The following is a 57,671-nucleotide window of genomic DNA, read 5'->3' on the forward strand; positions in this document are numbered from 1 at the left end:
GGTCCAACAGGTCCAACAGGTCCAACAGGTCTAACAGGTCTAACAGGTCCAACAGGCCTAACAGGAGCAACAGGCCTAACAGGTCCAACAGGTCCAACAGGTCCAACGGGTCCAACAGGTCTAACAGGTCCAACAGGCCTAACAGGAGCAACGGGAGCTGGAGCAGTTATTCCGTTCGCATCAGGTGGGCCAGTAGCATTAGCAACTGTTTTAGGTGGATTAGCAAACACAGGAGCACTTCTTGGATTTGGAAGTTCATTCTTCCCTGTAATTGTCCCACCTGGTGGCCCGATTACTATAGGCCCTGTACCTCCAGTATTTGATTTCGCATTTGTAGCTCCTCGTGCAGGTACAATTACTTCGTTAGCAGGATTCTTTAGTGTAACTGTAGCGGTTGCTTTAGCATTAGGAAGCATACAAATTCAAATGCAGTTGTACAGCGCACCAGCAGCAAGTAATACTTTCACTCCAGTAGGTACACCGTTACTATTAACACCAGCATTTAGTGGTCTTATTGCTATCGGTAATACCGCGAGTGGTATTAGCGCACAAGCAATTGCGGTCGCTCCACAAGATAAGATATTACTTGTTGTTTCATCGACTACACCTGGTTTTGATATAGCTACTGCTATTACAGGATTCGCAAGTGCGGGTATAACATTCGTATAATCAGTTATAAGTTTTGTAGTTGAAAATTTTGATATAAGAAAAGAGATTGTCAAAAAAGTATCTACAGATTAACTTTTGAAGACAGTCTCTTTTCTTTAATTGTTTTTATACTTTATGTCTGGTGAAAATGATTAAATATACTATGAGAATGTAGTGTAATTGTGTTAAGTTAAATGATCACTGCTAGTAAATTACACAGTAATAGGCATAAGCAAATGAAGGTTTCCAACCTATTTGGGATACAGAACTAATTTCATACACATACAAAGGCATATATCTAAAATATTTTAAATTTTAGTCTTACATATGTAAGGATTGATAATTGTTCCATTTGTTATAGATGGGTTACGGAAATATAGAGTTTTATGTATCCGGTTTCAAAATCAGCAGAAAAAACAGAACTTGGAGTAGGATTATTGTTTCCTGAGCTAAAGCAAGTGGATAAACATGAGTTGAAATATAGACAGTTAAAACGAGCTTTTGAAGAAGCTCTTGATGAGGATGAACAAAGGATTCTTGAAATGAAGTATATGAGTATGAAAGAATTAAATGATGATTACATTTATACTATCCTTGGAATAAAACGAGGTAAGTTTTATAGAAAACGTAAATCAGGTATCACCAACTTTGCTACAGCGCTTGGCATGATTTAAAAAGTAATGGAATTTTAGGAGTACTGTTCGGGGCACTATTTAGGGCACTTAATCAGGTGCCTTTTTACTTTGGAATCGGCGGTATGACATTTCTACAGTTAATTGTTTTTTGAAAAAAGAATGCTGTGGGGATAGCGTAGCCCCTTTATCAAAACGTTACTTGGTCGGAATGGACGGAGAAAAAAGGAAGAAAAAGACGAAAAACTTAATTGAATTTATATATCCAGCCACAGTGCATGAGTGTCGTGGCTGGATATCAGGAAACTGTCCGGATGCCAACAGGAAAAAGTGTTGGTTTTTCATATAAATCTCATAATTGAGAATTGGTTTAAATAACCAGTGCACCAACAGCAAAATGTGATTCATATATTTGCGCACATTTTGCTCACATTTTGTTCACGTACTATATAAAAAAGTATGAAAATCTATAAAAATAATTATTTTAATAAAATTTGTTCTAGATATTAAAAAGTGCCAAAGCCCTTGTGGTATAAGGGTTTTGGCACTTTTGTGTTTTTTATATTTTATCAAATAAACAACCCTAAAACTGCTCATTCTTTTCCCAAGATTCAACGATATAATGAGCAATCGTTGGATTGAAGCCTTTACCAACTAAAAACATAATTGCAGCAACTTCTGTTAATGCGTGTTCGTGTGATGTATGTTTTGCTTCATTTAAACCGTAATCTACCCATGGTTTTACGAAATCTAGTACAGGTTTCTTGAAAGGTAAAAACTGTGTACCGACAACTTGTTGAATTTGTTGTTGTGTTGGTTCTGTAATTGGTCCAGGTGGTAAGATTTGTGGTTGTGTAATGTCTAATGTTGGCCCAGGCGGTAAAATTTGTGGCTGAGTTGGATCTATTGTTGGTGGTTTAGGTGGTGAGACACGTGCGTCGTAGTTTGGTTGATACATTTGTTGTTGGTATTGCGGTTGAGTTGTGTATGGGTTTTGTGGTGTTACATATGGATTTTGCTGATATTGTTGTTCTTGGTTTTGTGGTGTTACATATGGATTTTGCTGATATTGTTGTTCTTGGTTTTGTGGTGCTGCATATGGATTTTGAGGATATTCATAATTTGGACGTGTGTCATATGGATTTTGTTGAAATTCAGTTTCTTGATTTTGCGTTGTTGCATATGGATTTTCGTCATATTGTTGTTCTTGTTGCTGTAACTCTTGTTCTTCGTATTGTTCTGTGTATCTCTGTTCCTGCTGTTGAGGGTAAAATGGTTGCCTTGGGTAAGGCGGTTGATTATTATAGAACATGTTTATTCCTCCTTCATGATGATGCCTACCACCTAGTGTATGGGCAGACAAGAAAATATGTGATGAAAAAATGCGGGCGTGTTACAATAAGTAACTGGGTGAAGATAAAATGACAAAACAAGAAAAAATCCAAAAAACAATTACTTTTGTAAAACATATTTTAGAAAAAGATGCGAGTGGGCATGATTGGTATCATATTGAGCGTGTACATAAACTGGCGATTTCTTTATCTGAGCAAGAAGGTGGAAATCGTTTTATAATTGAAATGGCAGCATTACTTCACGATGTGGCAGATGAAAAGCTAAATGAAAGTGAAGCAGCAGGAATGAAAAAAGTTTCTGATTGGTTAGAAGAGTTACGTGTTGAAGAAGAGGAAAGTAAACATATTCTTCATATCATCGCCAATATGTCTTATAAAGGTGGCCATGGCGGCACAGTAGAGTCACTTGAAGGGAAAATTGTTCAAGATGCGGATCGTTTAGATGCTCTTGGTGCAATTGGAATTGCTCGTACATTTGCATATGGCGGGGCAAAAGGGAGATTAATGTATGACCCAACTATTCCGCCGCGTGAAGAAATGACGAAAGAAGAGTATAGAAAAAATAATGATCCATCTTTAAATCATTTTTATGAAAAACTTTTGAAATTAAAAGATTTAATGAATACGAATGCAGCAAAACAAGAGGCTGAAATTCGTCATCGTTACATGGAACAGTTTATTGAACAATTTATGAAAGAGTGGAATGCACAAATATGAAAATGTTAACTGTGGAGAACTTATCAAAATCATATGGAGAAAAGCCGTTATTTGATGGATTATCATGTAGTATTACAGAAGGACAACGTGTCGGAATTATTGGTGTAAACGGTACTGGTAAATCGACATTATTAAAAATTATTGCAGGATTAGAAACTCCTGATACAGGTGATATGACGCATTCACGTGGGTATACAATTAGTTATTTATCACAGCAACCAGATTTTGATGAAAAACTAACAGTATTAGAGCAAGTGTTCCATGGTGATACACCTTTAATTCGTCTTCTTCGTGATTATGAAAAAGCGCTATTAAATATTGAAAAAGATCCAAGTAATGAAAAAGTACAGGAACAATTATTTGCAGTGCAGCAACGTATGGATGCAATGAGTGCATGGGAAGCAAATGCAAATGCGAAATCTCTTCTAACGAAATTAGGAATTACAGATTTCACTGCAATTGTTGGAAATTTATCTGGTGGACAGAAAAAACGTATCGCAATGGCACAATGTTTTATTGAAACACCTGATTTATTAATTTTAGACGAGCCTACGAACCATCTTGACCATGAGACAGTTGAATGGTTAGAAGAATATTTAGCAAGATATACAGGTGCGGTATTACTTGTAACCCATGATCGTTATTTCTTAGATCGTGTGACGAACCGTATTTTTGAATTAGATAATGGTAAATTATATAGCTACGAAGGAAACTATAGTACATTTTTAGAAGCGAAAGCACTTCGCGAAGAGCAAGAATTGGCACAAGAATCCAAACGCCAAAATTTATATCGTCGTGAACTTGCTTGGATTCGTCGTGGTGCAAAAGCCCGTTCTACGAAACAAAAGGCGCGTATTCAGCGTTTTGATGAGCTAAAGGAACAAGAAGGACCAGCTGCAAAACAGTCAGTTGATATTGCACTAAGTGGAAGTCGTCTAGGAAAGAAAGTACTTGAGTTAAAAGATGTAACGAAAAAATTTGGCGATAAGACGGTATTACATAATTTTAATCATATTGTGAAACCAGGTGATCGTATTGGAATTATTGGGGCGAACGGAAGCGGGAAATCTTCTCTATTAAATATGCTTGCAGGTAAGTTATCTCCTGATAGTGGTGAAGTTGAAGTAGGACAAACTGTAAAAGTTGCTTATTATACGCAAGAAAATGAAGAGATGAATTTAAATCAGCGTATGATTGAATACATTAAAGAGATTGCAGAAGTTATTCATACAACAGATGGAAAAGTAATTGGTGCATCTCAAATGTTAGAACGTTTCTTATTCCCGACTCATTCACATGGTACACCGCTTGGTAAACTATCTGGTGGTGAAAGAAGACGTTTATATTTATTACGTATTTTAATGGGAGAACCAAACGTACTTTTACTTGATGAACCTACGAACGATCTAGATACACAAACATTAACAGTACTAGAAGATTATTTAGAAGATTTCCCAGGTGTCGTTTTAACTGTATCGCATGACCGTTACTTCTTAGATAAGGTAGTAGATGAACTGTTCATCTTTACTGGCGGAGGCGAAGTGCGTGAGTTCCTAGGTAGTTATACAGATTATTTAGAAATGGAAAAAACGAGAGAACTTATGGAGAAAGCGGAAGTTCAAAAAGAGAAAAAAGTAGTAGAAGAAGCTCCAAAACAACAACGTAAACGTAAACTTTCATACAATGAGCAGCGTGAATGGGAAACGATTGAAGATACAATTGCCGAACTTGAAGAGAAAATTGAGTCAATTGGGGAAGAACTTGCGAAAGTTGGATCTGACTTCACAAAGGCACAAGAATTATCTGAAGCACAGCAGAAAACAGAAGAAGAGCTAGAAAAAAAGATGGAAAGATGGAGTGAACTATCAGACATCGTTGAAGGATTAAAATAAAAACAAGCTGCATATATTGAAAAGTAAAGAGAAAAACTTTACACTATTGGTAGAACCTATTTTAGGAGGGAAAAAATGAGAACATCTAATCCAATGTTGAAAAAAGAGGCATTCCGTAAAGAGGGAGCAAGCGCTTCTGCGATGACGATTGGCGGAACAGTAGGCAAAACGTTCATTATGCTTATCTTGCTACTTGCAACGTCTGTCTATTCATACATACAAATGATGCAGGGGACGATGAAGATGCCAGTATTAATTGGTGCTTTAATCGTTGCGGCAATCATCGCATTTGCGTCTATGTTCTTCCCGCGTATTTCACCTTTTGGTGCACCAATCTATGCAGCGGTAGAAGGGGTTGTGTTAGGAAGTATTTCAGCAGTTTATACAATGAAATTTGGCGATTCTATCGTTTTAAATGCTGTATTACTAACAATCTCAATTCTATTTGCAATGTTAGTGTTATATGCAACACGCGTAGTAAAAGTAACGGATAAATTCCGTACAGGCGTTATGGCAGCAACACTTGGAATTATGGTTATGTATTTAGTCGTATTCCTACTAAATATGTTTGGTGTAACTGTTCCATACATTCACCAAGGTGGTACAATCGGTATTATTATTAGTGCAGTTGTTATCGTAGTTGCTGCATTAAACTTATTACTAGATTTCGATTTAATCGAAAATGGTGTACGTAGTCAAGCTCCGAAATATATGGAGTGGTATACTGCGATGGGACTAATGCTTACATTAGTATGGTTATACTTAGAAATTCTTCGTTTCGTTTCTTACTTTACGAAAAATGACTAATAAAAAAATCCTGCATGAAAAATGCAGGATTTTTTTATTTTCAAAGATAAATTGAATGTATGGTATAATATGGATGTTATCAACTTGAATTGAAGGAGATGGAATATGATGAAAGAGAAGAAAGGGATTATGAAAAAACTATTTTCTAAAAGTTTTTTCATAGAACTAGATGAAACTTTAACGTATCCATCATCAGAAGTTATTACTTCAGTGATTGAAGGATATGCAACTGAATGCAATGAGAGACTAAAATTTGAGAGTAAAGTTAAACCGATTACGTTCTACTTAGAAAATGTAATGTACCGTGCTGAAATAAAGATGGCTCGCGGAGGATATTACATATCTTGTACTGAAGTGTAATAAATTTTGAAACCATACATGTTTGAACTATGTATGGTTTCTTTTTTTGTTTTGTAGGGTCTAAAATAATACTTTTTACTTACGGATATATCATTTTGTGCTTTTTACTATTCAAATACTTCTCCTTACAATGAAGAAAAATATGTGAGGTGGTATAACTTATGATGAATCGAGTTGTATTAATCGGTAGATTGACAAAGGAGCCAGAATTATACTACACAAAACAAGGCGTCGCTTATGCAAGAATATGTATTGCGGTGAATAGAGGATTTCGAAATAGTTTAGGTGAACAACAAGTCGATTTTATTAATTGTGTCGTTTGGCGAAAATCGGCTGAGAATGTAACTGAATATTGTAAGAAGGGGTCACTTGTTGGGATTACAGGGCGTATTCAGACGAGTAATTACGATGATGAACAAGGCAAGAGAATATATAGAACTGAAGTTGTGATTGAGAGTATTACCTTTTTGGAGAGAAGGCGGGAGGGGGCATCATGATAAGAAGTAAAGAGTATCAAAAATAATAGAGGGGGTTAATAGCCCTCTATTATTTTTGAGTGATACCTCCCCAAACAACATCCAACTGTTGATAGAGTATATTTTTTGCATTTGTTTCATTAGCATGTAATAGGGAATGGGACATTAGTGTATAAAAATAAGTACTCATAATAGTAGAAGTGATAATATTTACATCCCATTGACTGTTTAATGTTCCTGCCTCTTTCGCTTCGGTAATAATTGAAGACAAACCTTCTTGTAGCTGTTGTATACTTTTTAATTCATTTTCTACTAAGTAGTTTGACTTTATAATCTCAAAGACGGCATGCTTCATTAAATCACCATGTCCAGTAAATCGATCCAGTAAATCTCCTAAAACAAGTTTGATTTTTTCTTTTGGATGTTCCATATTTTTATACGTTTTTAAACTTTCATTCCATAGGTCAATCTGAGAATCACCTAAAAATAATAATATGTTTTCTTTTTTCGGAAAATAGTTGAAGAAAGTTCCTTTTGCAATACCACATGCAGTAGTAATATCTTGAACCGTTACGTTTTCGTACCCACGTTCTTGGAAGAGCTGTATTGCCTTTAGGAATATAAGTTCTTTTAACTCTTTTTTTCTCGTTTCTCTTAGCATTTTATCTACTCCTAACACAAACAATTATAGCTGTTTAATAGATAATCTCAAATAGAATCTTACGTCAGAATTCAGTTTATTGTTTTATAAAGCTCTATATAATCGAAAGCAAGATAGAAAGAATTCTGTTTATAGTTTCTTGTTATAAACGAAAACTATATAGTTCGTGTGCTTGCCTTTCAGAAATCCATTTTGGAATACGTTTCATTACTTCATTTCTTATTATAGTTAAAGGTTTACTTTCTATTTGCGCCATTTTTCCAACTGTCCACGCAGTGGTTGAGATTTTTTCAATTCTATCTCTTCTTTTTTGTTCGTATTCTATAAATGCTTGACGATAATGAGCATTATTTTCGATACATTCAGCCAGAATAATCGCATCTTCAATTGCTTGACAAGCACCTTGACCTAAATTCGGAGTAAGTGCATGGGCAGCATCTCCAATAAATACGATGCGTTTGTCAAAAAATTGTTTCATTGGAGTGATGTCTACAATATCACGATGAATCATATTAACGTCAGATGCGTTTTTTAAAATAGCTGGAATGGGATTATGATAATTTTTGAAGTGATTATATAAATCTGCTGTTGTGTAAGCTTTGTATTTTGAATCTCTAGCTTTAGCGTTTATGAGTGCATACCAGTATACTTCATTGTTGGGAAGAGGGACGATACCAAATCTACCGTTTGTTCCCCAAGTTTCAATAAAATCGTTTGTTAAAGAAAGGTTATTAGTAGGAGTTACGCCGCGCCAACACGTATAGCCTGCATAACGGTAATTATCGCCTTGTGTTACTTGTTTTCGAACGACAGAATGAATACCATCAGCCGCAATGAGTATATTGCCGAGTGCTTCACTACCATCTTGAAATACTATTTTTAAGGCGTTTTCTTCATTCTGTTCTATTTTTACGCATTCTTTTCCCCATTCGACAGTATCCTCTTTTAGTTCAGAAAGTAATAATTGATGTAAATATTTTCTATGAATGGAGTACATTTTTGGATAGCAAGTTGGAATAATTAATTTATTGAAAGTAGTTCCTTTTTCGGATACAAGGTTAAAACCGTCACTTTCGTTGCCAAATTTTTTGATTTTCTCAGAAATTTCGTATAATTCCAGTGCTTGCATTGCATTTGGGGCAATGATAATACCTGCACCAGCAACAGTGGGTTCAGTTTTTTTGTCATATACTTTTACATCTAATCCTATTTTTTGTAGGGAAATTGCTGCACAAAGTCCAGCGATACCGCCACCAATAATTATGACATTATTCATTTGTTATCCCTCCACTTATAAATGACTTAACTCATAAAATGACCAAGGTCATTTTATGAGTTAAGGTTAATTCCTTTTTATGTAATTGTCAATTAGACTTTTAACTATAGTTTTGGAAAGATTAGGTGAAAATAGAATGAATAAAGCTTTTCAGAAATGTAGAAAAGGAATTAGTAAAATTAAGCATCCGAGTAGGAGTATAGAGTGATAACATGTTACAATACAGCTAAGAACATGCAATAAAGGAGAGTTTTTTACGTGAAGATTAAAGCAATTGAACCGACGCCAAGTCCAAATACAATGAAAGTTATTTTGAATGAAGTATTACCATCAGGAGCGCGTAATAATTATACAAATGAAAATAAAGAACAAGCGCCAATGCAAGTGCAAGAAATTTTGAAAATTGAAGGCATTAAAGGTGTGTATCATGTAGCAGATTTTTTAGCAGTGGAGCGAAATGCAAAGTATGACTGGAAAGTTTTATTACAACAAGTTCGTGCTGTTTTTGGCGAAGAAGTAGTGGAAGAAAGTGAAGAACAACAACTTGCTCATTTTGGGGAAGTGAAAGTGTTTGTTCAAATGTTCTTTACAATTCCAATGCAAGTAAAGTTAACAGATGGAACATCGGAAGAACGTGTTGGCTTACCAGAGCGTTTTAAAGAATCAATTATGAAGGTACAAATGTCTGCACCAAACGTTGTAAAAGAGCGAAAATGGGTAGAACAAAGTACACGTTACGGTAATTTTGAAGAAATCGGGAAAGAAGTAGTAGAAGAGATTGTTGCTGCTTATTCAGAAGAACGTGTAAATGAAACAGTTAAAGAATTATTAAACCAGGCAGGTGCTGTTGAAGTAACGGTTCAAAAGCGTGAGCCATATAAAGTAACAGAAGAGATGATGAAAGATGCTGACTGGAAAAACCGTTTTGCAGCATTAGAACAAATGGATCCTACTGAAGAAGATATTCCAGTGTTGAAGATGGCGTTAGATGATGAAAAAGTTTCGATCCGCCGTTTAGCAACTGCGTATTTAGGTATGGTAAAAGGTGATGGAGTATTGCCATTATTATATAAAGCGTTATTAGATCGTTCAGTAAGTGTTCGCCGTACAGCAGGCGATTGCTTATCAGACGTAGGTGATCCAGCAGCGATGTTCGTTATGATTAAATCTCTGAAAGATTCAAGTAAATTAGTACGCTGGCGTGCAGCTATGTTCTTATTTGAGCTTGGAGATGAAAGTGCAATTCCAGCATTAAAAGCAGCGCAAGATGATCCAGAGTTTGAAGTAGCGATGCAAGCGCGTCTAGCATTAGAGCGTATTGAAGGCGGAGAAGAAGCAAAAGGTTCTGTATGGAAACAAATGACAGAGTCTCGTAAAGGGGAATAATATATGATTGTTTTCTATGATAGTTGGTGTCCGATGTGTACGGCGGTTGCAGAACGTACGAAAAAATTAGATAAAAAAGGTAAGATGAAATTTGTTTCATTTCGAGATGAAGATGTAGTTGAGAAGTATGAGCTTTCTCAAGAACTACAAAGTAAGATGGAACAAAGACTGTATATTTTTAAAAATAATAAGTGGTATGACGGCATTCAGAGCATAGATGTATTAGCAAAGGCCGTACCATCTTATTGGTTTGCCGTTCCTTTTATAAAGCTATCTATCGTACTTGGTTTTGGAAGTAAAGTATACGATTATATCGCTAACAATAGAAAACTTGTCCCAGTTGGACATTGCCGCGGTGGGGTTTGTGAAATCCCTACAAAAAAATGAAATCATCGTAATCTTTCTTTTGCACCTAGTAATAGAGCGTGATATGATGAATTTGGAATGAAAGTTGAAGGAGAGATTACAAGATGTCAAATGCTTATGAAGAATACATGCGCCAAATGGTAATCCCAATGCGCCAAGAGTTAGTGCGTTCTGGGTTTGAAGAGTTAACTACAGAAGAAGCTGTAACAGAATTTATGGAAAATACATCAGGTACAACTTTAGTAGTTGTAAACTCTGTTTGTGGTTGTGCAGCTGGTTTAGCACGTCCATCAGCAGGTCAAGCGGTTGTTCGTGCTGAAAAACAACCTGATCATCTTGTAACTGTATTCGCAGGTCAAGATAAAGATGCTACCGCAAAAATGCGTGAATACTTCGGAGAAATCCCTCCATCTTCACCATCTATGGCATTATTAAATGGAAAAGAAGTTGTTCACTTCATTCACCGTCATGAAATTGAAGGTGCAACTATGGACGAAATTATTACGAACTTAGAGCAAGCTTTCGAAAAGAATTGCTAAAGAAGGGGGAGAGTAAATCTCCCTCTTTTCTTTATATAGAGGTGAAAGAATGATAGTAACAACAGCAGGAAGAACAAATAAAGAAATGACAGCATATGCAAAGGAGGTAGCAGAAGAATTAAATCGTTCTTTTATTTTACGTAATGATATACCAGTGCATAAATTACATGAGCAGTATGAACAAGATGTACTTGTCGTAGGAAAGAACCGATTAGCTATTTATCCGAAAGGTACGGAAGAATCATTTTTCTTTCATCCGAACTCAGCGATGTTTCGTGTGAAAAGGTTAATGCGTGGAGAGCACGATCCGTTTGTACAAGCTGCTAAATTAGAGAGCGGAATGACAGTGTTAGATTGTACGCTCGGTATGGCATCAGATAGTATTGTAGCTAGTTATGTTGTTGGTGAAAGTGGAACAGTAACAGGACTTGAAGGCAATGAATATATGGCTTATATCATGAAAAATGGTTTGAAAACATGGTCTTCATCTGTTTCTGAAATCGATGAAGCAATGCAAAGAATCCTAGTAAAGCAAACGGAGCATTTTTCATTTTTAGCGCAATGTGAAGACGATAGTTACGATGTCGTTTACCTTGATCCTATGTTTGAAGAAACTGTCATAGAATCTGACGGAATTAAAGGATTAAAACACTTCGCTTTGTATCATGATATTACTGATGAAACAATTGCGGAGGCGAAGCGAGTGGCGAGAAAGCGTGTCGTATTAAAAGATCATTTCCGTAGTTCTAGATTTGAAAAACACAATTTTCACGTATACAAAAGAAAAAGTGCTAAGTTTCACTTTGGTGTAATTGACCCTTGCTAATTGTTTGAAAAGATGTATAATAAGCAATAATTAATTAAATATACTGTCTGTGATGAAGAGAGTAGTCTTTTTTAGAAGGAAAGCGAGCTGGGGATGGTGTGAGCCTAGTACGGAAGAAAAAGATGAAGCGCACTTCGGAGATGCTTCTTGAACGAATAGTAGAGAAAGCCGAGGCCCCCTGTCCTCGTTATAAACGGGAAAGTGGTTCGTAACGAACAACAAGGGTGGTACCACGGGTTAAAACTCGTCTCTTTTTTAGAGACGAGTTTTTTGTGTTTTAAAAAATAAGGAGGTTAAATCATGGATTATAAAATGCAGTTTGCGGAAAGTTTATCTAATATTTTCACGAATGAACTAACGCAAAAACAAATTTTAGATTTAATTGAAACACCGAAACAAGATGAATTTGGAGATGCAGCGTTCCCATGCTTTTCATTAGCAAAGAAATACAAAAAAGCACCAGCTATTATCGCAAAGGAAGTTGCTGAGAAATTAAATAATCCGTTTTTTACGAAAGTAGAAGCCGTTGGTCCTTATGTAAATGTGTTTTTCAATCGTGAAACTGTAAGTGATGCAGTATTAAAAACGGTTTTAGCGGAAAAAGAAGAGTTCGGTCAAAACCACTTTGGCTGTGAAAAAACAGTAGTAATTGATTATTCCTCTCCTAATATCGCGAAACCTTTTTCGATGGGGCATTTACGTTCTACAATGATAGGAAATTCGCTGAAACATATCGCTGAAAAATGTGGCTATGAAGTTGTAGGAATCAATTATATTGGTGATTGGGGAACGCAGTTTGGAAAATTAATTACCGCATATAAAAAATGGGGAAATGAAGCAGTAGTTAAAGAGGATCCAATACGTGAATTATTTAAGTTATACGTTCAATTCCATGAAGAGGTAAAAGACGACGAAGAACTAGAAGAAGAAGGGCGTGCTTGGTTTAAGAAATTAGAAGAAGGTGATGAAGAAGCTGTTGAGCTTTGGAATTGGTTCCGTCATGAGTCCCTTAAAGAATTTTCTCGCATTTATGAACTTCTCGGTGTTGAATTTACTAATTTTCAAGGAGAAGCATTTTATAATAACTTAATGGAAGATTTTATTGGGATTTTAGAAGAGCATGATTTGCTTGAAGAATCAGAAGGCGCATTAGTCGTTAATTTAGAAGAAGAAGGAATGCCGCCCTGCTTAATTAGAAAATCAGATGGTGCGACGATTTATGCAACGCGTGACTTAACAGCAGCTTTATATCGTCAAAACACTTATGGGTTTGATAAAGCGCTATATGTTGTTGGTCCAGAACAAAGCTTACATTTCAATCAATTTTTCACTGTATTAAAAAAACTTGGCTATACTTGGGTTGATGGTATGGAACACGTACCGTTTGGCTTCATTTTAAAAGATGGTAAGAAAATGTCGACACGTAAAGGAAGAGTTATTTTACTCGAAGAAGTACTTGAGGAAGCAATTGAACTTGCAAAACAAAATATTGAAGAGAAAAACCCAAACTTAAAACAGAAAGAAGAAGTAGCAAAGCAAGTCGGTGTAGGGGCAGTTATTTTCCACGATTTAAAAAATGAGCGTATGCACAATATTGAATTCTCATTAGAAAATATGCTGAAATTTGAAGGAGAAACAGGCCCGTACGTACAGTACACACATGCACGTGCTTGCTCTATTTTAAGAAAAGAAAGTGTAGAATTTGAAACATGTACGTTTGCTTTAAAAGATGATCATAGCTGGAGTGTCGTAAAATTACTTAATAAATTCCCTCAAGTAATTGAAGCAGCTTTCAATAAAAATGAGCCATCAATCATTTCGAAATATGTATTAGATGTAGCACAATCATTCAATAAATATTACGGTAATGTTCGTATATTAGAAGAGAGCGAAGAAAAAGACAGCAGACTCGCATTGGTTTATGCTTTGACGGTTGTACTAAAAGAAGGATTACGTTTACTTGGGGTGGAGGCACCTGAGGAGATGTAGCATAAAAGGTGTATGTATCATTACAGATATGTATGCCTTTTTATTTGGTATAGGAGCCATGTAAGTAGTAATCTCACTTTATTAAACTAATTTCTGGGGGAATTAAAATGTAGGAATGTTTTTGTTAAATGGAGAATTGTAAGGGGTGTATATAAAAGGAGGCGTTAGACGTTGGAAACATACGATTGGAACAGTAAACTAGCGTATTTAAAAAACACGAGAGATTTATATTACAATAGCGATTATGTAAGTTTTCTAGTGAATTCAGTTTGGAAGATTTCTGATCCAGTACATGTTGTTGATTATGGCTGTGGATATGGTTATTTAGGGTTAGTTTTGTTGCCGTTACTACCAGGTGGATCAACATATACAGGCATTGATAGCGGAGAAGCATTAATAGCTGAAGCGAGAGAGTTGTTTCGTTCCCTCCCGTATGAATCAGAATTTATTGAGGAAGATGCTACAGAAATTGAACTGAACGATAAATACGATATAGCAATCTGTCATGCTTTCTTATTACATATGAGTTCGCCAAAAACGATGCTACAAAAAATGATACATTCAATTAAAAAGGGCGGAAAAATAATCTGTTTTGAACCACATTGGATATCAAATATGTCTTCATACTCTTTAGATGGGGAGAAACAATCAGAATTTATTCAGTTAGGTGTTTTGCAGAAATTATTTGAAAGTGATACGAAAAGAAATGGTAAAGATGGCAATATAGGCATGAAAATACCGATATATTTAAGTGAATTAGGTGTGAAAAATATTGAGTGTAGAGTAAGCGATAAAGTGAACTTTTTAGATTCAAATATGCATCACAATGATAAAAACGATTTGTATCAATCATTAAAAGAAGAGGGGATTGCAGGCAATCCGGGTGATAAGCAGCAATTTATAGAATGTTTAATAGACAGAGGATTAACATATGATAATGCGCTAGCTCAATATGAAGCTGAACTCCGATTTTACAAAATATTTCATGTGCATTCTTCTTTAGTGTACGCTCCGAATATGAAAATTACATTTGGTGACATAGTATGTTAAAAGGTATGATATATAAGAATTGTCGTTTAATGTCGATAAGTCGGTATTCGACATATAATCGCTGATATATTTGAATTATCGGCGATATAATTTTATGTACTAAGTTCAGCTTTTACAAGATCAAAACTGCATGTTACGTTATTCCATATAATCAAACAAAATACAGAGAAAAGCAATCGTTTTTACTATATTTTGTTATAAATTTGAATAATATTAATTAATACCATCCATTATAAGAGATTTTAGTTGAATACATACTATATGGTGTGTAAAATCTAAGCAAGTAGCAGTTTAAATATAAATTCGAGGTGAATGCATGCTAGATTTTAAGCAGTTAGAAGCGTGTTTGAAAGATAAGAGATTTGTAGACGGATTACAGGAAATAAATAATGAAATTGCATATATAAAAGAAACGAATACTTTATCCTATGTGAAGAATTGGCTTGCCAATATTCCTTCGCATAAGGAGTTTGATATATTAATTCGCCTTACTGATGAAGGGCTTATGCACCAATACAGTTCATTTCTCATTCGCTACGCTTATAAAAAATTCCCAAATATGAGAACGCTCTCTTTATATTGTGATGAGTTTATTGATGAGCGAAAAATTCTTGAAGCAGAGCAGTTGTTAAAATCTTCTTTAGAAGAGTTAGGTAAAGAAGAAATAGATGCAGATTTTTTAGCGAAAACATATTTTACGTTAGTACGATGTCTTTTAGAAATGAAACGAAACGAAGAAGCGCTAATGTATATGAAAAAAGCAGAGGAGTACAGTACACGTGCAGTCTTTGATAAATGGGGCTACGTTTATATGCATACAGGTGAATGGGAGAAAGCGGAAGAACAATTTATTGCTGGCATACAGCATGAAGATTGTGAAGAGTTATCTACCTATTTATTATCACAATTGTATGCGAATAAAGGGGAACAAAAACGTGCAATACAGTTAATTGATGATGCGATTGTAAAGTTTCCACAAGTACCATATTTTCATTTTGAGAAGGTAAAGTATTTATTAGATTTAGAGCAATATGAAGAAATGTTAGCGGTAATAGATAACATAAATACTCAGCTGCCATATCATGCCTATAATACTTACTTTGTACATTTACGTGCAGAAGCGTTGTACAAAATGAATAAGTTTGCAGATTTACAAAAGCTATTAAGAGAAGAAAAGAGTTTAAAAGAATCTTTATATCATAATTTAGAAAAAAATCCGGATGGAAAAAAGGTTCACTTGCCGATAGTTCCTATTGTACAAAAGGATAATTATTGTGTTCCGACAAGTTTAGAGATGATGTTGCGTATATGGGGAGAGAAACGTACACAAGATGAAATAGCAGAGTTTATTTTTGATATGACAGGTTCGAAGTTTTCAGATACTGTTTCTTATTTAGAAGAATTAGGTTATGAATATCGTTATTTTAAAGGGAATGAAGAGAATTATAAGAGACTGATTGACGAAGGAATTCCTGTTTTATTAAGTATAGATATTGAGCATGCTTCACACGTACAAGTTCTATCTGGATATGATGATACATTGCAAGCTTTCTATGTTCAAGATCCAAACTTTATAGAACCAGTTCTTGTGGAATATAGTAAATTACAAGAAAAATATCGTTATACAGGCTGTTTAGCAATCACGTTTGTTCCGAAAGAAAAGAAGGAGCAACTAGCGTTTCTAAGTGAAGAAGAAAATCGTTATTTTAAATCTATTTTTTCTCTTACGGATCATTTAGATGAACATGACAAAGAGGGAATTAGTAACTTAGTACAATTTTTAAAAGAAACGAGTGATAATCCAAATACGTGGTTATATACGATAAAGCACTTAGATGTTGAAGTAGATAAAGAATTTATTTTATATTGTATCGATAAGTTAATGGAAAAGTTTCCGAACTCGGACTTTGTTAAATTGCATGGTGCACAGTGTTTTATTCGTCTTCAGGAAGTAGACAAAGCCGAGCAAATGCTGACAAGCGTTGAGAAGAAAAATAATCGTGCATTATATCATTTGATAAATGGAAGATATGCTTTTGAGCAGGAAAGTTATATAGAAGCAATTTCAAGCTTTCGTTCATCGTTACAATTAGACGCAGATCAGCCTATTGCTTGGAGTTTTCTCGCTTTATCCTATATGTATATTGATCAATCTGAAAAAGCATTGCAATACTCTCAAGTTGCGTTAGAGCGTAGTCCTGAAAGGTTTACTTTAACGAATCACGGTATAATATTAATAGATTTAGAAAGATATGAAGAAGCATATGAAATCTTTAATGACTTGTTAAAAGAATATAAATATGAAGCACATGTATGGTATGAACGAGCGAGATGTGCACATCAACTAGGAAAATTATATTTAGCAATAAAAGGGCTTAAAGTAGCGATTCATTTGGATAGTAATGCACCTTACATTTATACAAAACTTTCGGAAATATACGAATCTGATTTGAAGGATGAGGAAAGTACGAAAGAAATTTTATTAAACGGTATTGAGAATTGTGATGATAAAGCATCTCTTTACGTAAAATTAGGTGACTATCATTTTCAAAATGATAGCTTGGAAGAAGCAGAAGTATTGTATAAGCGTGCTTTAGAAGAAAATGATGAGGATGTTTATTCTCACTTCGGACTTACACAAGTTTATATGGCAAGAGAACAATACAAGGAAGCAAAAGAATATATTCTTGGTCTTGAGAAGCAAATTGAAAAGAGCCAAGATTTCCTCATGAATGCAGGAATGGTTTTATGGGATGCTGAAATTGAACTTGGTGGAAATGAAGAAGGGTTTAAAGTAGCGCTATCTAAGTTAGAAAATGGTATAAAGAAAAGTGATTATAATGTAGCAAGTGCGTTAGATGAATATGTGAATCGAATTAAAGGAACGGAATTTGTACAACGAGGTATAGCGTTTTTAAGAACGTTACACAAAGAAAGAAATGAAGTAAGTGAGTACGGTTGTTATGCAGGTATTTTATATGAATCTATTGGACAGTACGGCCAAGCGATGAAAAGATATAGTAAGGCGATAGAACAAAAGGAAACGGCATTACCGTATTACCGAATTGGTGAAACACTTATGGCATTAGGACAATTGACGGAAGCAAAACAAGCGTATGAAACATGTTTAGAGCTTGATGGGAATTTCGTAGGTGTACATTTACAGCTTGCGGAAATATACGAAAAAGAAGAAAACCGTTTTAAAGAACAAAGTCATATGGTTCAGGCGATGAAAGAAGAGCCGTTGCATATTAATATGGAATATTTGGCACAGCTTTCAGTAGATATGAATCTTCAGGAAGAATTGTTGACTGAACTAGAACAATTAGCGGAAGAAGTACCTGAAATATGGCGTTTAGATGCGATTGCATATGTGTACGGTGCGATGAATGAAATAGATAAAGAACAAGCACAGATTGAATACGCGCTACAATTAGATGGTGAGCATATAGAAGTTCTATATCATTATGCAAAAGTATTAGTGAAAAAAAGAAATGTAAAAGCAATTGAAGTTGCAATGAAAGTAATACAAAAAGATTTTGATAATGAACGTATATTTGATGTTTATGTAAAAGCAGTAGAGCAACATAAAAAATTGTCTAACATACGAGATTTTCTTCATACGTTAAAGGTGAAAAAAGCAGAAAGAAGTACAGCATTCATGTATGCTGCAGCTGCGGTTACGGAAATATGGATTGAACGCCAGCTGCATGAACAGCCGAAACGATCTATCATTACGAGAGCTTTTTATCGTATGAAAAATCGTGCGAAAGAAATTTCAATGGTTACTATGATAATTGATTTATATGAAATCTCTTTAAAGTTAAATCCGAAAAATAGTATGGCAGCACAGCGATTTGCGCTATTTTATGAGAATGTAGAGATGAATAAAGAAGCGATAGAGATTCTGCACACCTCACTAGAAAATAAATGGGATTATGAAGTAGCGAAGCAACTTGTAAATCTTTTCGTTGAGTGCGAGGAAGAAGATATGTTAAGAGATGCTTTGGAATTAACGAAGCAAATGGTTCGAGAACTACCAGATGATTATGATACTCTTCTTCTGCAAGCACAAGTATTCTTTAAAGCAGGGGAAGAAAGAAAAGCAGAAAAGATTACCTTACAATTAACGGAGCAAACACCGTTCGTAAGTAGAGCATTTCTTGCTTTAGGAGAAATATATCAAAGTCAAGAAAGGTTTGAAGAGGCAATTCAAGTATTAGAAAATGCTTCTATACATCATCCAAATGAAACAGTAATTCTTCTTTCTTTAGCGTCTTCATATCATGGTGCCGGCCAAACACTAAAGGCAGAAAAAATAACAAATGAAGTATTAACAATGGATGCAAGTGATTTGTTAGCAAGATATGATCGTGCTTGTTATTTAGCACAGTTAAATAGAAATGAAGAGGCGAAGGAAGAGCTTGAAATTGTCCTTCGTGAGGATGACTCGGGATTCTTTGTTGAACTTATTGAGGATGATGAAAATTTAGCAGCATTGCGAGAATTTGAAAAGTAATTGTATAAGAATAGGGGATAAGGATAAGAATATATTTTGAATTAGTTGACAATTAGTTGTCAAATGGCATAAAATAACTTTTAATAAAGTATACAAATCTGAAGACGAGAAAGAGTAAAATAGTGAACTGTTCTCCAGAGAGCCGGTATATTGCTGAAAGCCGGTGGGCAGAAGTTATTTGAAAATCATCTCCGAGGAGCCGAGGCTGAAAGTGAGTAAGCCCGGACGGATGTCTACCGTTACAAAGAACACGTATGATAGTACGTTGCTAAGCGCTATTAGTGAAAAGCTAATAGAATTAGGGTGGTAACGCGGGTAAACCCGTCCCTACTTCATAGGGGCGGGTTTTTTGTGTGCTTTTAAAACATTCAAAGGAGTGATTGTAGATGAAGAAAGTAGATGTAAAAGAGTCAGCTGTAGGGAGAGAAACACGTATTCGTAAGCAGTGGAACGAACAAAGCATTTTTGAACAATCAATTCAGAATCGAGAAGGCGCGCAATCGTTTGTGTTTTATGAAGGGCCACCAACGGCGAACGGTTTACCACACGTCGGCCATGCACTTGGTCGGGCAATTAAAGATTTAGTAGCAAGATATAAAACGATGGCTGGTTATAAAGTAGTAAGAAAAGCAGGATGGGATACACACGGTTTACCTGTAGAACTAGGTGTTGAGAAGCAACTTGGTATTTCTGGTAAAAATGAGATCGAAGAATATGGTATTGAACCATTTATTCAAAAGTGTAAAGAGAGTGTTTTCACATATGAAAAGCAGTGGCGTGAATTCACTGAAAGTATTGGTTATTGGGTAGATATGGATGATCCATATGTAACTTTAGAGAATCCATATATCGAAAGTGTATGGCATATTTTGGGGACGATCCATGAAAAAGGATTGTTATATAAAGGACATAGAGTTTCACCATACTGCCCAAGCTGCCAAACCTCATTGAGCTCACATGAGGTTGCACAAGGGTATAAAACAGTAAAAGATTTAAGTGCAACTGTGAAGTTTAAAGTGAAAGATAGTGAAAATGAGTATTTCTTAGGTTGGACAACGACACCTTGGACACTTCCAGCAAACGTAGCGCTTGCTGTCCATCCAAATATGGAATACGTTAAAGCAAAACAAGAAGGTCATGTATATATTGTTGCGAAAGAACGTGTACAAGAAGTATTAAAAGAGAATTATGAAGTATTATCTGTTCATAAAGGCGAAGAATTATTAAACACATCTTATGCAGCCCCATTTCCGATGAAAGAAGTTACAAATGGTTACCGCGTTATCGCAGCAGATTTTGTAACAGCAGATAGTGGTACAGGACTTGTTCATATTGCTCCAGCATATGGAGAGGATGATTATAGAGTCGTTCAAAGTGAAGGATTGTCATTCTTGCACGTTGTAGATGAAAAAGGTGAGTATACAGAAGCAGTACCATTTTTGAAAGGAAAATTTGTAAAAGATTGTGACGTGGATATCGTTCGTTATTTAGCGAAGGAAGGTTTACTGTATCATAAAGAAAAATATGAACATAGCTATCCGCATTGCTGGCGTTGTGATTCACCACTACTTTATTATGCAGGAGAAAGTTGGTTAATCCGAACAACTGCAATTAAAGATACATTTTTACAAAATAATGATTCTGTTACTTGGTATCCGGATCATATGAAACATGGACGATTTGGTAAGTTTTTAGAAAATATGGTGGACTGGAATATTAGCCGAAATAGATATTGGGGAACGCCATTAAACGTATGGGAATGTGAAAGTTGTAATCATCAGTTCGCACCGAAAAGCATTGCTGAATTAAGAAAGCATAGTACGAACGAAACACCAGAAGATTTGGAATTGCATAAGCCTTATGTAGATGAAGTGCAAGTCTGCTGCGGGAAATGCGGAGGAACAATGAATCGTACACCAGAAGTAATTGATGTTTGGTTTGATAGTGGTTCTATGCCATTTGCACAATATCATTACCCATTTAAAAATAAAGAGTTATTTGAAGAGCAGTTTCCAGCGGATGTTATTGCAGAAGGAATTGATCAAACACGCGGCTGGTTTTATAGTTTATTAGCAGTCTCAGCACTGTATACAGGAAAAGTACCGTATAAACGAGTGTTATCATTAGGGCATGTCTTAGATGAAGAAGGACAGAAAATGTCTAAAAGTAAAGGGAATGCACTAGACCCAGTTGATTTAGTAGATAAGTTTGGTGCAGATGCGCTAAGATGGGCTTTACTTGTTGATAGTGCCCCGTGGAATGCGAAGCGTTTTTCTGAAAGAACAGTACTGGAAGCGAAATCTAAATTTGTAGATACATTAGTCAATGTGTATAGCTTCTACGTTTTATATGCAAATTTAGATGAGTATAATCCGAAAGAAACGTATAATGTAAAGCTTACGAAATTAGACGAATGGGTATTATCAAGATTGCATAGTACAACGAAAAAAGTGAGAACAGCACTTGATGATTATCAATTTACGAATGCAGCTCGTGAAATTGCAGCACTTGTAGATGAAGTGAGTAACTGGTATGTAAGACGCTCACGTAATCGTTTCTGGGAATCTGGTATGAACGCTGAAAAAGCTGCTGCGTATGAGACACTTCATGAAGTACTTGTAACAATTAGTAAATTAATTGCACCATTCACACCGTTTGTCGCGGAAGACATTCATCTTAATTTAGAAGGAAGTAGTGTTCATTTAGCTGATTATCCAGTTGTAAATGAATTACTACTTCAGCCGAAATTAGAAGCGGAAATGGATGCTGTTTTACAAGTTGTTGAACTTGGAAGAAGTAACCGTAATCAGCATTCTTTAAAAGTAAAACAGCCGCTAGCAGAACTTGTATTACTTGAGCATAACGAGAATGATATGGATTGGGAATCTTATCGTGATATCGTTATGGATGAGTTAAATGTAAAAGCGTTCCATGTTGAACTCGATGAAACAAAATACACATCATATCAATTGAAGCTTAATTTTAAAACAGCGGGGCCGAAGTTCGGTAAAAATGTGAATGCAGTGAATGGTTGGCTAAAACAATTATCACAAGAAGAAGTGCAAAACTTTGTATCAACAGGAAGAGCAGTTTACGAAGCAACACCAGGAGAAGAAGTAGTTGTAACTGCTGAAGATGTGTTAGTTGAGAAAGTTGCAAAATCAGGATTCTCTAATACGACTAACGGACAATACACAGTTATGTTAGATACGAATGTAACGGAAGAATTGTTACAAGAAGGAGTAGCGCGTGAATTCATTCGTGCGGTTCAAGAATATCGTAAACAGTTGAATTTACCAGTTAATTTACGAGTCGATGTTATTCTCGATACAGAAGTAGAGCTACAGCGAACGTTAACGAACCATAAAGATTTATTGGAAGAAAACTTACTCGTTAAACAATTTACATTTGGTCACTTAACGAACGAAGACGATGAACTTTCTTTAGGTGAGACAAAACTTAGAATTAAATTAAGTGCGGCTAATTAAAGAAAAAAGGAAGTTGGAATGATTCCAACTTCCTTTTTTGTATGATTAGAATTTATTTGACTATACATTCGATAGGATCACTAGCAATTTTCTTTTTTCATAGCGTACCGAAAACAATACTGTAGAAATATATTTCTACAGTATTGTTTTCACTTTACACATAAATATTGAGAAAATTTCACTTACCTCAAATGGAAAGGTAATAGAATTGTCCATAGAGAATTACTCCTAGATTCAATTTTTATCCCTCCATTTTGTGGAGAATGATTGCTGAGTGGTAACGGGATAAGGTTGAGCTACTTTATTAGGGGGAGTGGTTCTATGTTTAATAAAAAAATGGTGGCAATGGCAATGACTGTGCCGTTAGTAATGGGGACGATTTCTACGGTTTCGGCATTGGAAAAACAACAGCAAGTAAAGTTAGAAGCTTATTCGCCACAGAAAAAAGCAACTGAATATTTAAAAGAAAATGCTGCGCAGTATGGATTGAAGGCAGACCTTTCAGACTTGCAATATATTTCTACAACAGAAACGTCAGTAGCTTCATATGTTAGGTTCCAACAAGTTGTTAACGGTGCTCCTGTATTTTCAAAACAAATTACAGTTACTCTTAACGGAGAAGGAAAGGGAGTACTCGCTGTTTCTGATTATCAGCCTGTTACAGGTGTGAAGGAAGTAACGACAAAAATTAGTGAGAAAGATGCAATACAAAAATCAATGGCGTATGTTGGAGAAGCAAGTGAGCAAAACTTATGGGCTCCTACAGAGAAAGAATTCGGATATATTGTTGAAGAAGGAATGGCTCGTCCAGTATATAAAGTTGTAGTCCATTCTAATAATCCATTTGGTGCATGGGAAACATTTATTGATGCAGAAAATGGAAAGTTAATTAAAAAGGTTGATATAAACCGAAAAGCTGAAGGGTCAGGAAAAGTATTTTTACCTAACCCAGTAGTATCTAGCGGTAGTAAAGTAGGCTTAAAAGATAATAACGATGCAGATTCAACAGCTCTAACGAACCAACTGAAAACTGTTACGTTAAAAGGTTTAGATGGAACAGGATTTTTAATTGGAGAATATGTAACGATTTCTTCAAAAGCGAAAACAAAATCTACGAATTTACAATTTAACTATACACGTGCAAATGATAGCTTTGAAGATGTGATGTCGTATTATCATATCGATACATTACAGCGTTACATTCAAGGGTTAGGTTTTAAAAATATTAATAACCGTTCGATAAAAGTGAATGTTAATGGTACAACTGATGATAATTCATTCTATTCTCCATCAACAAAAGCTTTAACTTTCGGTACTGGCGGTGTTGATGATGCAGAAGATGCTGGTATTATCGCACATGAGTATGGGCATTCGATTCAAGATAACCAAGTTCCTGGCTTTGGTAGTTCAGCAGAAGGCGGAGCGATGGGAGAAGGATTTGGCGACTTCTTAGGTGCTACATATGAAGATGCAGTATCGACTACAGGATACGGAAAAGCATGTGTTGGAGAATGGGATGCGACAGCTTACTCTAGTTCAGATCCAACATGCTTACGCCGATTAGATACGAATAAAGTATATCCGAAAGATATAACGAATGAAGTGCATGATGATGGTGAAATTTGGGCACAAGGTCAATACGAAATGGCACAAGCTTTTGGCCGTGATGTAGCAACAAAAATCATTTTACAATCACACTGGTCATTAACACCAAACTCTAAATTCAGTGATGGAGCAAAAGCGATTAAGCAAGCAGATGCTCTTTTATATGGCGGACAACATGCTGCTGATATCGATCGTATTTGGGCAGCGAGAGGCATTAGTACGAATTAATATAAAAAGTCGTGGCATTATAAGCCACGACTTTTTAATTTGCTTACGAACTGGTACTAGTAAATAAAGCTATATCAATGATAGTGTGAATATATCCGTATCCCATTTACTTTTTAGCTTCTTTAAAAACAAAATGTTCTTTAAATTTTCTAGATTCAACTTTTTGACCATTTCGCATCAATCGGAATGGGTGTTCTTGCCATGTAATAATAACATCAACCTCATCCGCTTTTGTAGCAACAGGTAAATTAGCGTGTTCAAATCCAGTTTTTCCACTTGCTAAACGACTTTCCTTTAGGGAAAAGAGTTCATATTTCGTTTTCTTATTTGGTTCGTTGCGGAATACTTCGACGTTTACGTTATATACTTCACTATTCCCGATATTCTTTACTGAAAAATGATATGTTTGAAATTCAGTTTTTTTAGCTTGAAGCATATTTTTGTTTGTTTTTTTCGGTTTATCAATATTCACTAGCCATTGACCAGAGTTTTGAGAGATTGGTAAAGATTTTGGTGAATAGGCGTATGTTTCGTTTACTACAATTAGACAAAACAATAGGAGAAAGAAACTAATTGCTTTTTGCATATGCACACCTCACTTTAAATTTGTTTATTAATATGCGTGAAAAATACGGTTTTTATGTAAAAATTAGGAAAATATTAGATGTGTAATTTCGGATTTAATACATAAGAATATGTATTACAAAATTAACTTTTCCCGTTTTAGAAGCAGTTAGGAGTTAGAAAATCAGAATGTTTCAAAAAAATTCTTGCATTTTATAAAGCTAGAAGTTAGAATACTCTGTAAATATAAAAAGTGATGATCAGGAAAAGTACATGGTGCAAAGGTCTACAGAGAGCAGCCGGTTGCTGAGAAGGTTGTGATACCGCATGATGGAAAGACACCTGTGAGTGTTGCTTTGAACGTGATTATTAGTAAAAGCAAACGGTACCTACCGTTATCAGGGCTAAGATGGTCAGTATGACAATTTGGGTGGTACCGCGGAAAAAAATCCGTCCCTATTTATAGGGGCGGATTTTTGTATTCTTTGAAAGGGGGTGAGTGACCGTGGATGATGACGATGACAACAATAACGTAAATAAATATAAAATTACTGGAGGGAAAAATAATGAATTCAATAATGAAGCGTTCACTCACAAAAGAATGTATGGAACAAAGTGGAAAGGTTGTATTACTTCAAGGATGGGTAAAAAAAATTCGGCATCTTGGAAATGTTAGTTTTTTATTATTACGGGACAGAACAGGAGTAATTCAATGTGTATTAGAGAATGGATTGGCTGGATATAAAGTTGATGTAGAAAGTGTTGTCCATGTAATCGGTGAAATAGTCGAGACGTCGAAAACAGAATTGGGTGTTGAAGTACTTGCTCATGAAGTGAAAGTAATAAACGGTGCAGAACCACTTCCATTTGAAATAAATAAAAAGAAGTTACAAGTGGGCTTAGATCAACTACTTAATGAGCGAGTAATATCATTAAGGCATGAGCGAACCGCAGCGATTTTTAAAGTGAAATCTATACTCGTTCAGAGCTTTAGTGAATTTCTTATAGAGAACGATTTCACACGGATCTTTACGCCGAAAATTGTTTCGCAAGGGGCAGAAGGAGGAGCAAATGTTTTTAAGCTTCCATACTTCCAAAAAGAAGCTTATTTAGCACAATCACCACAGTTCTATAAGCAAATGATGGTGGCAGGTGGGTTAGAACGAGTTTTTGAAATTGCACCTGTATATAGAGCGGAACATCATAATTCTTCCCGTCATTTGAATGAATATATATCGTTAGACGTAGAACTTGGTTTTATTCATGATTTTTATGAAGTGATGCAACTAGAAACGGATGTTTTACGATATATGTTTCAACAAGTAGCGAAAAAATGTGAAATAGAACTACAACTATTACAAATAGAAGTACCTGTTATTACTGAAATACCTAAAATTACATTGTTAGAAGCACAAGAAATTTTGAAAAGTAAGTATCGTAAAGAATCTCCTGTAGGGGATTTAGATACAGAAGGTGAAAAGTTACTAGGGAAATATGTAAAGGAAACATATAATAGTGAATTTGTTTTCATTACACATTATCCGAAAGAAGCGAGACCGATGTATACGATGCAAAATAAAGAGAATCCAGCTATTACTGATTCATTCGACTTATTATATAAAGGGTTAGAAATAACGTCAGGGGCACAGCGAATTCATAATTATGAAATGTTACTCGCTTCGTTTAAAGAAAAAGGATTACACCCAGAGAAATTTCAATCTTATTTAAATACATTCCGATACGGTTGTCCCCCGCATGGAGGTTTCGGAATTGGGTTAGAAAGGATTGTATATAAACTATTAGAATTAACAAATGTACGAGAGGCGAGTGCTTTTCCGAGAGATTGTACTCGTCTTATACCGTAAAAAGAATCTTCGCGATTATCGCGAAGATTCTTTTTATAGTTCGTTTGAAAAGATGAAAATATAGACTCTTTCTTTTGCTAATAAGCTTAGTAAAAGTGAGTTATCAATATGAACCATTTCGACAAAAAATTAATATACCCCTTGACAGTTACAAATATAACCGATATACTTCATATTAATTTCAAAAGAAAATATATTCTAAATATTACAATGTATTGAATAGGAGTAGTAAGGTCATGTATTTGTACAGAGAGCTATGGGTTGGTGCGACATAGTCAAATGACATCCTGAACTCGCCTAGGAGCAGTAAGGTGGAACGGAATCACATTCTTAGTAAATCTTAACGGTTAACCTTCGATATTAGGTTTGTAATCAAACGATTACTACTAAGGTGGATTCATAATGGAATCAATAAGGGTGGTACCGCGTTAAGTAAATGGCTTAGCGTCTCTTTATATAGAGATGCTAGGCCATTTTTTTATTATATGGAAAAAGAAGTGGAGGGTTTATTTGGATAGGTCTATAAAATTTATTTATCTATATAAAAAGATTTAATTAGGAGGAAAATGAGATGAAACAAACGGAGCAATGGACTTCGAAATTAGGTTTTATAATGGCTGCAGCAGGATCAGCAATTGGACTTGGCGCAATATGGAAGTTTCCTTATATCGCCGGGAAGAGCGGGGGAGGAGCATTCTTTTTAATCTTTATATTATTTACTATATTAATTGGATTACCACTACTTATAGCTGAATTTATGATTGGACGTAGTACGCAGAAACAAGCAGTTGGCGCATTTAAAAGTATTGCACCAAATACAGGGTGGCACTGGATTGGACGCCTTGGTGTTGGAACGTGTTTTATACTACTTTCATTTTATAGTGTTGTAGGTGGATGGGTGTTAATTTATTTATTCAGAGGAATTACTGGACAACTAATTGCACCGGGACAAAATTACGGAGCATTATTTACTGAAACAATTGGGAATCCCACTTGGGCTATTATGGGACATTTCGCTTTTATGTTCATTACGATATGGGTTGTATCAAAGGGTGTACAAAACGGAATTGAAAAAGCAAGTAAATATATGTTGCCAGCATTGTTCGTTTTATTTGTCGCTCTTATTATTCGTTCGTTAACACTTGATGATGCTATGAAAGGTGTGAAGTTTTTCTTACAACCAGATTTCTCAAAGATTACTTCGGAAAGTATTTTGTTCGCAATGGGGCAATCATTCTTTGCAATTAGTATCGGGATTTCAATTATGGTTACCTATAGTTCCTATTTAAATAAAAAAGAAAGTTTACCAAAATCAGCAATAACAATTGTTGGATTGAATTTATTTGTTTCTTTATTTGCAGGTCTTGCCATTTTTCCGGCCGTATTTTCATTAGGAATGGAGCCGACAGAAGGACCTGGATTACTATTTATCGTATTACCATCTGTATTTAGTCAAATCCCATTCGGTGGATTTTTCTTAACAGTATTCCTTGCACTATTTACATTTGCGACATTAACATCGGCATTTTCTCTACTAGAAACTGTTGTTTCAGCATTAGCAAATGGTGAACAAGAAAAGAGAACGAAATTATCATGGCTGATCGGTTTCGGCATTTTCTTAGTAGGTATACCATCAGCGTTATCATTTGGAGTATGGAGTGATATTACGATTTTCGGAAAGAATATTTTTGATGCAGTAGACTTCTTATCTAGTAATATATTAATGCCACTTGGAGCACTATTTATTAGTATTTTCGTTTCATTCAAAATGGAAAAGAAGATACTAGAAGCAGAGTTTTTTGTAGGTGGAAATTATGGAAAGAAAGTATTTACTTGTTGGGCATTTTTACTTCGATTTGTAGCACCGCTCGCAATCATTATCGTCTTTTTAAATGTAATAGGGATTATTTAACAATAAATGTTATAATATTCAGTAAAAAAAGAAGATGGTGATGTTTATGGCGAATTTGATAGAAACAGGAGAGTATATGAATATTAGAGGGAGAAAGCTATACGTTGAAACACATGGAAATCCTAAAAATAAGCCAGTCTTATACTTGCATGGTGGACCAGGAGAGAGTTGTTATGATTTTTCATTTCATCAAGCGGAACGTTTAAAAGATTCTCTATATGTAATTATGATAGATCAAAGAGGTGTTGGTCGTTCAGAAAAAATTACTGAAGACGAAGCTTTTGGATTAAATGATTTGATTGAAGACTGTGAGGAATTAAAAAAAGTATTACAAATTGAGAAGTGGTCTATAATTGGACATTCTTTCGGTGGATATGTAGCATTGCTTTATGCGTCGATATATCCAAGTTCAATAGAGAAAATAATATTTGAAGGACCAACTTTTGATTTTGCATTAACAAGTAGAGCTTTGTTGCAAAAGACAGGGCATTTATTAAAAAAGTGTGGAAAAGAAGAAGTAGCAAAAGAGTGCTTTGCTTATTCATCTAGCGATGCTAGTTCAGAAGAGTTGTTAGAAGCTTATATAAGATTAAGCGCTGAATTAGAAGAAAAAAGAATGGAGATTTACAATAATAAGGAAGATAGGACAGATGAGAGTTTATACAGTGATGAAGAGTGGGAAATATTTTCAAATCGCTCCAAAATGCACTTTGATAGATTAAAATTAGAGGGAGCATGTCATACATCATTATTATCAAAAATAAAAGATGTACAAAATCTAATGTTATTAATAGTAGGAAAACATGATGTAGTAACGTGTGAAGAACAAATTAAAACATTTAATAAAGATGCCCGAAACGGCAAGTATATCGTATTTGAAGAGAGCGGTTATTCACCTCATTATGAGGAAGCAGATAGATTTGCAGAAACAGTCATACATTTTTTGAAATGAAGAAAAGGGTGCTTCTATAAATGAGAGGCACTCTTTCTAAATTTCTGGATATGTGATTGTGATGTTAGGCCACTTACTTTGCCAATTCTTTTTTATAACTCTGTTTTTGTACATATGTAATCGTTCTTTCGATTTAAGAAAATGAGCTGTTGGTCTCACTTGTAAGGAAAGGACATCTTCAATACCACATGGGGCTGTTAATATAACATTGTTTAGTTCATCAAGTGTAACTCCTAAAGCCGTTGCTGTTTCAGGGAATTTAGAAATAGCATTAACAGAAGAAGAATATGGTGGCATATTATTCACTACATGCATACGAGCTTGATTTTTTACAGACCAAGGGATAGTAGCATCAATATTCATTAACTTCGTTTCTAATGATTGTTCGTATATCTCATCTTGATGTAGACTATCATAATAAATCACATCAACATCAGGCATAGCCGTTTTAGCTTCATAGTCATGTAAAGTATCCCAAATTTTAGAACGAACAAAGCCGGCACAAACCCACCAATCAGGTAACTCTAGTGATTTTGCCATTTGTAATACATTCATCATCCATTCGTCGTTTTCTATTAAGCGAATGATATCTTGTTCTGTTTGTATAGTCATTTGTTATCTCACCTGCTTTTTTTTTAGAGAGTAAATTTAATTCATAAGCTTTATAATCCATGTAATCCAGTAAGCACCTGGTATGAATAACAGTTGAGCTAGTAATGTACCAAAAAGTCTAGAAATCATTAGCCAAGCATACATTTTACTCATTGCTTCAGCACCTTCTTCTGATTGAAGAGCTCGCTCTGTTAAAAGAGCAATACGTGGATCTAGTAGCACTGTTAATAAAATAGTAGCAAAACCATTAATAAGACCGGAAGCTGTAGTGGCTTTTGTTGCGAAAGCTGGAATTAAAAAAGAAGCATATAGTGCGGAAAGAACTCCCGCTGTATAAATAGCAGTAGCAAACATGTTAATAAGCATAATACGCTTTGGAATACCACCGATACGCAGTCTATGAATCATTTCTAACTTTGGAAAGCGGACATATTTTTTTGTGTACTTTAATTTTTGAATGTTATTCGTTTTCATCATTCGAATGAAAGAACCGTCTGTTTCAAAGTTTTGAATGACATATCCAAATAGTTTTGTCAAAGTTGGATACAGTATAATCGCAAGCAATGTACCGATAGAAGCAGATAATAGTACAAGACGTATAATATGCTCTAAATCAATAGAAGGATCTAGTTTTGCTTCGTCCACAATCCCGCCAAGTAAAAAGGCTTGTAGTAAGTTTGACGTTCTTGAAATGAGTAATACGATTCCTACGACGGATAATGCGACAGCAATCTTCTTTAAACGAACCCCCGCTAATCGAATACTATAAGAGCTTGTTTCAACTGCGTGGATTACAATTGTGAAAGCCATTATAAAAATTAACGTAATTGACATTTGTTTCACCAGTTTCTATTAAAATAATTGTAACTTTTTTACTTTATCATATCTATCGTATTTTGTAACTGAAAGTATGTGACATATGGAAATTGATTTTTCGAAAAAATAGATAATGATAGTATAATAGGGAGAAGTGGAAGAGATGTTAGCAGTTATTTATACAGCAAATTAAGTGGAGGAATGAAACATGTATAAAACATTTCTATTTGATTTAGATGGAACTTTAACGGATCCGAAAGAAGGGATTGTAAATTCGGTTTTGTATGCGTTAAAAAAAGTAGGAATTGAAGAAGTACATATAAGTGAGTTAGATTCATTTATAGGTCCTCCTATTCAGCAATCATTCGTAGAGAGATATAATATGAGTGAAGGAGAGGTTGAACGTGCAGTTTTTTACTTCCGTGAGTATTTAAAGCAGCGTGGATTGTTTGAAAATAATGTATACGAAGGGATTCTGAAGCTCTTGCAACAATTAAAAAGTTCAGGAAATCGCATATTCGTAGCTACTTCAAAGCCCACTGTATTTGCGAAACAAGTTATAGAGCATTTTCAATTAACGAATTATTTCGAAGATATCATTGGAAGTAATTTAGATGGTACGAGAATAAAAAAAGAAGAAATAATTGCTCATATTTTACAAACAAATGAAGAACTAAATAAAGAAGAAATGATAATGATTGGTGATAGAAAGCACGATATAATAGGTGCGAATCAGAATGGAATTGCTTCAATTGGTGTTTTATATGGCTATGGCTGTGAGAAAGAACTGACTGAAGTTAGTGCGACTTACATAGTGAAAGATGTTGAAGAACTGTATCATTTTTGTGTAGGAAAAATTTTAATAAATCAGTAAATATAGGTACTAACAATCACTTTATAACGTATGATGAGGAATTCGTTTCTGTTTAAAGGGATTTTTCATATGTAATCGAATATTTATAATTAGACATTTTTAGCATGAAAAAATTGTATGAATAAGAGGAGGGATGTCAGAATTAAAAGATTAGTAGAAGTTTATCAATAAATTTTAGAATATTCTGTTTAATGGAGGGGTAAAATTGGAGTTAGTTATTATATTATTAGCACTAAGTTTACTTATGTTCGTAGCATATAGAGGCTTTTCTGTTATTTTATTCGCACCGATATTTGCATTATTTGCAGTATTTTTGACAGAACCTAGTTATGTATTACCTTTCTTTTCTAATATCTTTATGGAGAAAATGGTTGGATTTATAAAGTTATATTTTCCTGTGTTTTTATTAGGAGCAATATTTGGAAAAGTAGTGGAAATGTCAGGAATTGCAGATTCTATCGCAAAAACGATTATTGAGTTAGTTGGTGAAAAACGTACTATATTAGCGATTGTATTAATGGGGGCTATTTTAACGTATAGTGGTGTTAGTGTGTATGTAGTAGTGTTTGCTGTTTATCCGTTCGCAGCTAAGTTGTTTCGACAAGCTAATATTCCAAAGCGTTTAATCCCTGGAACGATTGTTCTTGGAGCAGTAACGTTTACAATGGATGCGCTACCTGGATCACCACAAATTCAAAATGTAATACCTACAACATTTTTTAAAACGAATATTTATGCTGCACCGATACTCGGCATTGTAGGAGCAATTTTTGTTCTTACATTAGGTTTACTATATTTAGAGAGTAGACGTAAGAAGGCAAAAGCGGCAGGTGAAGGATATTTTGGTTTTAATGATGGAAATACTGAAATGGCAGCATCTTTGCAATTAGAACAAAAAAATATGCCATTAATTAATAACATTGAAATTACAAGAGCACAACAACTTATTGCATTTATACCACTTATTTTAGTAGGTGTAATGAATAAAGTGTTTACTATTATGATACCAAAGTGGTATCCAAGCGGTTTTGATTTTTCTGCAATTGGTATGAAAGCATTTGGAAAAGTAGAATTAAGTGCAGTAGTAGGAATTTGGTCTGTAGAATTGGCACTTATTATAGGGATCTTAACAACGTTATTATTATATTGGAAGCGAGTAGTAACAGGTTTCCAAGCTGGATTGAATACAAGTATTGGTGGAGCGCTACTTGCAACGATGAATACAGGAGCTGAGTTTGGATTCGGTGGTGTCATTGCAGCACTTCCAGGCTTCGTAATTATGAGAGATGGCATCTCTGCTACTTTCACAAATCCGTTAGTGAATGGTGCAGTAACGACGAATATTTTAGCTGGAATTACAGGCTCTGCATCAGGAGGAATGGGAATAGTATTAAGTGCAATGGGAGATAAATTTATTGCAGCGGCCAATCAATTTGATATTCCATTAGAAGTTATGCACCGTATCGTATCAATGGCATCAGGAGGAATGGATACACTACCGCATAACGGGGCTATTATTACTATTCTTACAGTAACAGGATTAACACATAAACAGTCCTATAAAGATATATTTGCTATTACAATTTTGAAAACGGTTGCTGTATTTTTAGTTATCGCGTTCTATACTTTAACAGGACTCTATTAAAAATTCGAATCGTAAAGATTCATCAAATCGATAATTTATATCATAAAATATTAATTAGGATAAGAAGGGGTGGAGTACTTGCAAGAAGTTTCTGAGTTTCGTATGCCAAAGTCGGTATTATATGGAAGGAATTCGCTTGAAAAACTGGGGGAACAATCAAAAAAGTTAGGGAAAAGAGCTTTTATAGTTACTGATACAATTATGGAGAAATTAGGATATCTTGAAAAGTGTATACAACAACTAAATAAGAAAAGTATTACTGTTAGTACATATAATAAAGTGGATGCTGAACCTACAAATATACACGTGTTAGAAGCCTTATCTCTTTGTAAAGAGGAAAAGTGTGATTTTATTATCGGTATTGGTGGTGGAAGTTGTATTGATGCTGCGAAAGCAGTAGCGGTTTTATATACAAATGGTGGAGAAGTTGAGGATTATGTCGAAAAGGATATTGAAATAGAAAACAATCCACTACCACTTATTGCAATTCCAACAACTTCTGGTACTGGATCGGAAGTTACAAGTGTAGCAGTAATTACGAATAAAAAAACAGATGTAAAAATGATGATGAAGCATCCTAGTTTTATACCGAAAGTAGCAATTATAGATCCAGTTTTGACAAGTTCGTTACCACCACAAATTACGGCAGCAACAGGAATAGATGCGTTATGTCATGCGATTGAAGCTTATATTTCTAAATTTTCACAGCCACTTACAGATGTACTTGCTCTTTCAGCTATTGAAAGTATTATGAAATATTTACGTATAGCATATGAAGATGGACGTAATATGGAGGCAAGAGAAGCGATGATGATTGCTTCCTTACAAGCTGGAATTGCATTTTCTAATGCATCAGTTACATTAGTTCATGGAATGTCAAGGCCAGTGGGAGCATTATTTCATGTACCGCATGGAATATCAAATGCCATACTATTACCTACAGTGTTAGAGTTTACAAAAACAAGTGCAGTGAAAAGGTTAGCAAAAATTGGACGTAGTTTAAATAAGGATTTGTATTCGAATTCTGATGAGGAAGTAGCAGACTACACGCTTGGGGAAATAAAAAAACTTTGCTTTGATCTTCGTATTCCAAATTTAAAAGAATATGGAATCGATGAAATTGAATTTGAAAATGCTATTTCTAAAATGGCATCAGATGCAATTGAAAGTGGTAGCCCAGCTAATAACCCACGTGTTCCATCATATGATGAAATCAAAGCGTTGTATCGAGAGTGTTTTAATTATAAGTATAAAGAATTTATAAAAACATCAGATTGTTAATTTCAGAATATTCTATAAAAATTTCCTTGGAAATGAAAGTACAATTACTCTTTATTATTTCCATATTAAATTCCGTAAAACAAGACTTTATATTTCAAACTTAAAGTCTTGTTTTATTATGTATAATATATACAATAAAACGTTGTTATTAGTTTTATAAAAAAGTTTAGGTAGGTGTTGTTTATATGAAAACGATAGGTCTTATAGGTGGTATGAGTTGGGAATCAACTTCTGAATATTATCGAATTATTAATGAAGAAATAAAAGAGAGATTAGGAGGGCTACATTCAGCAAAATGTTTGATTAATAGTGTGGATTTTGAAGAGATTGAACGATGTCAGTCTAGCGGAGATTGGGGTGGTGCTGGAGAAATTCTAGGGAATGCGGCATATTCATTACAAAAGGGAGGAGCAGACTTTATAATCATTTGTACAAATACAATGCATAAGGTAGTTGGAAAAATAAAGGCGAAAATTGATATTCCAGTCTTACATATTGCTGATGCAACTGCAAAAGCAATTAAAAGAAAAGACATTCAAAAGGTTGGTCTGCTTGGAACTACATATACAATGGAGCAAGATTTCTATAAGTCACGTATAGAAGAAAATAATATAAAAGTAATAGTACCATCAGAAAAAAATAGAAAAGAAATAAATAAAGTAATATATACAGAATTATGTTTAGGAAAAATAGTATCTCAATCTAGAGAATATTATAAAAGAGTCATCGAAGAGTTAGTGCAAAAAGGAGCACAGGGAATCATATTAGGTTGTACAGAAATAGGGTTATTAATAAAGCAAGAAGACGTATCTGTCCCGATATTTGATACGACTCATATACATGCAATTGAAGCAGTCAAGGTAGCTCTAGATAGAATGTAATTATATTATGTAAACTAAATTCATATATCTGGAAAACATTCAGAAAATATTTTATAATGTAAGTGGTTACATTTAAGGGGGAATGCGCATGTTTTCAGTTCAACCAATCGCATTTGTACATAATGAAAGAAAGGAAATAAAAGATGATGAGTGGGGAGAAGTAAGATCCCGTATAACTTTAACTGAAATGTATGCAGAAGAAAGTATACAAGGGATTGAAGATTTTTCTCATATTGAAGTTGTTTTTTATTTTCATAAAGTAACTGACGAGCAAATTCAGTATTTTGCTAGACATCCTAGAAATAATAAGGATTATCCTGAAGTAGGTATTTTTGCACAGCGCGGGAAAAATCGCCCGAATCGCATAGGTGTAACAATTGTAAAGGTGATCAAAAGAGAAGGTAAATCAATTATTGTTGAGGGATTAGATGCTATTGATGGCACTCCTATATTGGATATAAAACCAATAATGAAAGAGTTTATGCCGAAAGAAGAAATACACCAGCCTAAATGGGCAACGGATATAATGAGACAGTATTGGAAGGGGAATGGAGTAAAATGAGAATATATGAGGCAACAATTGCAGATTTAGATGGACTAGCATCAGTTTTTAATAACTATCGCATGTTTTATAGGCAGGATTCTGATTTAGAAGGGGCAAAAGTATTTTTACGAAACCGAATTGAGAAAAAAGAGTCCGTTATTTTCGTAGCAGTTGAAGACGGCGAATATATTGGGTTCACACAACTATATCCATCATTTTCTTCCATTTCAATGAAAGAATTATGGATTTTAAATGATTTATTTGTACAAGCGGCGAAGCGTGGAGCCGGAACAGGTAAAAAATTATTAGAAGCTGCTAAAGAATACGCATTAGAAAATGGAGCAAAAGGTGTAAAATTACAAACAGAGATTGATAATTTATCAGCACAACGATTATATGCTGAAAATGGTTATTTGAGAGATAATCGTTATTTCCATTACGAATTAACGTTTTAAAAAATTAAGTTGAAAGAGGCATTTTCAAGAAAAAGAATTTCTTTGTAATGAGAAATTCTTTTTTATTTTTGCCTAAATTAAAAAGTATGACAATAACGATAAAACGATATTTATTTATTGTTAAACGATAAATTATGTGATAAAATTATGTTGTCATTAAATAAGTGAGTTATTGTAAATGAATCTTAAATGAAGTTCAACAACGTTCTTAAAAGTAATTATTTTTCTTTCTGGAATTGCAGTGCTTGCCTTATGCATATTTTTAGTGCCGGAAATGGCGAATTTTGTAGCGAATTTGTATCCTAATATCGCTCCGATAAAATATCTTGTTTTCATTGTGATGTATGGAGCAGCTGTGCCTTTTTATGTTGCTCTTTATCAGGCTTTCAATCTTTTACAGTATATTGACGAGAACACAGCGTTCTCGGAATTATCTGTAAAGTCGTTAAAGAATATAAAGCGCTGTGCAGTTACAATCAGTGGTTTGTATGTATTAGGTTTGCCACTTTTTCATTTTATAGCGAAGAAAATGGAACCTCCTATTGGGTTAGTGGGACTTATTATCATTTTTGCTTCGTTCGTTAGCGCTGTTTTTACCGCTATCCTTCAACGCCTTCTACAAGAAGCAATTAACATAAAATCAGAAAATGATTTGACAGTTTGAGGTGGCGGATATGACAATTATTATTAATATTGACGTCATGTTAGCAAAACGAAAGATGAGTGTAACGGAGCTTTCGGAGAAGGTTGAAATTACGATGGCGAATCTTTCTATTTTGAAAAATGGGAAAGCAAAAGCGGTTCGTTTTTCAACATTAGAAGCGATATGTAAAGCTTTGGAGTGTCAGCCAGGGGATATTTTGGAGTATAAAAACGATGAGAATACTCAATAAAAACAGATAACAAATGTAAATAATAGAAGTCAATAAAGAAGGGATAGCCACTAAGCTATTCCTTCTTTACGTTAATTGCTGTTAGTAATAAAAAATATAATTTGAATTGCAATGTCTGCTTATCAAAAGGGAACTTGCTACCTTTGTATTATAGTTGATTTAAAACCCAGTTTGTTGCATCTTCAAAGTTATCTGCAATGTAGTTTGGTTCAATATGTGCCCATTTGTCTCGGTACGTATGCAAAGCATCATACCCAGCGCCTGTTCGGACTAGAATCGTTGTCGCATTTACTTTTGCTCCTGCAACAATATCAGTCCAGCGATCACCAACTACAGCACATTGTGTTAAATCAAGCCCATGTTTTTTTGCTGCTTTAAGCAGCATGCCTGTACTCGGTTTACGGCATTCACAACCATCACCGTGTTTATGAGGACATACATAAATATCATCAAAACCGAAGCCTTCTAATTCTTGTACAAAATCGGCTACAGTTGCTATTCCATCTGCAATCCCAGGTTGATTTGTGAAAGAGAAAATTTTTATATTCTTAGCTTTTAGTTTTTGCAAGGATGTTTTTGTAAATGGAAATAATGTAAAAGATCCTGGATAATGTATTGTAGTGTCACCACCAATTGTACCGTCACGATCAATGAAAATTGCTTTAATGTTTGTCATAGTTATAGCCCCTTCAATTTATAAGTAGTTTAAAAATGTTTTACAAATCGGTAGCCATTTACCTCATAGCCTAATTTTTTGTAAAAAGGATGAGCTTCTACTCTTTTTGTTCCACTAACTAGCCATGTGCCAATGCAATTATGTTTCTTTGCTAATTGTTCTGCATAATCCATCAAAACTTGTCCAATGCCTTTACGTCGTATGTTAGAATCAACGCTAATAATTGAAATCTCTCCATAACGTGTTACATCTTCTAAATTTTCACGTATACGAAATCCAAGTAATCCAAATATAGTTTCTTCTTCCTCGTAAACATATAAAAAATCAAACGGACTCATTTGTACGAATTGTAATCGATTGTTCATATCTTCATAGGAAATAGAGGAACCTTTTAATTCTTTCGTTAAAGAACAAAGTGCGTCTATATCATCTATCGTTGCTTCACGAATTTGAAAAGACATATTATCCACTCCAATAAAATGTAATCAAACATTTAGTATTCTGTTAAAAAATGTTTTTTCCTGCCATAAAAATAAATATTTTATAATGATATATAGATAGTTATATGTTATTCTTTTCCTTGATTGTATTGGAAATGGAAAGAGGGGAAATGCATGTTAGAAGTAAATATCCGCTCAGCTGGATATGAAATAGGTGAAAAAACAATTCGTGATATAGCTTTTTCTATCGAAAAAGGTGAACTAGTTGCTCTTATTGGAGCAAATGGTGCTGGGAAGAGTACGACGATAAAAACGATGCTGGGATTACTTGTAAATATGGACGGTGAAATATCATTCGGTGAAAAGAAAAATCCGTATGCATACGTACCAGAACATCCAACATACTATGATTACTTGACGCTCTGGGAACATATTGAATTATTAATGGCAGCTCGTGGAAGTGAAATGGGAAGCTGGGAAGAAAGAGCGGGACAATTATTACATACTTTTCGAATGGATAAGCATAAACATGAATATTTATCAAAGTTTTCAAAAGGTATGAAACAAAAATCGATGCTAATATTGGCGTTTTTAACTGAGCCAGATTTTTATATAATTGACGAACCCTTTATCGGTTTAGATCCAGTAGCTACGAAAGAGTTTTTAAGTTATTTATATAAAGAAAAAGAGCGCGGAGCAGGAATTTTACTTTGTACGCACGTATTGGATACTGCTGAAAAAATTTGTGAAAGATTTTTACTCATTTCACAAGGTACATTAGTCGCAGATGGACATTTAGAATCTATTCAAATGTTAGCGGAAATGCCGGATAGCTCATTACTAGACTGCTTTGATATAATTGTAAGGCGTGAACAACATGATTAAACAACAATTTTATAAAAGATTATGTCATGAGCTCCAGCGGAAGTGGAAGTCTATATGTTCGGTAACAGATTGGACAGTCGCGTTATATATTATTATTCCAACACTTATATTTATGGGAATCTATTATAGGTCACTATGGATAAATGAATTATCAATGGAAGAGACGATTTATTTCGGATTAGGATTACTCGCATTTTATCTAGTAACATATCCGAGAGGAGTTCGTTCGTTTTTTGAGCAAGCGGATAGTTTATTTTTAATTTCGTATGCAACACATATGCGAAAATTAGTCCAGTATGGCATGATGTACACATTTGTTCGAATAGCGATAACGAATGTAATAGTAGTCGTTATTATGTTACCAGTGTTGATGAAAAGTATCGGAGTAACAGAGATACAAGTCGTATTATTTTGGGTATTCTTTACTATATTTCGATTTATGTTGTCGTTGTTAACAAGATTTATTCATGTACAGGTGGGGAAACGATGGGTTTTATGGATTGTAAAAAATGTAGTATTTTCTATGAGCTTGTCCTTTTTTGGAATTAGTTTATTTTTTATTTATAAAAATCTATATTATTCAATTCTATTTATCGGTCTAGTAATTTTCTTAAGTAGTGTATTAGTAAAAGAGAAAATGAATTATAAAAAGTTCTTTTTTAAAGAAATCGAGAAAGAAAAAGAGGAAAGCATGCGCTGGACGAGCGGAATTATGCAAGTTGGTGGTCATGCAGCTAAACCGAGTAGCTCGAATAAAAAACCGTGGATGTTTCCGCGTTCTAAAAGACTATTAGGAAAAAAAGCAGATTCTCTTATTATCGAATCTTTTTTGAAAGAATTTTTCCGTACAAGTACTGCACGAATATTTTATATTCAAATTGTATGTATGAGTACTGCAAGTATAATCATGACTCCAAGGTGGATTGCAGCTATTGTTCTTGTATTTACTGTAGTTGCAATTTCTCGCTATGCGCGTGATTATTGGAATGAATTTACGAAAAAAATGTTTCTTCATTTATATTGTGAAGAAGGAAAATTACTTTTGCTAAGGTGGAAGGCAGATCGTTATTTACTACTACCAGCAATACTCTTGTATGCAATAGTTATACTTGCCCAGTTTTATTTATTGCCAGCTGTGATTGGTGGCTTTGTTTTTATTTTATTAATTGTATGGATTGTATTTTTACCATAAAAAAAGAGCCATTGACGGCTCTTTTTCTAGTCTGTAACACATTGATAAATAAAATATACTAAAACGAGTATGCTTGCGGCGGAATACATGACATCTAAAGTCATTCAAGTGCCTCCTCAATATTGTGGTATTAATATTGTATGAAATCTTACAATTTCATATTCAAGTGAAAAATATGTGAACGTTAACAAAATTGTAAAGTGCAAAAATTATAATCATTTTGTATAATAGAAGAAACCACCGTTATATAAAAAATAATGAGTGAAAGGGGAGGGAACATAAATGCCAAATTGGTTTAGAAAAACCTTAGTCGCATTAATTACCGTATTTACATTTGGTTTAGTGACGCCTCCTTCCATATTGCTTGATAATGCCAAAGCTGCGGACAAGCCTACGAGCACAGCTGGGCAACAAAGTTTGGAGAGCACGTCCTATACATATGAAGAAACGAATGACAGGTTAACCACCGATACTTTTATTACTTATGCAATGCAAGAAGCAGAGAAGCAGTCGATGCAAAAGTTTGGTACTAAAATTGGTCCAGTAATTGAAGATGAATTTAAAGATGTAATATTACCGAAAATTGAAGAGGCAATTGCTGAGCTTGCTAGTGATGTACCAGAAGACTCACTACAATCATTAGCGATTTCTCAAAAACCAGCTGGTGGAAATAATGAAAAGATTTTTCACGTCTACGATACGAAATCAGGAAATGATTTATTGCGTTTCCATGTAAGAAGAGATCATCCGCCGCAAGATGGTTATTATTTTAATTTCCATTATCACCGTTTTGATGATGGATACTCTGGACATCATGAGTTAGGAAATATTTATTGGAATACAAATGTACCGCCGAAATGGTTGTCTTAAAAAGAACAAGAGAAAATCTTGTTCTTTTTTATGTTTATAGAAGGGACAGACAACTATGTTGTTGAATAACATAGGTTTAGAAAAAAGAAGTAAAAGGAGTATGGAGATGCAAAAATACATTGTTTTTGACTTTGATGGCACATTAGTAGATTCGCAAAATATATTTGTACCAATTTATAATCAAATTGCTGAAAAGCACGGATATAAAACGGTAAAGGAAGAAGAAATTGAACATTTACGTAAATTAACGATGCCAGAGAGATGTAAACAACTCGATGTACCACTGTATAAATTACCGATATTAGCGTTGGAGTTTTATAAATTATATCAGCCTGCTATAAAAGATCTTGTTTTATTTCATGCGATGAAGGATGTATTAGATGAACTATATAAAAAAGGATACGGTATTGCGGTTATATCATCTAACTCAGAAGAGCATATTCGGGCATTTTTACACAAGAATGATATAGAAAATATACAAGAAGTGTATTGTTCTAAAAATCTGTTTGGTAAAGATAAAATGATAAAAAGATTTTTAAAATCGAAAAAGATAACAGAGCAGGATATGTTATACGTTGGTGATGAACAGCGAGATGTAGCAGCGTGTAAAAAGGCTGGAGTGAACGTGATTTGGGTATCTTGGGGATATGATGTCATTGAAACAGTGAAAAAAGATGCACCAGATTATATGGTTCATAAGCCGATGGAAATTGTGGAAGTAGTACAAGGAGCGTATTCTTAATATGAATACACTTCGAGCAGGCATTCATCATATTGAATTTTGGGTAGCGAATTTGGAGGAGTCCATTTCTTTTTATAATAAGTTGTTTTCCATAATTGGATGGAGAAAGTTAAATGAAGTAGCATATAGCACAGGAGAAAGTGAAATATATTTTAAAGAAGTAGATGAGGAAATCGTAAGGACGTTAGGGCCTAGACATATTTGTTATCAAGCTATTCATAGAGAAGTAGTTGATGAAGTAGCAGATTTTCTTTCTAGTACGAAAGTGAAGGTAATACGTGGTCCAATTGAAATGAATCATTATTCGGAAGGTTACTATACGATTGATTTTTACGATCCGAATGGATTTATTGTAGAAGTTGCCTATACACCAAAGGCAGAAATGTAAGGGGAATAGATATGAAGATAATTACAGCGCAGCAAAACAATATACAAATTGTAAAAGATGCAGTGGATATTAAAGAAATTTCTAAAGGTTTTTCGCCTGACAAGAAATATATAATTATGAGTGCGAATAATGAAAAATATTTATTTCGGACAGGCGATATAAAAGAGTATGAAAGAAAATAGAGTTTCAAATTTTAAATGAAATGGTAAAATGTAACGTACAGGCACAAAGGCCAATTGAAATAGGTATATTGGAAGAAGAAGGTGTATGCTATAGTATTTTTTCATATTTAGAAGGGGAAGATGCGAAGAGACTATTGTCTACGTATTCACCAAAAGAACAATATGATATTGGCATAGAGGCAGGAAAAGATTTAGCGAAAATGCATACACTTGAAGCTCCTAAGAATATACTTCCGTGGTATGAAAGAGCAATGAAAAAACATAGGAAATATTTAGAGGCGTATAAAACATGCGGAATTAAAATTGAAAATGATGATAAAATTATTAAGTTTATAGATGAAAATGAAATGTATGTAAAGGATCGCCCAAATCGATTTCAACACGATGATTTTCATTTAGAAAATATAATTGTACGGGATGGGAGATATGTAGGTGTAGTTGATTTTAATGGTTATGACTGGGGCGACCCACTGCATGATTTCGTAAAAATTGCACTATTTGCAAGAGACATTAGTATTCCATATTCAATCGGACAAATAGAAGGATACTTTAATGAGAGAATACCAGAGGAGTTCTGGAAATTATATGCGGTGTACGTTGGCATGACAGTTTTCTCATCAGTTGTCTGGACATTACGAGCAGCACCGCATATGTTGGAGGATACGCTAGAGCGTCTTCATATTGTATTAGAAGATCATAAAAACTTTGAACTATCGAAGCCGATTTGGTTTCAACCAGATAAGATGGATATGAAATAGAAAAGGTAGGTGTGATTCGCACCTACCTTTATTTTTTACCATCAAAATAATTATTTGATTTTCTTAAATGTCAGCGGCTGAGTACTTAACATAGCTGGCACATGTAACTGAAGAGATGGGAATTCACCACTCACATTCATTTCATAAGCGAATAATAAACTCATTTTCATTTGGAATAAGTCAATTTTTGCAGAGAAGATGTCGTAGTGATGATGGTGCAATTGAACCTCCATCTCCATAAATTGTACAAATAACGAATCATCTTGTTTGTATACTTGTAATGTTCCGTATGCAGGATGTTCAAAAGTACCAGTATAATCCTCTAACTTGTGAGAAGGTGTAGTCCCTTTAATTTGTTCAGGAAGCGATTCAGTTGCTTCTTTCATCATTTCCTTCATTTTCTCAGTATCTTCTACAGCACGTTTATGCCAATCAATGGATTCTAATTCAAGTAGTTCGTCATAAATTTGATTAGCGAGATAAGTAGGAAGTAATGTTCCTCCAGCATTCGTTAAAATGACAAGGCCTATGTTTTCTGTTGGTATGAATGAAACAAGTGCTGAAAACCCATCAATATTACCGCCATGATGAATTACCTTATTACCACGGTAAGCGCTAATAAACCAACCAAGACCGTAACTATTTAATGGAGATTCAGGAAGTGATAAAACTGGTTGATCTGGAATGGAATTATGTGGTGTATACATTTGTTGTAATAATTCAGAGGAGATTAATTCATGATCTCCAAATTTACCTTTGTTTAAGTGAAGAAGGACCCAATTTGCCATATCTTCAATTGTAGAATTAATACACCCAGCAGCTCCAACTGTATCGATGTTATGGAATGGAACTTCTTTTATTTTACCTTCATTTTCAACGTAAGGTAAAGCATAATCATCTGTAGTTTGTGAATCTGTAACAGAGAAGTTTGTTTGATTCATATTTAAAGGCTCTAAAATATGTTCTGTAACGTATTGTTCCCACGTTTGATTTGTAATATTTTCCACAATGTAGCTGATTGTTGTATACATTAAGTTGTTATATAGAAACGCTGTTCGGAACGGCGCATCAAGTGGTAAATGTTTTATTTTTTCAACGAGATTTTTTCGAGATAAGGAAGAGCTATACCAAAGAGCCTCATGACGGCTTACACCGGTTCGATGAGAAGCTAAATCTCGTCCGGTAACTTGTGAGCTAGCAAGTACTTCAGATAAAGAGAAGTTAGGTATAAAAGACTGGACAGGACTATCCCAATTAAATTTTTGTTGTTGTGTTAACAAACTTAATGAAAGTGTGCCAAAAGCTTTCGTTGAGGAACCGATTGCGAATCGAGTATGCGGTGTAACAGCCTCTTTTGTTTCTATATTACGATAGCCGAAACCTTCTGAAATAATAACTTCACCGTCTTTTATTACAGCGACAGCAGCACCAGGAACATTTAAATCCTTCATCATTTTTTCAACCGTTGTTTGTAAAGAAGTCATAACAGGCGTTCCAAATTTAGACATACTTCTAACCTCCAAATATAAATTTTGTTCTACCGCACTATACTTTCGGTAATAGAAAATGAAAACCTTTTTAAATTTGGAAAGTTAATAATTTTTTAAGAATTAGTGGAAGAAATTTTATTAATTAGGATTATTAACTTTACCATTTTTCATGTTATGATAAATTGCATATACGATTGAAAGAAGGTTTTCCTACATATGAAACATGCTGAAAATGAATACTTAAATTTATGCCGCCATGTAATGGAACATGGTACGAAGAAAGAAGATCGTACAGGGACAGGAACTGTATCTGTATTTGGATATCAAATGCGTTTTGATTTGAGTAAAGGATTTCCTTTATTAACGACAAAAAGAGTACCATTTCGCCTTGTAGCAAGTGAACTACTTTGGTTTATGAAAGGTGATACAAATATTCGCTATTTATTGCAGCATAATAATAATATTTGGAATGAATGGGCATTTAAGAGCTGGGTGGAAAGTGACGAGTATACTGGTCCTGACATGACTGATTTTGGTCTTCGCTCACAACAAGATGAAGAATTTAAAGTACAGTACGATGAGCAAATGGAATTGTTTAAAAAGAACGTTTTAGAAGATGATGATTTCTCAAATAAATATGGTTATTTAGGAGACGTATACGGTAAACAGTGGCGTGCTTGGAAAACGACAGCCGGTGAGACACTTGATCAATTAAAAGATGTAATTGAAATGATTAAAAAAACACCAGACTCACGTCGTTTAATCGTTTCTGCTTGGAATCCTGAAGACGTACCGAGTATGGCATTACCGCCTTGTCATACATTATTCCAGTTTTATGTAGCGGACGGAAAACTTTCTTGTCAGTTATATCAAAGAAGTGGTGACATATTCCTTGGAATTCCATTTAACATCGCAAGTTATTCACTACTAACACATTTAATTGCACATGAATGTGGTCTTGAAGTAGGAGAATTTGTTCATACAATTGGAGATGCACACATTTATACAAATCATTTTGAACAAGTAGAAAAGCAATTGGCACGTGAACCACGTCCGTTCCCGAAACTTACATTAAATTCAGATGTGAAATCTGTTTTCGATTTTGAAATGGAAGATTTAACGATTGAAGGATACGATCCGCATCCAGCAATTAAAGCACCGGTTGCAGTATAATTGTAGAGGAGATGAAAAAATGATTGTTTCATTTATGGTCGCAATGGACGAAAATAGAGTAATTGGTAAAGATAATAATTTACCTTGGCGTTTACCGAGTGAATTACAATACGTGAAGAAAACAACGATGGGTCACCCGCTTATTATGGGAAGAAAGAACTATGAAGCGATTGGTAGACCGCTGCCTGGAAGACGTAATATTATTGTAACTCGTAATGAAGGATATCACGTTGAAGGATGTGAAGTTGTTCATTCTGTAGAAGAAGTATTTGAACTATGTAAAAATGAAGAAGAGATTTTTATTTTTGGCGGGGCGCAAATTTATGATCTCTTTTTACCTTATGTAGACAAATTGTATATAACAAAAATCCATTATGCATTTGAAGGAGATACATTCTTCCCAGAAATGGATATGACAAATTGGAAAGAGATTTTTGTGGAAAAAGGTTTAACGGATGAACAAAACCCGTATACGTATTATTACCATGTATATGAGAAACAACAATAATAAAAAAGGTTGATGTGAGAATTCGCATCAATCTTTTTATTTATATTCACCAATATAAGTTTATAGATGAGATTCGATAGTGCTATAATGATAGGTAGCATGTAAAAAATGCTAAAATTTTCAAAATTACTAATATAGAAAGAGGAGGAGAATGGATTGAGAAAGATATGGGGGATTCTTTTTCTTTGCTTAACATTCATGTTAGTTGGATGCGGTAAAGAAGAAAAACCACAAGAAGCGTTTGATACATATGTAAAAGCATGGAATAAACAAAAATTTGCAGATATGTATGATCAACTATCAAAAAATGCAAAAAAAGATATTTCAAAGAAAGAGTTTACTGAGAAATATGAAAAAATTTATTCTGGTATCGAAGTAAAAGACTTAAAGGTAGAAACAGGGGAAGTAAAAGAAGATAAAAAAGATGAAGGCCCTGTTCCTTTTAAAGTAAGCATGGATACAGTTGGTGGTAAAATTACTTTTGGCCATGAAGCAAAAATGGTGAAAGAAAAAGATGGAGATAAAGAATCTTGGAAAATAGATTGGACTCCTGATTTTATTTTCCCTGGTATGACGAAAGATAGTAAAGTGCGTATGCAGACGACAGAGCCAAAACGTGGTGAAATATACGATCGTAATGGAAAAGGTCTTGCAACGAATGGGAAAGCTTCTGAAATTGGAATAGTTCCAGAAAAATTAGACGATACTGCTCCGCAAACGAAAGAGACAGTAGCGAAGTTGTTAAATATGACTGTAGAAGAAATTGATCAAAAATTAGCTGCTAAATGGGTAAAACCAGGGTATCTCGTACCAATTGGAATTTTGCCTGAAGGGGCAACGCAAAATACGTACATTGATTTAGCAGGTGTTTCAACAAAACCTGTAAATGTTCGTACATATCCATTAGGGGAAGCGGCAGCTCATCTAACTGGTTATATCGGAAAGGTAAATGCTGAAGATTTAAAAACGCTTCAAAAGAAAGGCTATCAAGCTGATGATCCAGTTGGTAAAGCTGGTTTAGAGCAAGTATTAGAGGAAAAGCTACGCGGTAAAAAAGGTGGCCGTGTCTTTGTAGAAGATGCACAAGGAAAAGAAATTAAAAACTTGGCAAAAACAGATGCTGTTGATGGAGAAAACGTAACTTTAACTATTGATAGTGCTGTTCAAGAAAAAACGTACAATGAAATGAAGGGCGAAGCTGGTTCAAGTGCAGCAATTAATCCGAAAAGTGGAGAAACAATTGCACTAGTAAGTAGTCCAGCATATGATCCGAATTTAATTGCACGAGGAACATCGAAAGCACAACGCGAAGCTTGGAATAATGATCCGAAAAAGCCGATGACGAATCGCTTTACACAATTATCGGTACCAGGTTCTGTATTTAAACCAATTACAGCTGCAATTGGTCTTGAAACGAAAACAATCGATCCAAAAGAAGAGTTGAAAATTGAAGGATTAAAATGGACAAAAGATTCTTCTTGGGGTAATTATTATGTAACGCGTGTGAAAGATGCAAATCCGATTGATTTTGATAAGGCGATGAAATACTCGGATAATATTTACTTCGCACAAGAAGCTTTGAAAATCGGAAAAGACAAGTTTATGAGTGAAGCGAAAAAATTCGGATTCGATGAGAAACTACCAATTGAATATGGATTCCCTGCTTCTAAAATTGCAAATGACGGTATTAAAAATGATATTCAAATGGCAGATACAGGATATGGACAAGGACAAGTATTAATGACTCCTCTTCATTTAGCTTTAACGTATGCGCCAATTGTAAATGATGGAACGATTCCATCACCGTATATTATTAAAACAGATAAACAACCAAAAGCTTGGAAAGAAAATGTAATTTCTAAAGGAAATCAGGATATATTAAAAACTGCTATGACGAAAGTAATTAATGATCCGGATGGTACAGGGAAAATTGCTAAGATTGATGGAATGACTCTTGCTGGAAAAACAGGTACAGCGGAATTAAAAGTATCTAAAGAAGCCGAAGGAAAAGAACTAGGCTGGTTCGCTGCATTTGATTTGAATTCGCCAGATATGGTCATTACAATGATGATTGAAGATGTAAAAGGTAGAGGTGGAAGTAACATTCCAGCTGAAAAAGTAAAACATGTTTTTCAAAAATAATATGTAATAAAAGGCTATCTCTATAATTTATAGAGGTAGCCTTTTTGTATGAGAAGTCTTAATATCTGTATACTAAATTTTAGAGAAACAAAATAAATCATTAACTTACGAAAAAAAAGTAGCTATTTTTTATTGACATTAAATAAAACTTTTTGTATTATACTTACATAAGGTAAGTTATTAACTTTTAAAAAACAAATCTTGAATTGAAGATAAAGAGAAAAAAGGGAGAGAATACAATGACAAAAGTACTATTTATCACAGCAAATCCAAATTCAGCAGAAGGTTCTTTCGGAATGGCAGTAGGGGAAGCTTTCATCGAGGCTTATAAAAACGAGCATCCACAAGACGAAGTTGTAACAATTGATCTATTCAATACTACTGTACCAGCAATCGATGCAGATGTATTTGCTGCTTGGGGTAAATTTGCAGCAGGTGAAGGCTTTGAAACTTTAACGGAAGCTCAACAACAAAAAGTAGCAGCAATGAACACAAACTTAGAAACATTTATGCATGCAGATCGTTATGTATTCGTAACTCCAATGTGGAACTTTAGCTATCCACCAGTAGTAAAAGCATACTTAGATAACGTAGCAATCGCAGGTAAAACATTCAAATATACTGAAAATGGTCCAGTCGGCTTATTAGAAGGTAAAAAAGCACTTCACATTCAAGCAACAGGTGGCGTATATTCTGAAGGAGCATACGCAGCTGTAGACTTCGGACGCAATCATTTAAAAACTGTATTAGGATTTGTCGGTGTAAATGATACTGATTATATTGCAGTTGAGGGTATGAATGCAAACCCTGAAAAAGCACAAGAAATTAAAGAAGCGGCAATTGCTAATGCTCGTGAATTAGCAAAACGTTTCTAATATAGAATGCCTTAAAAAGTCCAAACACTTGATGTTTGGACTTTTTTTCTTCTTTTTCCTTCGTTTGTCTAGTATAATGAAGGTCGGAATGATAATAGGTGGGGGTTCTGTATGATTCAAACGTTTTTTAAAATCTTTTATTTAATTTTAATCGTAATTGCGATTACACCGAGAATGTGGCGTCTTAAAAGACAAGTAAATACGATGGCGCCAAAAGAAAAAGATAATGCTGTGTACAAAACGACAAATTGGTTTGGTAAGAAAATGGTACGTGTAGCTGGAGGGACAGTAGAAGTGAAAGGGCTTGAAAATGTTCCGAAAGACAAGCCGGTACTAGTTGTAAGTAATCACCAAAGTAATATGGATATCCCTGTTTTACTAGGTTACTTAAATAAACCAATTGGATTCGTGTCAAAAGCAGAAATTAAAAAGTTCCCAGTTGTGCCAACTTGGATGGAACTTATGAATTGTGTATTTATGGATCGTAGCGATCGTCGTCAATCTCTTAAAGCAATTAAAGATGGAATCGAGCTATTAAAGAATGGACATTCTATCGTGATTTTCCCAGAAGGGACAAGAAGTAAGGGTGGCGAAGTTGGAGAGTTTAAGGCTGGTAGTTTTCATCTTGCAGTAAAGTCAGGTGTAGCAATTTTACCTGTAACGTTAGATGGTACATATAAGATGTTTGAAGCGAATGGAAATCGTATGAAGCCAGCTCATGCAACAGTAACAATTTCTAAGCCGATTACACCTGAAGATTATGCGAATATGGATATTAAAGAATTAACGAAGCATACACAGGAAGTTATCGCATCACAATTACATAAGTAGTAAAAAAGGTTTCAGCTTATAGTAAGCTGAAACCTTTTTTATTATGCTGTAGGTAAGACATAAAAGAGTACACAAAAGAACATCATCGCACTACCACCTAAAACGAACAGGTGCCATATGGCATGGTTGAAAGGTAGCTTTTCCCAAAGGAAGAATATAGCTCCGACAGAATATAAAATTCCACCTGCTAAAAGTAGTGAAAAACCATGTCCAGTTAGATTTTCATAAAGTGGTTTAATGGCAACGATTATGAGCCAGCCCATAATGATGTAACATAAAGTTGATGCCTTTATAAAGCGACGTACAAAGAAAATTTTGAAGACGATACCTCCGATTGCAAGTGTCCATATAATAGCAAGTAACGTCCATCCTAATGGGCCACGAAGTGTAATAAGTAGAAAAGGAGTATACGTGCCAGCAATCAATAAGTAAATGGCTGAATGATCTAAAATAGTAAATATTTTTTCAACTTTAGGATGATGGATGCTGTGTAGCAATGTTGAAAACAAGTACAGTAAGAACATGCTTACACCATAAACAGTAAATGCAACTACAGCTGATGCGGTACCGTGCTTAGAAGCATGAATAATCAATATGATTAAGGCAGGGATGCTTAAAATGGCACCGATACCATGTGTAATTGCATTTGCAATTTCTTCTTTTACAAATTGGGTCATTCGTGTCATTTTTTCAGTCATAATGCAAATCCTTTCTACTATCATGAAATAATATGTCATTTCCCTTACCATATCATACACAAGGGCAATAGAAAATGAAATTTGTATAATTGATTATATTTTTGAATTTTTTTGACAAAAGGCAATGGATTTGTTGACGTTTTCAAACTTTTTTGACAAAATAAAATTATGTAATAGTAGGACAAGGAAACTACTAATAAAGGGGATGGGGAAATGTTTTCAAATATTGGCTTTCCAGGGTTAATTTTAATTTTAGTAGCAGTACTCATTTTATTTGGGCCTAAAAAATTGCCGGAAATCGGGAAGGCTTTAGGGGAAACGTTAAAAGAGTTTAAAAAATCAACGAAAGAATTGACAGATGACGCATTTCAAGAAAAGGAAAAGAAAGAAAAAATGTAATGTATTTTCCTTGTAATGGATAAATAAAGTGTGGTGAACGAGTTGGAAGATCGGGAAATGAGCGTAGTAGAACATATTGTTGAGCTTCGAAAAAGAGTAATATATACGGTGTTATCCTTTGTACTATTTTTAATTATCGGATTTACTTTTACAAAGGATATTTATTTTTGGCTTGTAAAAGATTTACCAATGAAATTAACTGTTCTCGGTCCAAGTGATGTATTGTGGATTTTTTTCTCGATTGCTACAGTATTTGCTATCGTTTGTACAATTCCTTTTGCTGCTATACAAATTTGGTTATTTGTAAAACCGGGTTTACATCCAAATGAACAAAAGATGACAATAATGTATATACCGGTATTGTCTATATTATTTATTGCAGGTTTATGTTTTGGATACTTTATTGTAATGCCATTTCTATTTCACTTTTTAACTACGATAGGTAATGAAATGTTTAATACGATGTTTACGACAGAAAAGTATTTTCATTTTGTACTTAATTTAACAGTCCCATTTGCTGTGATTTTTGAATTACCAGTCGTTGTAATGTTTTTAACTAGTATTGGAATACTTACGGCGGAATTTTTAATAAAAATAAGAAGATATGCTTACGTAGCACTGATTATCATTGCATCTTGTATATCACCGCCTGACTTTTTATCTCATAGTTTAGTTGCGGTGCCGCTTATTTGTATTTATGAAGTAAGTATTGCTTTATCAAAGGTTGTTAGTAAGAGGAAAAAGAAAAGAGAAGAAATGCAGTCGAAAAGTGCCTCGTTATAAAGGCACTTTTTTATTTATTGGTTATACTATAGCTATAAACGTATACAATATATAGAAGAAAAAAATTATAGAATCTCCAAAATTTAGACAAACTTTGCGCTTTTATAAGCTTATACTAAATGTATTAAACAATTGATGGATAATGAGATTCCCGTCTCGGAGATATTTAGGATGGGAAGATGGATTAGGTGGAGATGAATAGAGTATAAATCTTCTAGCCATAAGGACTACAGAAATCATATAAGTCTGATTTTACTCCACTTTAAACAACGTGTTACAACGCAAAGTAGAGGAAGTTCAAAAATCCAATGAAAAAGAGGATTGATATTGTGATTACGAAAAGTTTTTATTTCACTCATTCAACAGGGGATTGTATTAAAATATTCGAAATCCCTGTCCTACAGGCGCAGCATCCATTATCGTTTCTAATTCAGTCTCGTCTTCAATTATTTATTGCAAAAATTCAAAAACAAAAACATCCAAGATTTGCATATTCTTTCCGTGAATATTTACAAAATTGTTTGAAGTGGAATGATTATTTAAATGTATATAAAACAAATACTCTTGAAAAAAATGCATGATATAGAGTAGAGACAGGGTTAGGAGCTCTGTCTTTTTCATTTTAGATATAAAAATATAATTAATTTGATGAAATTTCGTTCCAAATTGTTGAAAGCAATGGGAATACTAGTATAATAACAAGGAGAGCGTATTGGAAAGGGAAGAATATAATATGCAAAAAATTAAAATTGTAACAGATTCAACGGCAGATTTATCACAAGAAGTAATCGAGAAGTATGACATTCATGTTCTACCATTATCAATCTCTGTAAATGGACAAACATATTTAGATCGCGTTGATCTACAACCAGATGAATTTATTGAAGAAATGCTTAAATCAGAGGAATTACCAAAAACATCGCAACCAGCAATGGGTACATTTGTAGAAATGTATGACAAGTTAGGTGAAGATGGAAGTGAAGTACTTTCCATTCATATGACAAGTGGAATGAGTGGTACTGTAGCAACTGCAAATAGTGCTGCATCAATGACCGATACAAAAGTAACAGTTGTTGATTCTCAATTTATTACACATGCTTTAGCATATCAAGTAATTGAAGCTGCAAAAATGGCAAATGAAGGGCGCTCACTAGAAGAAATTTTAAAACGTGTAGATGAAGTAAGAAAGAATACTCGTTTATATGTAGTAGTAGATACATTAGAAAACTTAGTGAAGGGTGGACGTATCGGTAAAGGAAAAGCGTTTATCGGTTCGCTGCTTAATATAAAGCCAATTGCTAGTCTTGAAGACGGTGTTTATAATCCTGTAACGAAAGTTCGTAGCCAAGGCCAAATTGTAAAAACATTAGCTAAGTTATTTGAGCAAGATACAGCTGGAAAAGTTGTAAAGGCTGTTGCAATTCCACATGCGAAAGCAATTCCTTTAGCTGAAAGTATGAAAGCGGCGGTTGAAAAAGTGAGTGGGTTTGCTCAATCAGAAATTTTCTATACAACGCCTATAATTAGTACTCATACAGGTCCGGGTGCAATCGGATTTATGTATTTAGCAGAGTAATAAAAAAGCTACTTGAAAATATATTTCAAGTAGCTTTTTTATGTAAATAGAAAGTAAGAAATAAGAAGAGCTATACAGGCACTACCGCTAATGATATAGCGAGTCTGTAAATATCTATTCATAGAAAACACCCTTTATCCCGCAATTTGCGGACAGTAAAACTCCCACCTCAAAATTTAGCTGGAGCAAAGAGGTTAGGTAACGGGCTGTCCGTAAAAGCCTTCACTATAGGATTTTCTATATTATATGTTAGATGTAGAAAATCAGTCGCTACGTTACACATGTAAAGTTTCAATTTTTTCATTTATTTGTTTATCATTTGTTGCGTTACTATAAATAAAAGTTTGGCCTAAAAAGAGTACATGCAGTTGTTCCCATGGTAACATGCGCAAATTCCAATTATTTCGAAGTCTAGTTATTGCTTCACGAGGTGTTTCATCGGCGAGTGCAAATGCTCCGTAATGCATCGGTATAAAATGAGTAGCGTTTAAATCTAAATAAGCTTGCACAGCCTCTTCAGGTGAAACATGAGATACTTTCATAAACCATTCTGGTTCATAAGCGCCAATGGGCATAAGAGCAATATCAATTAAAAAGCGTTCACCAATTTCTCTGAAACCTTGGAAATAGCCACTGTCGCCACAAAAATATATGGTTTCCATAGTCGTTTCATTATCAATAATCCATCCCCCCCAGTGAGACGTATTCATATCAAATAAGAATCTTCTCGTCCAGTGCTGAGCAGGTACGAAGTGAAAAGAAACTTCGTTAATTATCGTACTTTCCCACCATTTATACTCTTCTACATGTTTAAATTTCTTACGAGTAAATAATTTTTTTAATCCGATAGGTACAAGGTATAGAACATCATCATTCAACTGACGAAGAGTTGAAAAATCTAAATGATCATAATGACCATGTGAAATAAGGACAATATCAATTTTAGGTAGTGCTTCTATAGAGAGTCCAGGTTCTGTAAGTCTTGGAACTAGCTTTAATTTATTGGCCCATACTGGATCTGTTAATATATTAAGTCCATTCGTTTGGATAAGAAAAGTAGAATGCCCAATCCATGTGACAGTCGTTTTTTTTACATTACTTTGCAAAAATGCACTTTGTTTAACGGGTGATTGTTCTACTAAGAAAGAAAAATCTTTTTTGTTTTGCTTTCGTTCTTTACGCCAGCGTAAAAAAGAGCGAATTGATTTTTTTGTACTAACATTATCCATATTTTCATAGCGCTTTGCCATGAACATCACCTCATTTAAAATCGTTGTATTTGTATTGTACCGAAATGTTGTTAAGGAATACAGTGTAAAACATGGATTAATGTTTAAGGAATTGTTAAAAAATAGGGAAAGGTATTTACAAAAGTAACAATAAAATTAGTTTTATCACTTCTATTTATAGAAATAATAGTAAAAAAATATATTTTGTCTAGTAATTCGCTTGAAATAAAGAAGTAACATACGTAAATTCGTACGATTTCGTGAACAAATGTAGTAAACAATTTTCTCGTAGTGTTAACTTTTGTTATTATAAACATAACCTATTTAAATTTAGGATAGAGAAAAGAGGTTTATAAATGAAGCGTTATCAAAAAATAATTGGTCTTATGGTTGTATTTTGTCTCTTTGTACTTGCTGGATGTAGTGGATCAGGTTCAAAGCTTCGTAAACCATTGAATTGGGATTTAGAAACTTTCCAATTTACAAATCAAGATGGAAAGCAATTTGGTACAAAAGATTTAAAAGGGAAAGTTTGGGTTGCAGATTTTATGTTCACAAATTGTCAAACAGTTTGTCCACCAATGACTGCAAATATGGCCAAGCTGCAAAAGATGGCAAAAGAAGAGAAGATAGACGTTCAGTTTGTTTCATTTAGTGTAGATCCAGACCTTGATAAACCAGAAAATCTGAAAGCATTTATTCAAAAGTTTACAGAGGATACTAGTAACTGGAATTTATTAACGGGATATTCGTTAGAAGATATTACAAAGTTTTCAAAAGATAATTTCCAATCACTTGTAGATAAGCCGGAGAACGGTCAGGTCATGCATGGTACATCATTTTATTTAATTGATCAAAACGGAAAAGTAATGAAAAAGTATAGTGGCATTAGTAATACGCCATACGAAGACATTATACGTGATATGAAGCGATTAGTGGATTAAAAATAAGGGTGCATAGCACCCTTATTTTTTTTGCATTAGTCTATGGATAAAATGTCATGTTGTTGGGGAAGTTTCGGCGCCCGAATTTCTAATACGCCGTTTTGATAAGAAGCTTTTGCTGCTTTTTTATTAATTGAATACGGCAACTTAATCAATCTTGATGCTTCTGAAATGGAACGTTCTCGGCGATAATAGTTATGGGATGTTTCTTCTTCCTCTTCGAGTATCTCTTCTTTTACAGAGACTTTTAAGTATTCACTTTGTATTTCAATTTGGATTTGCTCTTTTTGTATACCTGGTAGTTCAGCTGTAACAACGAGTTCTTCACCAACTTCATATAAATCTACAGGGAATGTTAATAAACGGTTTCCTTTTTGGAAAAAATGATTTAAATCAGCGATTACATTGCGAAGAGGTGTTTGCTCGAAGAAATCATCAATTTGCTTTAAATAATTACGAACCGGTGGGCGAGAAGAATCTTTTTTTTCTTCACTCATGGTATTCCCTCCTAGAAATCAATTTGCAATATCATATGACAAAAGCGGAGAAAGGTGAGTGCCTAGTTTTCATGTTTTCATAAAAAATTGTTAAAAATGTGAAATGGAGTGATTTTTTTATAGTTTTTGGTCGCCATATTCAGTTGATTATGCTAGTATAAATAGGGTTGATATAGTAGTATAGAAACAGAATGAAAACCGAAAGAGGGTAAGAAGTATGTGTGGTTTTGTAGGATGTTTATGTGAAAACCCTAGAGAGTTTTCAGAAACAGAAAAACATCA

The 57,671-nt window shown here is 34.4% G+C and carries 54 protein-coding genes, 2 pseudogenes and 4 other annotated features (1 of these 60 running past the window's edge); of the genes and pseudogenes, 44 read left to right on the forward strand and 12 right to left on the reverse strand.

What is annotated here, in order from left to right; all coding sequences use genetic code 11:
* Together MR167_RS08390 and MR167_RS08395 are read left to right on the forward strand one after the other, a co-directional pair.
* Positions 1–669: exosporium glycoprotein BclB-related protein (locus tag MR167_RS08390; RefSeq protein ID WP_276575828.1), on the forward strand; the 669-nt coding region annotated here is incomplete at its 5' end.
* A 315-nt stretch (positions 670–984) separates the two neighbouring features.
* Positions 985–1,322, forward strand: a pseudogene (locus tag MR167_RS08395) (ArpU family phage packaging/lysis transcriptional regulator).
* A gap of 541 nt (positions 1,323–1,863) precedes the next feature.
* On the opposite strand, the gene MR167_RS08400 reads toward MR167_RS08395, so the two are convergent.
* A complete protein-coding gene (locus tag MR167_RS08400) occupies positions 1,864–2,592 on the reverse strand; it encodes a hypothetical protein (protein WP_242314375.1) in 729 nt (242 codons plus the stop codon).
* A gap of 109 nt (positions 2,593–2,701) precedes the next feature.
* On the opposite strand from MR167_RS08400, the gene MR167_RS08405 reads away from it, so the two are divergent.
* The 5 genes from MR167_RS08405 (at position 2,702) to MR167_RS08425 (ending at position 6,905) form a co-directional block, all read left to right on the forward strand.
* Positions 2,702–3,349 (forward strand): HD domain-containing protein, encoded by a 648-nt coding sequence (locus MR167_RS08405; RefSeq protein WP_000165956.1) that lies wholly within the window; start codon positions 2,702–2,704, stop codon positions 3,347–3,349.
* Positions 3,346–5,241, forward strand: a complete 1,896-nt coding sequence (locus MR167_RS08410; protein ID WP_000783164.1) for an ABC-F family ATP-binding cassette domain-containing protein — start codon at positions 3,346–3,348, stop codon at positions 5,239–5,241. The genes MR167_RS08405 and MR167_RS08410 overlap by 4 nt, the downstream gene beginning before the upstream one ends.
* Positions 5,242–5,316: 75 nt before the next feature.
* Positions 5,317–6,048, forward strand: coding sequence for a Bax inhibitor-1/YccA family protein (locus tag MR167_RS08415; protein ID WP_001260655.1), 732 nt, complete (start codon positions 5,317–5,319; stop codon positions 6,046–6,048).
* A 105-nt stretch (positions 6,049–6,153) separates the two neighbouring features.
* Positions 6,154–6,408 (forward strand): DUF4318 domain-containing protein, encoded by a 255-nt coding sequence (locus tag MR167_RS08420; protein ID WP_016077798.1) that lies wholly within the window; start codon positions 6,154–6,156, stop codon positions 6,406–6,408.
* A 161-nt stretch (positions 6,409–6,569) separates the two neighbouring features.
* Positions 6,570–6,905, forward strand: coding sequence for a single-stranded DNA-binding protein (locus MR167_RS08425; protein WP_000982013.1), 336 nt, complete (start codon positions 6,570–6,572; stop codon positions 6,903–6,905).
* 49 nt (positions 6,906–6,954) lie between these two features.
* Here the strand turns inward: MR167_RS08425 and MR167_RS08430 are convergent, their stop codons facing one another.
* Both MR167_RS08430 and MR167_RS08435 read right to left on the reverse strand, forming a co-directional pair.
* Positions 6,955–7,545 carry a TetR/AcrR family transcriptional regulator gene (locus MR167_RS08430; RefSeq protein WP_242314377.1) on the reverse strand — a complete coding sequence of 197 codons (591 nt, stop codon included), beginning with the start codon at positions 7,543–7,545 and terminating at the stop codon, positions 6,955–6,957.
* Between the two features lie 142 nt (positions 7,546–7,687).
* Positions 7,688–8,821 (reverse strand): FAD-dependent oxidoreductase, encoded by a 1,134-nt coding sequence (locus MR167_RS08435; RefSeq protein WP_016077796.1) that lies wholly within the window; start codon positions 8,819–8,821, stop codon positions 7,688–7,690.
* A gap of 258 nt (positions 8,822–9,079) precedes the next feature.
* Here MR167_RS08435 and MR167_RS08440 point away from each other — a divergent pair, with 258 nt between their 5' ends.
* The 9 genes from MR167_RS08440 to MR167_RS08480 all read left to right on the forward strand — a co-directional run bounded on the left by MR167_RS08440 (position 9,080) and on the right by MR167_RS08480 (position 24,817).
* Entirely contained in the window at positions 9,080–10,207 is a 1,128-nt protein-coding gene (locus tag MR167_RS08440) for a virulence factor (protein ID WP_242314379.1), read from the forward strand.
* A 3-nt stretch (positions 10,208–10,210) separates the two neighbouring features.
* On the forward strand, positions 10,211–10,594 hold the full coding sequence (locus MR167_RS08445) for a thiol-disulfide oxidoreductase DCC family protein (RefSeq protein WP_000634874.1): 384 nt from the start codon (positions 10,211–10,213) through the stop codon (positions 10,592–10,594).
* An 83-nt stretch (positions 10,595–10,677) separates the two neighbouring features.
* Positions 10,678–11,112 carry a BrxA/BrxB family bacilliredoxin gene (locus MR167_RS08450; RefSeq protein ID WP_000063708.1) on the forward strand — a complete coding sequence of 145 codons (435 nt, stop codon included), beginning with the start codon at positions 10,678–10,680 and terminating at the stop codon, positions 11,110–11,112.
* Positions 11,113–11,161: 49 nt separating this feature from the next.
* Positions 11,162–11,938: a class I SAM-dependent methyltransferase gene (locus tag MR167_RS08455; protein ID WP_000637432.1), complete on the forward strand. Its 777-nt coding sequence runs from the start codon at positions 11,162–11,164 to the stop codon at positions 11,936–11,938.
* Between the two features lie 40 nt (positions 11,939–11,978).
* Positions 11,979–12,193 (forward strand) — a binding site (T-box leader).
* A gap of 45 nt (positions 12,194–12,238) precedes the next feature.
* Positions 12,239–13,927, forward strand: coding sequence for an arginine--tRNA ligase (gene argS, locus MR167_RS08460; protein ID WP_242314380.1), 1,689 nt, complete (start codon positions 12,239–12,241; stop codon positions 13,925–13,927).
* Between the two features lie 171 nt (positions 13,928–14,098).
* Positions 14,099–14,977, forward strand: a complete 879-nt coding sequence (locus tag MR167_RS08465) for a class I SAM-dependent methyltransferase (RefSeq protein ID WP_016077792.1) — start codon at positions 14,099–14,101, stop codon at positions 14,975–14,977.
* 316 nt (positions 14,978–15,293) lie between these two features.
* Positions 15,294–19,496 carry a bacteriocin-processing peptidase family protein gene (locus MR167_RS08470; protein WP_242314381.1) on the forward strand — a complete coding sequence of 1,401 codons (4,203 nt, stop codon included), beginning with the start codon at positions 15,294–15,296 and terminating at the stop codon, positions 19,494–19,496.
* A gap of 92 nt (positions 19,497–19,588) precedes the next feature.
* Positions 19,589–19,828: a binding site (T-box leader), on the forward strand.
* Between the two features lie 54 nt (positions 19,829–19,882).
* The gene (gene ileS / locus MR167_RS08475; protein WP_242314382.1) at positions 19,883–22,984 is read left to right on the forward strand and encodes an isoleucine--tRNA ligase; all 3,102 of its coding nucleotides are present in this window, start codon (positions 19,883–19,885) and stop codon (positions 22,982–22,984) included.
* Between the two features lie 321 nt (positions 22,985–23,305).
* Positions 23,306–24,817, forward strand: a complete 1,512-nt coding sequence (locus MR167_RS08480; protein ID WP_000482263.1) for a M36 family metallopeptidase — start codon at positions 23,306–23,308, stop codon at positions 24,815–24,817.
* 106 nt (positions 24,818–24,923) lie between these two features.
* Here MR167_RS08480 and MR167_RS08485 read toward each other — a convergent pair whose 3' ends face one another.
* A complete protein-coding gene (locus MR167_RS08485) occupies positions 24,924–25,403 on the reverse strand; it encodes a hypothetical protein (RefSeq protein WP_001167924.1) in 480 nt (159 codons plus the stop codon).
* 225 nt (positions 25,404–25,628) lie between these two features.
* Positions 25,629–25,842, forward strand: a binding site (T-box leader).
* A gap of 105 nt (positions 25,843–25,947) precedes the next feature.
* Between MR167_RS08485 and aspS the strand changes: the two genes are divergently transcribed.
* The 3 genes from aspS to MR167_RS08500 all read left to right on the forward strand — a co-directional run bounded on the left by aspS (position 25,948) and on the right by MR167_RS08500 (position 30,110).
* Complete coding sequence (aspS, locus tag MR167_RS08490) at positions 25,948–27,246, forward strand: aspartate--tRNA(Asn) ligase (protein ID WP_242314384.1); 1,299 nt, start codon at positions 25,948–25,950, stop codon at positions 27,244–27,246.
* Between the two features lie 206 nt (positions 27,247–27,452).
* Positions 27,453–27,701: a binding site (T-box leader), on the forward strand.
* Between the two features lie 116 nt (positions 27,702–27,817).
* On the forward strand, positions 27,818–29,158 hold the full coding sequence (locus MR167_RS08495) for a sodium-dependent transporter (RefSeq protein WP_000814513.1): 1,341 nt from the start codon (positions 27,818–27,820) through the stop codon (positions 29,156–29,158).
* A 46-nt stretch (positions 29,159–29,204) separates the two neighbouring features.
* The gene (locus tag MR167_RS08500; protein ID WP_242314385.1) at positions 29,205–30,110 is read left to right on the forward strand and encodes an alpha/beta fold hydrolase; all 906 of its coding nucleotides are present in this window, start codon (positions 29,205–29,207) and stop codon (positions 30,108–30,110) included.
* A 36-nt stretch (positions 30,111–30,146) separates the two neighbouring features.
* Here MR167_RS08500 and MR167_RS08505 read toward each other — a convergent pair whose 3' ends face one another.
* The gene (locus tag MR167_RS08505; RefSeq protein WP_016077786.1) at positions 30,147–30,722 is read right to left on the reverse strand and encodes a nucleotidyltransferase family protein; all 576 of its coding nucleotides are present in this window, start codon (positions 30,720–30,722) and stop codon (positions 30,147–30,149) included.
* 36 nt (positions 30,723–30,758) lie between these two features.
* Positions 30,759–31,556 (reverse strand): lipid II flippase Amj family protein, encoded by a 798-nt coding sequence (locus MR167_RS08510; protein WP_000028911.1) that lies wholly within the window; start codon positions 31,554–31,556, stop codon positions 30,759–30,761.
* A gap of 190 nt (positions 31,557–31,746) precedes the next feature.
* Between MR167_RS08510 and MR167_RS08515 the strand changes: the two genes are divergently transcribed.
* The 8 genes from MR167_RS08515 (at position 31,747) to MR167_RS08550 (ending at position 38,111) form a co-directional block, all read left to right on the forward strand.
* On the forward strand, positions 31,747–32,412 hold the full coding sequence (locus tag MR167_RS08515) for an HAD family hydrolase (protein ID WP_242314386.1): 666 nt from the start codon (positions 31,747–31,749) through the stop codon (positions 32,410–32,412).
* A 205-nt stretch (positions 32,413–32,617) separates the two neighbouring features.
* The gene (locus tag MR167_RS08520) at positions 32,618–34,057 is read left to right on the forward strand and encodes a GntP family permease (protein ID WP_000424339.1); all 1,440 of its coding nucleotides are present in this window, start codon (positions 32,618–32,620) and stop codon (positions 34,055–34,057) included.
* 78 nt (positions 34,058–34,135) lie between these two features.
* The gene (locus MR167_RS08525; protein WP_001158664.1) at positions 34,136–35,338 is read left to right on the forward strand and encodes an iron-containing alcohol dehydrogenase; all 1,203 of its coding nucleotides are present in this window, start codon (positions 34,136–34,138) and stop codon (positions 35,336–35,338) included.
* A 185-nt stretch (positions 35,339–35,523) separates the two neighbouring features.
* Positions 35,524–36,219, forward strand: a complete 696-nt coding sequence (locus MR167_RS08530) for an aspartate/glutamate racemase family protein (protein WP_242314387.1) — start codon at positions 35,524–35,526, stop codon at positions 36,217–36,219.
* A gap of 88 nt (positions 36,220–36,307) precedes the next feature.
* Positions 36,308–36,781 (forward strand): SAM-dependent methyltransferase, encoded by a 474-nt coding sequence (locus MR167_RS08535; RefSeq protein ID WP_000493250.1) that lies wholly within the window; start codon positions 36,308–36,310, stop codon positions 36,779–36,781.
* Positions 36,778–37,218 (forward strand): GNAT family N-acetyltransferase, encoded by a 441-nt coding sequence (locus MR167_RS08540; RefSeq protein ID WP_001223866.1) that lies wholly within the window; start codon positions 36,778–36,780, stop codon positions 37,216–37,218. The genes MR167_RS08535 and MR167_RS08540 overlap by 4 nt, the downstream gene beginning before the upstream one ends.
* A 217-nt stretch (positions 37,219–37,435) precedes the next feature.
* On the forward strand, positions 37,436–37,882 hold the full coding sequence (locus tag MR167_RS08545) for a DUF2975 domain-containing protein (protein WP_033668863.1): 447 nt from the start codon (positions 37,436–37,438) through the stop codon (positions 37,880–37,882).
* Positions 37,883–37,892: 10 nt separating this feature from the next.
* On the forward strand, positions 37,893–38,111 hold the full coding sequence (locus MR167_RS08550; protein WP_000152531.1) for a helix-turn-helix domain-containing protein: 219 nt from the start codon (positions 37,893–37,895) through the stop codon (positions 38,109–38,111).
* A gap of 148 nt (positions 38,112–38,259) precedes the next feature.
* On the opposite strand, the gene MR167_RS08555 is transcribed toward MR167_RS08550, so the two are convergent.
* Together MR167_RS08555 and MR167_RS08560 are read right to left on the reverse strand one after the other, a co-directional pair.
* Entirely contained in the window at positions 38,260–38,787 is a 528-nt protein-coding gene (locus MR167_RS08555; protein ID WP_000181782.1) for an HAD-IIIA family hydrolase, read from the reverse strand.
* Positions 38,788–38,816: 29 nt separating this feature from the next.
* On the reverse strand, positions 38,817–39,248 hold the full coding sequence (locus tag MR167_RS08560; protein ID WP_016077782.1) for a GNAT family N-acetyltransferase: 432 nt from the start codon (positions 39,246–39,248) through the stop codon (positions 38,817–38,819).
* A 153-nt stretch (positions 39,249–39,401) separates the two neighbouring features.
* Here MR167_RS08560 and MR167_RS08565 point away from each other — a divergent pair, with 153 nt between their 5' ends.
* The 6 genes and pseudogenes from MR167_RS08565 (at position 39,402) to MR167_RS08590 (ending at position 44,244) form a co-directional block, all read left to right on the forward strand.
* The gene (locus MR167_RS08565) at positions 39,402–40,112 is read left to right on the forward strand and encodes an ABC transporter ATP-binding protein (protein WP_000895248.1); all 711 of its coding nucleotides are present in this window, start codon (positions 39,402–39,404) and stop codon (positions 40,110–40,112) included.
* Positions 40,105–41,304: an ABC transporter permease gene (locus tag MR167_RS08570; RefSeq protein ID WP_000595435.1), complete on the forward strand. Its 1,200-nt coding sequence runs from the start codon at positions 40,105–40,107 to the stop codon at positions 41,302–41,304. Before MR167_RS08565 ends, MR167_RS08570 begins: the two co-directional genes overlap by 8 nt.
* 282 nt (positions 41,305–41,586) lie before the next feature.
* Positions 41,587–42,174, forward strand: a complete 588-nt coding sequence (locus MR167_RS08575; RefSeq protein WP_001134421.1) for a YpjP family protein — start codon at positions 41,587–41,589, stop codon at positions 42,172–42,174.
* Positions 42,175–42,280: 106 nt separating this feature from the next.
* The gene (locus tag MR167_RS08580) at positions 42,281–42,916 is read left to right on the forward strand and encodes an HAD family hydrolase (RefSeq protein WP_242314388.1); all 636 of its coding nucleotides are present in this window, start codon (positions 42,281–42,283) and stop codon (positions 42,914–42,916) included.
* 1 nt (position 42,917) lies between these two features.
* The gene (locus MR167_RS08585; protein WP_001094667.1) at positions 42,918–43,304 is read left to right on the forward strand and encodes a VOC family protein; all 387 of its coding nucleotides are present in this window, start codon (positions 42,918–42,920) and stop codon (positions 43,302–43,304) included.
* A gap of 11 nt (positions 43,305–43,315) precedes the next feature.
* Positions 43,316–44,244, forward strand: a pseudogene (locus MR167_RS08590) (aminoglycoside phosphotransferase family protein).
* 50 nt (positions 44,245–44,294) lie between these two features.
* Here the strand turns inward: MR167_RS08590 and MR167_RS08595 are convergent.
* The gene (locus tag MR167_RS08595) at positions 44,295–45,752 is read right to left on the reverse strand and encodes a serine hydrolase (protein ID WP_242314389.1); all 1,458 of its coding nucleotides are present in this window, start codon (positions 45,750–45,752) and stop codon (positions 44,295–44,297) included.
* Positions 45,753–45,950: 198 nt separating this feature from the next.
* Here MR167_RS08595 and MR167_RS08600 point away from each other — a divergent pair, with 198 nt between their 5' ends.
* The 5 genes from MR167_RS08600 (at position 45,951) to MR167_RS08620 (ending at position 51,263) form a co-directional block, all read left to right on the forward strand.
* The gene (locus tag MR167_RS08600) at positions 45,951–46,907 is read left to right on the forward strand and encodes a thymidylate synthase (RefSeq protein ID WP_000679602.1); all 957 of its coding nucleotides are present in this window, start codon (positions 45,951–45,953) and stop codon (positions 46,905–46,907) included.
* Positions 46,908–46,926: 19 nt separating this feature from the next.
* Positions 46,927–47,415, forward strand: a complete 489-nt coding sequence (locus MR167_RS08605) for a dihydrofolate reductase (RefSeq protein ID WP_000637208.1) — start codon at positions 46,927–46,929, stop codon at positions 47,413–47,415.
* A 156-nt stretch (positions 47,416–47,571) separates the two neighbouring features.
* Positions 47,572–49,557, forward strand: a complete 1,986-nt coding sequence (pbpC, locus tag MR167_RS08610; RefSeq protein WP_106103307.1) for a penicillin-binding protein 3 — start codon at positions 47,572–47,574, stop codon at positions 49,555–49,557.
* Positions 49,558–49,796: 239 nt separating this feature from the next.
* Positions 49,797–50,432 (forward strand): FMN-dependent NADH-azoreductase, encoded by a 636-nt coding sequence (locus tag MR167_RS08615; protein ID WP_000170028.1) that lies wholly within the window; start codon positions 49,797–49,799, stop codon positions 50,430–50,432.
* A 111-nt stretch (positions 50,433–50,543) separates the two neighbouring features.
* A complete protein-coding gene (locus MR167_RS08620; protein ID WP_000616579.1) occupies positions 50,544–51,263 on the forward strand; it encodes a lysophospholipid acyltransferase family protein in 720 nt (239 codons plus the stop codon).
* A gap of 41 nt (positions 51,264–51,304) precedes the next feature.
* Here MR167_RS08620 and trhA read toward each other — a convergent pair whose 3' ends face one another.
* Positions 51,305–51,961, reverse strand: coding sequence for a PAQR family membrane homeostasis protein TrhA (gene trhA, locus MR167_RS08625; protein WP_000136889.1), 657 nt, complete (start codon positions 51,959–51,961; stop codon positions 51,305–51,307).
* A 213-nt stretch (positions 51,962–52,174) separates the two neighbouring features.
* On the opposite strand from trhA, the gene MR167_RS08630 reads away from it, so the two are divergent.
* The 4 genes from MR167_RS08630 to MR167_RS08645 all read left to right on the forward strand — a co-directional run bounded on the left by MR167_RS08630 (position 52,175) and on the right by MR167_RS08645 (position 54,719).
* The gene (locus tag MR167_RS08630; RefSeq protein WP_000492443.1) at positions 52,175–52,360 is read left to right on the forward strand and encodes a twin-arginine translocase TatA/TatE family subunit; all 186 of its coding nucleotides are present in this window, start codon (positions 52,175–52,177) and stop codon (positions 52,358–52,360) included.
* A 57-nt stretch (positions 52,361–52,417) separates the two neighbouring features.
* Complete coding sequence (gene tatC, locus MR167_RS08635; protein WP_000117643.1) at positions 52,418–53,143, forward strand: twin-arginine translocase subunit TatC; 726 nt, start codon at positions 52,418–52,420, stop codon at positions 53,141–53,143.
* Between the two features lie 329 nt (positions 53,144–53,472).
* Positions 53,473–53,724 carry a DUF2535 family protein gene (locus tag MR167_RS08640; protein WP_000629010.1) on the forward strand — a complete coding sequence of 84 codons (252 nt, stop codon included), beginning with the start codon at positions 53,473–53,475 and terminating at the stop codon, positions 53,722–53,724.
* Positions 53,725–53,876: 152 nt separating this feature from the next.
* On the forward strand, positions 53,877–54,719 hold the full coding sequence (locus MR167_RS08645) for a DegV family protein (RefSeq protein ID WP_021036079.1): 843 nt from the start codon (positions 53,877–53,879) through the stop codon (positions 54,717–54,719).
* Positions 54,720–54,994: 275 nt separating this feature from the next.
* Here the strand turns inward: MR167_RS08645 and MR167_RS08650 are convergent, their stop codons facing one another.
* Entirely contained in the window at positions 54,995–55,969 is a 975-nt protein-coding gene (locus MR167_RS08650) for an MBL fold metallo-hydrolase (protein WP_242314391.1), read from the reverse strand.
* A 335-nt stretch (positions 55,970–56,304) separates the two neighbouring features.
* On the opposite strand from MR167_RS08650, the gene MR167_RS08655 reads away from it, so the two are divergent.
* Positions 56,305–56,892 carry an SCO family protein gene (locus tag MR167_RS08655; protein WP_000833341.1) on the forward strand — a complete coding sequence of 196 codons (588 nt, stop codon included), beginning with the start codon at positions 56,305–56,307 and terminating at the stop codon, positions 56,890–56,892.
* Between the two features lie 35 nt (positions 56,893–56,927).
* Here MR167_RS08655 and MR167_RS08660 read toward each other — a convergent pair whose 3' ends face one another.
* Positions 56,928–57,389 (reverse strand): Hsp20/alpha crystallin family protein, encoded by a 462-nt coding sequence (locus tag MR167_RS08660; protein ID WP_001288086.1) that lies wholly within the window; start codon positions 57,387–57,389, stop codon positions 56,928–56,930.
* A gap of 217 nt (positions 57,390–57,606) precedes the next feature.
* On the opposite strand from MR167_RS08660, the gene asnB reads away from it, so the two are divergent.
* Positions 57,607–57,671 carry the beginning of an asparagine synthase (glutamine-hydrolyzing) gene (asnB, locus tag MR167_RS08665; RefSeq protein WP_000333819.1) on the forward strand. Its footprint extends 1,837 nt past the window's final position, so only the first 65 of its 1,902 coding nucleotides appear in the window; it begins with the start codon at positions 57,607–57,609; the stop codon falls past the right edge of the window.

This window comes from Bacillus cereus group sp. BfR-BA-01355, from assembly GCF_022663675.1.
Classification (GTDB): Bacteria; Bacillota; Bacilli; order Bacillales; family Bacillaceae_G; genus Bacillus_A; species Bacillus_A thuringiensis_S.

Coding starts and splice junctions, on each gene's coding strand:
- MR167_RS08400 (WP_242314375.1), bottom strand. CDS start 2,592: ATGTTCTATAATAATCAACCGCCTTACCCAAGGCAACCATTTTACCCT.
- MR167_RS08405 (WP_000165956.1), top strand. CDS start 2,702: ATGACAAAACAAGAAAAAATCCAAAAAACAATTACTTTTGTAAAACAT.
- MR167_RS08410 (WP_000783164.1), top strand. CDS start 3,346: ATGAAAATGTTAACTGTGGAGAACTTATCAAAATCATATGGAGAAAAG.
- MR167_RS08415 (WP_001260655.1), top strand. CDS start 5,317: ATGAGAACATCTAATCCAATGTTGAAAAAAGAGGCATTCCGTAAAGAG.
- MR167_RS08420 (WP_016077798.1), top strand. CDS start 6,154: ATGATGAAAGAGAAGAAAGGGATTATGAAAAAACTATTTTCTAAAAGT.
- MR167_RS08425 (WP_000982013.1), top strand. CDS start 6,570: ATGATGAATCGAGTTGTATTAATCGGTAGATTGACAAAGGAGCCAGAA.
- MR167_RS08430 (WP_242314377.1), bottom strand. CDS start 7,545: ATGCTAAGAGAAACGAGAAAAAAAGAGTTAAAAGAACTTATATTCCTA.
- MR167_RS08435 (WP_016077796.1), bottom strand. CDS start 8,821: ATGAATAATGTCATAATTATTGGTGGCGGTATCGCTGGACTTTGTGCA.
- MR167_RS08445 (WP_000634874.1), top strand. CDS start 10,211: ATGATTGTTTTCTATGATAGTTGGTGTCCGATGTGTACGGCGGTTGCA.
- MR167_RS08450 (WP_000063708.1), top strand. CDS start 10,678: ATGTCAAATGCTTATGAAGAATACATGCGCCAAATGGTAATCCCAATG.
- MR167_RS08455 (WP_000637432.1), top strand. CDS start 11,162: ATGATAGTAACAACAGCAGGAAGAACAAATAAAGAAATGACAGCATAT.
- argS (WP_242314380.1), top strand. CDS start 12,239: ATGGATTATAAAATGCAGTTTGCGGAAAGTTTATCTAATATTTTCACG.
- MR167_RS08470 (WP_242314381.1), top strand. CDS start 15,294: ATGCTAGATTTTAAGCAGTTAGAAGCGTGTTTGAAAGATAAGAGATTT.
- ileS (WP_242314382.1), top strand. CDS start 19,883: ATGAAGAAAGTAGATGTAAAAGAGTCAGCTGTAGGGAGAGAAACACGT.
- MR167_RS08480 (WP_000482263.1), top strand. CDS start 23,306: ATGTTTAATAAAAAAATGGTGGCAATGGCAATGACTGTGCCGTTAGTA.
- MR167_RS08485 (WP_001167924.1), bottom strand. CDS start 25,403: ATGCAAAAAGCAATTAGTTTCTTTCTCCTATTGTTTTGTCTAATTGTA.
- aspS (WP_242314384.1), top strand. CDS start 25,948: ATGAATTCAATAATGAAGCGTTCACTCACAAAAGAATGTATGGAACAA.
- MR167_RS08495 (WP_000814513.1), top strand. CDS start 27,818: ATGAAACAAACGGAGCAATGGACTTCGAAATTAGGTTTTATAATGGCT.
- MR167_RS08500 (WP_242314385.1), top strand. CDS start 29,205: ATGGCGAATTTGATAGAAACAGGAGAGTATATGAATATTAGAGGGAGA.
- MR167_RS08505 (WP_016077786.1), bottom strand. CDS start 30,722: ATGACTATACAAACAGAACAAGATATCATTCGCTTAATAGAAAACGAC.
- MR167_RS08510 (WP_000028911.1), bottom strand. CDS start 31,556: ATGTCAATTACGTTAATTTTTATAATGGCTTTCACAATTGTAATCCAC.
- MR167_RS08515 (WP_242314386.1), top strand. CDS start 31,747: ATGTATAAAACATTTCTATTTGATTTAGATGGAACTTTAACGGATCCG.
- MR167_RS08530 (WP_242314387.1), top strand. CDS start 35,524: ATGAAAACGATAGGTCTTATAGGTGGTATGAGTTGGGAATCAACTTCT.
- MR167_RS08535 (WP_000493250.1), top strand. CDS start 36,308: ATGTTTTCAGTTCAACCAATCGCATTTGTACATAATGAAAGAAAGGAA.
- MR167_RS08540 (WP_001223866.1), top strand. CDS start 36,778: ATGAGAATATATGAGGCAACAATTGCAGATTTAGATGGACTAGCATCA.
- MR167_RS08550 (WP_000152531.1), top strand. CDS start 37,893: ATGACAATTATTATTAATATTGACGTCATGTTAGCAAAACGAAAGATG.
- MR167_RS08555 (WP_000181782.1), bottom strand. CDS start 38,787: ATGACAAACATTAAAGCAATTTTCATTGATCGTGACGGTACAATTGGT.
- MR167_RS08560 (WP_016077782.1), bottom strand. CDS start 39,248: ATGTCTTTTCAAATTCGTGAAGCAACGATAGATGATATAGACGCACTT.
- MR167_RS08565 (WP_000895248.1), top strand. CDS start 39,402: ATGTTAGAAGTAAATATCCGCTCAGCTGGATATGAAATAGGTGAAAAA.
- MR167_RS08570 (WP_000595435.1), top strand. CDS start 40,105: ATGATTAAACAACAATTTTATAAAAGATTATGTCATGAGCTCCAGCGG.
- MR167_RS08575 (WP_001134421.1), top strand. CDS start 41,587: ATGCCAAATTGGTTTAGAAAAACCTTAGTCGCATTAATTACCGTATTT.
- MR167_RS08580 (WP_242314388.1), top strand. CDS start 42,281: ATGCAAAAATACATTGTTTTTGACTTTGATGGCACATTAGTAGATTCG.
- MR167_RS08585 (WP_001094667.1), top strand. CDS start 42,918: ATGAATACACTTCGAGCAGGCATTCATCATATTGAATTTTGGGTAGCG.
- MR167_RS08595 (WP_242314389.1), bottom strand. CDS start 45,752: ATGTCTAAATTTGGAACGCCTGTTATGACTTCTTTACAAACAACGGTT.
- MR167_RS08600 (WP_000679602.1), top strand. CDS start 45,951: ATGAAACATGCTGAAAATGAATACTTAAATTTATGCCGCCATGTAATG.
- MR167_RS08605 (WP_000637208.1), top strand. CDS start 46,927: ATGATTGTTTCATTTATGGTCGCAATGGACGAAAATAGAGTAATTGGT.
- MR167_RS08615 (WP_000170028.1), top strand. CDS start 49,797: ATGACAAAAGTACTATTTATCACAGCAAATCCAAATTCAGCAGAAGGT.
- MR167_RS08620 (WP_000616579.1), top strand. CDS start 50,544: ATGATTCAAACGTTTTTTAAAATCTTTTATTTAATTTTAATCGTAATT.
- trhA (WP_000136889.1), bottom strand. CDS start 51,961: ATGACTGAAAAAATGACACGAATGACCCAATTTGTAAAAGAAGAAATT.
- MR167_RS08630 (WP_000492443.1), top strand. CDS start 52,175: ATGTTTTCAAATATTGGCTTTCCAGGGTTAATTTTAATTTTAGTAGCA.
- tatC (WP_000117643.1), top strand. CDS start 52,418: ATGAGCGTAGTAGAACATATTGTTGAGCTTCGAAAAAGAGTAATATAT.
- MR167_RS08645 (WP_021036079.1), top strand. CDS start 53,877: ATGCAAAAAATTAAAATTGTAACAGATTCAACGGCAGATTTATCACAA.
- MR167_RS08650 (WP_242314391.1), bottom strand. CDS start 55,969: ATGGCAAAGCGCTATGAAAATATGGATAATGTTAGTACAAAAAAATCA.
- MR167_RS08655 (WP_000833341.1), top strand. CDS start 56,305: ATGAAGCGTTATCAAAAAATAATTGGTCTTATGGTTGTATTTTGTCTC.
- MR167_RS08660 (WP_001288086.1), bottom strand. CDS start 57,389: ATGAGTGAAGAAAAAAAAGATTCTTCTCGCCCACCGGTTCGTAATTAT.